Source organism: Leptospira kirschneri serovar Cynopteri str. 3522 CT, assembly GCF_000243695.2.
GTDB lineage: Bacteria > Spirochaetota > Leptospiria > Leptospirales > Leptospiraceae > Leptospira > Leptospira kirschneri.
In genome coordinates, this window is the sequence record NZ_AHMN02000005.1 from 498,872 (window position 1) to 556,542 (window position 57,671).

At 35.5% G+C, this 57,671-nt stretch carries 43 protein-coding genes, 1 tRNA gene and 3 pseudogenes (2 of these 47 running past the window's edge); 19 read left to right on the forward strand and 28 right to left on the reverse strand.

Annotation, left to right across the window (positions count from 1 at the left end; all coding sequences use genetic code 11):
• Positions 1-306, reverse strand: the start of a protein-coding gene (locus LEP1GSC049_RS218250) for a TrkH family potassium uptake protein (RefSeq protein ID WP_004754825.1). It extends 1,314 nt beyond the left edge of the window; the window shows 306 of its 1,620 coding nt (coding positions 1-306); the start codon lies at positions 304-306; its stop codon lies off the left edge, out of view.
• Between the two features lie 68 nt (positions 307-374).
• Positions 375-567: pseudogene (locus LEP1GSC049_RS2000000228715) on the reverse strand (hypothetical protein).
• Between the two features lie 25 nt (positions 568-592).
• Between LEP1GSC049_RS2000000228715 and fusA the strand changes: the two are divergent.
• The 7 genes from fusA (at position 593) to prmC (ending at position 8,186) form a co-directional block, all read left to right on the forward strand.
• A complete protein-coding gene (gene fusA, locus LEP1GSC049_RS218245; RefSeq protein WP_004754792.1) occupies positions 593-2,713 on the forward strand; it encodes an elongation factor G in 2,121 nt (706 codons plus the stop codon).
• A gap of 265 nt (positions 2,714-2,978) precedes the next feature.
• Entirely contained in the window at positions 2,979-3,635 is a 657-nt protein-coding gene (locus LEP1GSC049_RS218240) for an LIC_10271 family cell wall hydrolase (RefSeq protein WP_025175924.1), read from the forward strand.
• 20 nt (positions 3,636-3,655) lie between these two features.
• Complete coding sequence (locus LEP1GSC049_RS218235; protein ID WP_016560551.1) at positions 3,656-4,906, forward strand: amidohydrolase family protein; 1,251 nt, start codon at positions 3,656-3,658, stop codon at positions 4,904-4,906.
• A 10-nt stretch (positions 4,907-4,916) separates the two neighbouring features.
• The gene (locus LEP1GSC049_RS218230) at positions 4,917-5,972 is read left to right on the forward strand and encodes a tetratricopeptide repeat protein (protein WP_004755119.1); all 1,056 of its coding nucleotides are present in this window, start codon (positions 4,917-4,919) and stop codon (positions 5,970-5,972) included.
• On the forward strand, positions 5,972-6,637 hold the full coding sequence (locus LEP1GSC049_RS218225) for a Crp/Fnr family transcriptional regulator (protein ID WP_004755157.1): 666 nt from the start codon (positions 5,972-5,974) through the stop codon (positions 6,635-6,637). The genes LEP1GSC049_RS218230 and LEP1GSC049_RS218225 overlap by 1 nt, the downstream gene beginning before the upstream one ends.
• A 2-nt stretch (positions 6,638-6,639) precedes the next feature.
• Positions 6,640-6,713: transfer RNA gene (locus LEP1GSC049_RS218220), tRNA-Arg, on the forward strand.
• A gap of 612 nt (positions 6,714-7,325) precedes the next feature.
• Positions 7,326-8,186 carry a peptide chain release factor N(5)-glutamine methyltransferase gene (gene prmC / locus LEP1GSC049_RS218215; protein ID WP_004758013.1) on the forward strand — a complete coding sequence of 287 codons (861 nt, stop codon included), beginning with the start codon at positions 7,326-7,328 and terminating at the stop codon, positions 8,184-8,186.
• A gap of 592 nt (positions 8,187-8,778) precedes the next feature.
• On the opposite strand, the gene LEP1GSC049_RS218210 is transcribed toward prmC, so the two are convergent.
• Entirely contained in the window at positions 8,779-9,588 is an 810-nt protein-coding gene (locus LEP1GSC049_RS218210) for an adhesin OmpL37 family surface protein (RefSeq protein ID WP_004757985.1), read from the reverse strand.
• 347 nt (positions 9,589-9,935) lie between these two features.
• Here LEP1GSC049_RS218210 and LEP1GSC049_RS218205 point away from each other — a divergent pair, with 347 nt between their 5' ends.
• Positions 9,936-10,268, forward strand: a complete 333-nt coding sequence (locus LEP1GSC049_RS218205; protein ID WP_004755025.1) for a hypothetical protein — start codon at positions 9,936-9,938, stop codon at positions 10,266-10,268.
• Positions 10,265-10,618, forward strand: coding sequence for an LIC10260 family lipoprotein (locus LEP1GSC049_RS218200; protein WP_004776867.1), 354 nt, complete (start codon positions 10,265-10,267; stop codon positions 10,616-10,618). Before LEP1GSC049_RS218205 ends, LEP1GSC049_RS218200 begins: the two co-directional genes overlap by 4 nt.
• 264 nt (positions 10,619-10,882) lie before the next feature.
• Here the strand turns inward: LEP1GSC049_RS218200 and LEP1GSC049_RS218195 are convergent, their stop codons facing one another.
• The 4 genes from LEP1GSC049_RS218195 to LEP1GSC049_RS218180 form a co-directional block, all read right to left on the reverse strand.
• Positions 10,883-11,620 (reverse strand): NRDE family protein, encoded by a 738-nt coding sequence (locus LEP1GSC049_RS218195; protein WP_004758057.1) that lies wholly within the window; start codon positions 11,618-11,620, stop codon positions 10,883-10,885.
• A 5-nt stretch (positions 11,621-11,625) separates the two neighbouring features.
• Positions 11,626-13,395, reverse strand: coding sequence for a fibronectin-binding adhesin Lsa66 (gene lsa66, locus LEP1GSC049_RS218190; protein ID WP_016560648.1), 1,770 nt, complete (start codon positions 13,393-13,395; stop codon positions 11,626-11,628).
• A 449-nt stretch (positions 13,396-13,844) separates the two neighbouring features.
• Complete coding sequence (locus LEP1GSC049_RS218185; RefSeq protein WP_004754238.1) at positions 13,845-14,393, reverse strand: NUDIX hydrolase; 549 nt, start codon at positions 14,391-14,393, stop codon at positions 13,845-13,847.
• Positions 14,390-16,384, reverse strand: coding sequence for a carbon starvation CstA family protein (locus LEP1GSC049_RS218180; RefSeq protein WP_016560576.1), 1,995 nt, complete (start codon positions 16,382-16,384; stop codon positions 14,390-14,392). Before LEP1GSC049_RS218180 ends, LEP1GSC049_RS218185 begins: the two co-directional genes overlap by 4 nt.
• Before the next feature lie 144 nt (positions 16,385-16,528).
• Here LEP1GSC049_RS218180 and LEP1GSC049_RS218175 point away from each other — a divergent pair, with 144 nt between their 5' ends.
• Both LEP1GSC049_RS218175 and LEP1GSC049_RS218170 read left to right on the forward strand, forming a co-directional pair.
• Entirely contained in the window at positions 16,529-17,404 is an 876-nt protein-coding gene (locus LEP1GSC049_RS218175) for a J domain-containing protein (protein WP_004754929.1), read from the forward strand.
• A 1-nt stretch (position 17,405) separates the two neighbouring features.
• On the forward strand, positions 17,406-18,017 hold the full coding sequence (locus LEP1GSC049_RS218170) for a CBS domain-containing protein (RefSeq protein ID WP_004754143.1): 612 nt from the start codon (positions 17,406-17,408) through the stop codon (positions 18,015-18,017).
• 473 nt (positions 18,018-18,490) lie between these two features.
• On the opposite strand, the gene ccrA is transcribed toward LEP1GSC049_RS218170, so the two are convergent.
• Complete coding sequence (gene ccrA, locus LEP1GSC049_RS218165; RefSeq protein ID WP_004753888.1) at positions 18,491-19,738, reverse strand: crotonyl-CoA carboxylase/reductase; 1,248 nt, start codon at positions 19,736-19,738, stop codon at positions 18,491-18,493.
• 576 nt (positions 19,739-20,314) lie between these two features.
• Between ccrA and LEP1GSC049_RS218160 the strand changes: the two genes are divergently transcribed.
• Together LEP1GSC049_RS218160 and LEP1GSC049_RS218155 are read left to right on the forward strand one after the other, a co-directional pair.
• The gene (locus LEP1GSC049_RS218160; protein ID WP_004754170.1) at positions 20,315-21,400 is read left to right on the forward strand and encodes a metallophosphoesterase family protein; all 1,086 of its coding nucleotides are present in this window, start codon (positions 20,315-20,317) and stop codon (positions 21,398-21,400) included.
• A gap of 1 nt (position 21,401) precedes the next feature.
• The gene (locus tag LEP1GSC049_RS218155) at positions 21,402-23,717 is read left to right on the forward strand and encodes an ATP-binding protein (RefSeq protein WP_004763327.1); all 2,316 of its coding nucleotides are present in this window, start codon (positions 21,402-21,404) and stop codon (positions 23,715-23,717) included.
• 367 nt (positions 23,718-24,084) lie between these two features.
• Here the strand turns inward: LEP1GSC049_RS218155 and rlmD are convergent, their stop codons facing one another.
• Together rlmD and LEP1GSC049_RS218145 are read right to left on the reverse strand one after the other, a co-directional pair.
• The gene (rlmD, locus tag LEP1GSC049_RS218150; RefSeq protein ID WP_004754954.1) at positions 24,085-25,266 is read right to left on the reverse strand and encodes a 23S rRNA (uracil(1939)-C(5))-methyltransferase RlmD; all 1,182 of its coding nucleotides are present in this window, start codon (positions 25,264-25,266) and stop codon (positions 24,085-24,087) included.
• A 60-nt stretch (positions 25,267-25,326) separates the two neighbouring features.
• Positions 25,327-25,920, reverse strand: coding sequence for an ankyrin repeat domain-containing protein (locus LEP1GSC049_RS218145; RefSeq protein ID WP_016750220.1), 594 nt, complete (start codon positions 25,918-25,920; stop codon positions 25,327-25,329).
• 169 nt (positions 25,921-26,089) lie between these two features.
• Between LEP1GSC049_RS218145 and LEP1GSC049_RS218140 the strand changes: the two genes are divergently transcribed.
• The gene (locus tag LEP1GSC049_RS218140) at positions 26,090-28,228 is read left to right on the forward strand and encodes an adenylate/guanylate cyclase domain-containing protein (protein WP_016560661.1); all 2,139 of its coding nucleotides are present in this window, start codon (positions 26,090-26,092) and stop codon (positions 28,226-28,228) included.
• 476 nt (positions 28,229-28,704) lie between these two features.
• Here the strand turns inward: LEP1GSC049_RS218140 and LEP1GSC049_RS218135 are convergent, their stop codons facing one another.
• The 8 genes and pseudogenes from LEP1GSC049_RS218135 to LEP1GSC049_RS218105 form a co-directional block, all read right to left on the reverse strand.
• Positions 28,705-29,463: an LIC10244 family PerRA/PerRB upregulated protein gene (locus tag LEP1GSC049_RS218135; RefSeq protein ID WP_004753590.1), complete on the reverse strand. Its 759-nt coding sequence runs from the start codon at positions 29,461-29,463 to the stop codon at positions 28,705-28,707.
• A 411-nt stretch (positions 29,464-29,874) separates the two neighbouring features.
• Positions 29,875-30,506: pseudogene (locus tag LEP1GSC049_RS02000000224585) on the reverse strand (YqjF family protein).
• A gap of 305 nt (positions 30,507-30,811) precedes the next feature.
• Complete coding sequence (locus LEP1GSC049_RS218130) at positions 30,812-31,507, reverse strand: hypothetical protein (protein ID WP_004755161.1); 696 nt, start codon at positions 31,505-31,507, stop codon at positions 30,812-30,814.
• 73 nt (positions 31,508-31,580) lie between these two features.
• Entirely contained in the window at positions 31,581-33,038 is a 1,458-nt protein-coding gene (locus LEP1GSC049_RS218125; protein ID WP_016560628.1) for an SBBP repeat beta-propeller lipoprotein, LipL53 family, read from the reverse strand.
• A gap of 977 nt (positions 33,039-34,015) precedes the next feature.
• A complete protein-coding gene (locus LEP1GSC049_RS218120) occupies positions 34,016-34,702 on the reverse strand; it encodes a DNA-3-methyladenine glycosylase family protein (protein ID WP_016560649.1) in 687 nt (228 codons plus the stop codon).
• Positions 34,703-34,721: 19 nt separating this feature from the next.
• On the reverse strand, positions 34,722-35,939 hold the full coding sequence (locus tag LEP1GSC049_RS218115) for a cyclic nucleotide-binding domain-containing protein (protein WP_000103067.1): 1,218 nt from the start codon (positions 35,937-35,939) through the stop codon (positions 34,722-34,724).
• Positions 35,940-36,025: 86 nt separating this feature from the next.
• Positions 36,026-36,523 carry a tetratricopeptide repeat protein gene (locus tag LEP1GSC049_RS218110; RefSeq protein ID WP_232410867.1) on the reverse strand — a complete coding sequence of 166 codons (498 nt, stop codon included), beginning with the start codon at positions 36,521-36,523 and terminating at the stop codon, positions 36,026-36,028.
• A gap of 281 nt (positions 36,524-36,804) precedes the next feature.
• Positions 36,805-37,089, reverse strand: coding sequence for an LIC10235 family protein (locus LEP1GSC049_RS218105; protein ID WP_000802848.1), 285 nt, complete (start codon positions 37,087-37,089; stop codon positions 36,805-36,807).
• A 538-nt stretch (positions 37,090-37,627) separates the two neighbouring features.
• On the opposite strand from LEP1GSC049_RS218105, the gene LEP1GSC049_RS218095 reads away from it, so the two are divergent.
• Positions 37,628-38,287, forward strand: a complete 660-nt coding sequence (locus LEP1GSC049_RS218095; protein WP_004753987.1) for a hypothetical protein — start codon at positions 37,628-37,630, stop codon at positions 38,285-38,287.
• 887 nt (positions 38,288-39,174) lie between these two features.
• Here LEP1GSC049_RS218095 and LEP1GSC049_RS218090 read toward each other — a convergent pair.
• Together LEP1GSC049_RS218090 and LEP1GSC049_RS218085 are read right to left on the reverse strand one after the other, a co-directional pair.
• Positions 39,175-39,852, reverse strand: coding sequence for an ABC transporter ATP-binding protein (locus LEP1GSC049_RS218090; RefSeq protein WP_004754310.1), 678 nt, complete (start codon positions 39,850-39,852; stop codon positions 39,175-39,177).
• 1 nt (position 39,853) lies between these two features.
• Entirely contained in the window at positions 39,854-41,227 is a 1,374-nt protein-coding gene (locus LEP1GSC049_RS218085) for an ABC transporter permease (RefSeq protein WP_004755129.1), read from the reverse strand.
• Between the two features lie 123 nt (positions 41,228-41,350).
• Between LEP1GSC049_RS218085 and LEP1GSC049_RS218080 the strand changes: the two genes are divergently transcribed.
• Both LEP1GSC049_RS218080 and LEP1GSC049_RS218075 read left to right on the forward strand, forming a co-directional pair.
• On the forward strand, positions 41,351-42,364 hold the full coding sequence (locus LEP1GSC049_RS218080; RefSeq protein WP_004758129.1) for a hypothetical protein: 1,014 nt from the start codon (positions 41,351-41,353) through the stop codon (positions 42,362-42,364).
• 12 nt (positions 42,365-42,376) lie between these two features.
• The gene (locus tag LEP1GSC049_RS218075; protein WP_004755464.1) at positions 42,377-43,381 is read left to right on the forward strand and encodes an LIC_10230 family protein; all 1,005 of its coding nucleotides are present in this window, start codon (positions 42,377-42,379) and stop codon (positions 43,379-43,381) included.
• On the opposite strand, the gene LEP1GSC049_RS218070 is transcribed toward LEP1GSC049_RS218075, so the two are convergent.
• Together LEP1GSC049_RS218070 and LEP1GSC049_RS218065 are read right to left on the reverse strand one after the other, a co-directional pair.
• Complete coding sequence (locus LEP1GSC049_RS218070; RefSeq protein ID WP_004753874.1) at positions 43,382-44,050, reverse strand: hypothetical protein; 669 nt, start codon at positions 44,048-44,050, stop codon at positions 43,382-43,384.
• Between the two features lie 19 nt (positions 44,051-44,069).
• Entirely contained in the window at positions 44,070-44,270 is a 201-nt protein-coding gene (locus tag LEP1GSC049_RS218065; protein WP_004754890.1) for a hypothetical protein, read from the reverse strand.
• Between the two features lie 745 nt (positions 44,271-45,015).
• On the opposite strand from LEP1GSC049_RS218065, the gene LEP1GSC049_RS218060 reads away from it, so the two are divergent.
• A complete protein-coding gene (locus LEP1GSC049_RS218060; RefSeq protein ID WP_000409984.1) occupies positions 45,016-45,333 on the forward strand; it encodes a phasin-related domain-containing protein in 318 nt (105 codons plus the stop codon).
• A 456-nt stretch (positions 45,334-45,789) separates the two neighbouring features.
• Here LEP1GSC049_RS218060 and LEP1GSC049_RS218055 read toward each other — a convergent pair whose 3' ends face one another.
• From LEP1GSC049_RS218055 to LEP1GSC049_RS02000000224595, 4 genes and pseudogenes are all read right to left on the reverse strand, one after another.
• Entirely contained in the window at positions 45,790-46,476 is a 687-nt protein-coding gene (locus LEP1GSC049_RS218055; RefSeq protein WP_004755291.1) for a hypothetical protein, read from the reverse strand.
• A 4-nt stretch (positions 46,477-46,480) separates the two neighbouring features.
• Positions 46,481-48,310: a CHAT domain-containing protein gene (locus tag LEP1GSC049_RS218050; RefSeq protein ID WP_004754189.1), complete on the reverse strand. Its 1,830-nt coding sequence runs from the start codon at positions 48,308-48,310 to the stop codon at positions 46,481-46,483.
• Between the two features lie 143 nt (positions 48,311-48,453).
• Positions 48,454-49,182 carry a hypothetical protein gene (locus tag LEP1GSC049_RS218045; RefSeq protein WP_004753872.1) on the reverse strand — a complete coding sequence of 243 codons (729 nt, stop codon included), beginning with the start codon at positions 49,180-49,182 and terminating at the stop codon, positions 48,454-48,456.
• A gap of 35 nt (positions 49,183-49,217) precedes the next feature.
• Positions 49,218-50,124: pseudogene (locus tag LEP1GSC049_RS02000000224595) on the reverse strand (RNA polymerase sigma factor).
• A gap of 37 nt (positions 50,125-50,161) precedes the next feature.
• On the opposite strand from LEP1GSC049_RS02000000224595, the gene LEP1GSC049_RS218040 reads away from it, so the two are divergent.
• Positions 50,162-51,061: a M23 family metallopeptidase gene (locus LEP1GSC049_RS218040; RefSeq protein ID WP_004755368.1), complete on the forward strand. Its 900-nt coding sequence runs from the start codon at positions 50,162-50,164 to the stop codon at positions 51,059-51,061.
• Between the two features lie 1,235 nt (positions 51,062-52,296).
• On the opposite strand, the gene dnaE is transcribed toward LEP1GSC049_RS218040, so the two are convergent.
• Positions 52,297-55,806, reverse strand: coding sequence for a DNA polymerase III subunit alpha (gene dnaE / locus LEP1GSC049_RS218035; protein ID WP_016749819.1), 3,510 nt, complete (start codon positions 55,804-55,806; stop codon positions 52,297-52,299).
• 515 nt (positions 55,807-56,321) lie between these two features.
• Positions 56,322-57,671, reverse strand: partial view of an Asp-tRNA(Asn)/Glu-tRNA(Gln) amidotransferase subunit GatB gene (gene gatB, locus LEP1GSC049_RS218030; protein ID WP_004753790.1) — the 3' portion only. The gene runs 111 nt beyond the window's last position; the window shows 1,350 of its 1,461 coding nt (coding positions 112-1,461); its start codon lies beyond the right edge, outside the window; its stop codon occupies positions 56,322-56,324.

A 57,671-nucleotide genomic window follows, 5' to 3' on the forward strand; every position in this document is an offset into this window, starting at 1 on the left:
AATCAAAACCGTAAACGTAATGATCCCTAAACCTCCGATCTGAATCAAAAACATCATGATCAACTGAGTAGAATGTTGTAACTCTGATAACAAAACAGGAGAAAGTCCAGTGACACAAATTGAAGAAGTTGCAAGATATAAGGAAACCGTATAACTTAGGCGACCCGATTCCGAAATATAAATTCCAAAAGAACCGATCAAAATAGTAATCGCAAAACCAAGACAAAGAGTTCTGGCTACGGATAACAAAAGAAACGCTTTCGCAATTCTATTCACGTTTCGTTTGATAAATTTGAGCGGTTGCATATCGATTTAAGAATCAGCCTCCAACCCGGATTTTTAAAATCCAGAGTCTAATATTAAAAAGACGAACTTTACTTCGGAAAAGCCCTAGTTTGTCTGAGACGTCAAAAGATCATCGTTTTGTAAAACCGTCCTCGGGCAAATGAAAAATACGGGAAACCTATTGATTCTTCGATTTAGATTTACAAATTCGCCCTTTTTTGGAATTTGGTAAATTGAGGGACTTTCTCCAAAGCTCCCTACCGGTGTTTTCACCGGAGTTATTTGCAATCTTTTATAAGAGGATGCCATGAGCACTGCCGTAGCCGAATTCAAACCGAGCGAAAAACTTCTAAAGACCAGAAACATTGGAATTTCTGCCCATATCGATTCCGGAAAAACGACCCTTACTGAAAGAATTCTATTTTATACAAATCGAATTCACGCAATTCACGAAGTTCGCGGAAAAGACGGAGTCGGCGCGAAAATGGATAGTATGGACCTCGAAAGAGAAAGAGGGATTACCATCCAGTCCGCTGCTACCTATTGCCAGTGGAAAAATCATACGATCAATATTATTGATACACCGGGTCACGTTGACTTTACCGTAGAAGTAGAACGTTCTCTCCGTGTATTAGATTCTGCAATTTTAGTTCTTTGTGGAGTTGCAGGAGTTCAATCACAGTCAATCACAGTCGATCGTCAGATGAGACGTTATAACGTTCCTCGAGTTGCATTTATCAATAAACTCGATAGAACCGGAGCCAATCCATTCCGAGTAATTGAACAACTTAAAGAAAAATTAAAACACAATGCGGTTCCAGTTCAAATTCCGATCGGTCTTGAAAACGACCTCAAAGGTGTTGTAGACCTTGTTACAATGAAAGCTTACTTTTTCGAAGGTAAGGACGGAATGGATATTCAGGAAAAAGAAATTCCAGATGATCTCAAAGAACTCGCACAAAAGAAACACGAAGAACTTTTAGATGCAGCTTCCATGTTCTCTGACGAATTGACCGAAGCTCTTCTCGAAGGAACTCCAACCGAGGAGATGATCAAAAAAGCGATCCGGACCGGCACAATCGAACTCAAGATGACTCCCGTTTTTATGGGCTCCGCTTTTAAAAACAAAGGAGTTCAAAAACTTCTAGACGGAGTTTTAGATTATCTCGCAAGCCCAGTAGACGTAAAAAACAAGGCCTTGGATCAAAACAACAACGAAGAAATGATCGTTCTTGAATCCAATTTTGAGAAGCCTTTGGTTTGTCTCGCGTTTAAACTTGAAGACGGACGTTACGGCCAGCTTACGTACGTGCGTGTTTATCAGGGAAAACTCGCCAAAGGGATGACTATCTACAATATGTCGAACAACAAGAAACATAACGTGGGTAGACTTTGTAGAATGCACTCGGACGAAATGGAAGACATCGACTCTGCAGAAGCGGGTGATATCATCGCACTTTTCGGAATTGATTGTGCCTCCGGGGATACTTTTACCGATGGAAAACTTAAGGTTTCTATGGAATCTATGTTCGTTCCTGCTCCGGTAATCTCTTTAACGATCGAAGCAAAAGAATCGAAACATTTAAACAATCTTGCAAAAGCATTAAACCGTTTTACCAAGGAAGATCCAACCTTTCAAACACACGTAGATCAAGAGTCCGGACAAACCATCATCAAAGGAATGGGAGAACTCCATCTTGAAGTTTATATCGAACGTATGAAAAGAGAGTACGGAGTGGAATTGATCACAGGCGCTCCTCAAGTGGCGTATCGTGAAACCATTACTTCCAAAGCGGATTTCGATTATACTCATAAAAAACAAACCGGTGGTCAAGGTCAGTTCGGTCGTGTAGCAGGTTATATGGAACCGATCCCGCTTGAAGAAACATTAGATTACGATTTCGTAAACAAGGTAGTAGGTGGCGCGATTCCAAGAGAATACATTCAATCGGTAGACAAAGGATTTAAAAGTTGTTTAGAGCGAGGTTCTTTGATCGGGTTTCCGATCATAGGAGTTCGTTGTGTGATTAACGACGGTGCTTATCACGACGTGGACTCTTCCGATATGGCATTCCAGATCGCCGGTCGTTATGCGTTCCGCCAAGGATTCAACAAAGCAAATCCTCAAATTCTGGAACCGATTATGAAAGTAGAAGTCGATGGTCCTTCTGAATTTCAAGGAGCGATCCTCGGGTCCTTGAACCAAAGACGCGGTATGATTCTGAACACTACTGAAGAAGACGCTTATTGTAAAACCGAGGCGGAAGTTCCTCTCGCGGATATGTTCGGATATTCAACTGTATTACGTTCGTCTACACAAGGTAAGGCGGAGTTTTCGATGGAATTTTCCAGATACGCTCCGGTTCCAAGAAACGTAGCAGAAGAGTTGATGAAAAAATACAAGGTCAACAATAAAGACGAAGATTGATCTAAATTATTTCAAAGACTTTTTGAAGTGACTTCTATGGAGTCTTACGTTTTATTTTTGCAGGAAAATAAGAATCCAAACAAAAATAAAATCTTTTTGAGTAGCTTCATTTTAGAAGTTACTTAAAGAATCTAAAATTCTTTCCTTTAAAAAAGAGCCTTTCGGCTCTTTTTTATTTTGTGTATTTTTGAAACTGTTTTCCTTTTTTTATTTTCCACAGGTTCTTAGCTTCCTGTTTTCGGGTTTTCTGCCGATATTGAAAGAGATGCACCGTGTTTTTTCAAACTTGGGAATCTGTGTGTTTTTTCTAGTTCTTCCCAAGATCTTTGCCGCAGGGTCACAGAATCTTTCCTTTTATACCGTCCAAAAGGGGGATACGTATTTTTCTTTGGGAAAAAAATTAAAAGTCGATTATCATAAAATTATGGAATGGAACGGCAAAAAAGAAACGGATTCTCTACTACCAGGAGAAGTTTTAAAAATTCAAAAACCTGCAAACCTAGAAAACCAAAAAACCGTTTCTAAAAATACAAAATTAAACCTTGTATCCGTAGAATCTTCAAAACCAAATCTTAGATTTCCACTAAAAAATAGAACTCCTATACAAAACCATTTTACCAAATTGAGTTTTGCTCCTCACAAAGGAATTCTGTTCAAAGCGACAAGACACGCTGAGGTTCGTCCTGCTTCTCCCGGCAAAGTGTTGGTCGTAGACGAAATGGAAGGATATAAAAAATACATAATATTAGAACATAAGAATGGTTATTCTACCGTATACGCCAATTTAAAAACAGTCTCCGTAAACGAAGGTGAAACCGTGGATCCTTCTAAAATATTAGGTTCTTTAGAGTCCGGCAAAGGTCTTTACTTTCAGCTCAACCATGGAAGTTCCGCGATCGATCCGGGTTTACAAATTCGTTAAGAGAATTAAATATTAAAAATATGGAATACGAACTCGTAAATGCATGCATCGTAACTAAGGATAGATGGATTTCAAACGGAAGTATCGTAGTCAAGGACGGTATAATAATTTCCGTAAACGCGGGCGGGCCTCCCACTGGAAAAAGAATTCGTTTAAATCTAAACGGGTTGTATGTCTATCCAGGGTTGATTAACGGACACGATCACTTATTGAGCACTTATCTTCCAAGAGTAGCTCCAAGCAAACCTTATTTGAACTGGCTTCCTTGGGACAACGATCTTAAATCTTCTATCGTATTTTCAGAAAGACAACAACTCGATCCGGAACAACTTTATCTTTTAGGTTCTTATAAAAATCTAATCTCGGGGGTTACTTCCGTTCAAGATCATATTCCTCATTTTGTTCAAGATCCGTTTATCCAAACGATGCCCGTAAGAATTTTAAACCGATTTACATTGTCTCATAGTATTTGTACGTATTCCTTAGACTGGGGAGACGGCCCCGAAGAAGAGTATGCAAAAGCTCTAAAACAAGATATTCCTTATATCACTTGTATTGCGGAAGGATTTGACTCCGAATCCAGAGATTCTCTTAAAAACCTAGATCAATTAGGATGCCTCGGAGAACATACCGTTTTAGTACACGGAATCGTATTATCAGAATCGGACATCACTTTGATCGCCCAAAAAAAGTCTCATTTAGTTTGGTGTCCCGAAGCGAATTTGTTTTTATACGAAAGAACAACGGATATTAAAGATTTATTAAAACACGGAGTTAACGTTTGTCTTGGAACGGATTCGAGTATCTGCGGTTCACTGAATCTTTTAGAAGAAATTAAGAATGCACGAAAATTCTATCGGACAGAATACGGAGAAGATCTTTCTCCAAAAACGCTTTTTGAAATGGTTACGTCTAATCCTGCAAAAGCGTTTCGAATTGAAAACCAATTAGGAAGTATCGAAGTGGGAAAAATTGCAGATCTAACAATCCTTACTCGAAATTTCGAAGATCCATATCTCAATCTTTGTGAAAGTGACCTAAACAGTATCCGTCTCGTTTTACGGGATGGACTTCCTGTTTATGGAGATATAAGTTTAAAATCTTTTTTTGAAGAATCCGGAGTGCCAGTGGAAAAAATTTGTATAGACAATTCTGAAAAATACTTAGTTGCATCCCCCGGAAAATTGCTCAAATCCCTTGTTGTTTCCCTTGGTTATAAAAAGGATTTGGCTTTTTTTCCCGTACAAAAAGAATTTGATAACTTTGAGTAGGTAAATCCATTTGGCCGGTCCGATCATCAGAAATTATAAAGGCGGATCCATCATTTATTTTGAGAAGGACAAAGCTGAAGATATCTATGTCCTGAGAAATGGACGTGTCATACTAACGTTCCCAGCAGTAGATACTGGTCAAGAAGTCAAAGAAGACGTTCGAATTGGAGAATTTTTCGGGGTAAAATCTGCACTTGGAAAATATCCAAGAGAAGAAACCGCCCAGGTTCTTGGAAGTGCCACAGTACTCGTTTTCAAACCGAATGAATTTGAACAATTTGTAGCTGAAAAAACCCATCTCATTTTAAAGATGATGAAAGTTTTTTCCAGTCAACTTAGACAGGTTCACAAAAAACTCAAAGAAATCTTAGGGCAATCGGATACTCGCAATCCTGCGTTCGAATTGATGAACGTAGCGGAAGTTTTTTATAAAAATAATAATTTTCCACACGCGATATACGCATTTGAAAAATATCTACAACATTATCCCGGAACAACTTATGCGGGTCGGGCTACAGAGCTTTTGGAACTTGCAAAAAGAAATAGTCCTTATCCCTTAAATATGCCTCCTCTAGTTTTTGAAGGAAGCACAAGCAGAGTCACTCCGGAAACTCTTCAGAATATCATGAAACCCGCCGTGGAAAAGTCGCCGATGAAAGCAGGAGCAGACAACTCGATCACTTCTCTTTACAATAGGGCACACACACTTGTAAACGTAGGTAAACACACGGATGCAATGGTAATCTACAAAGACTTACTTAATAGAACCGATTTTAAATTCGATTCGGAAAGAAAGTTAGTGGAAAATTCACTCTTTCAACTCGGTGTATGTTTGTTAAAACAAAACGATTTGGACAGTGCCAATTCTTCTTTTTCTACTTATATCAAAAAATATCCATCGGGCGAATCGATCAAAGAATCCCTATTTCATCTCGCGGAAATTTCGGAACTACAAGGAGATCGCCAAAGAGCAAGGATGTTATACGGCAAGGTAGCTCTTCTTCCACCTGAAAAAGATAGTATCTCTCAAAAGTCTAAACTGAAGGCTAAGGAGATGAGTACCTGATGGATATGATGCTCGAATCCATGTTTTCTAAATTCGGTCAGACATATGAACCGAATCAGATCATATTTTGTGAAAATGAACCTGGAAATAATTTTTTTCTAATTCAATCCGGAAAGGTAAAAATCGTTAAAACGGTTCCTAATCCTACAAAAAAAGAAGACTACTTGATCAAAACACTCGATATTCTTGAACAAGGCGACGTTTTTGGAGAAATGGCGATTTTAGAAGAACAACCCAGGTCTGCAACCGCGATCGCAATTTCAGAAGTAAAGGTACTGAATTTCAACCAAGCAAATTTCGAACTTTTGATGACTAAAAATCCTATGTTAGCGCTTAAAATCCTCACTATTTTTTCTGTTAGAATTAACGACGCTAAAAGAAGACTTTTGATTCTTTTGATGGATGATATCCAAGGTAAGGTTGCGGACGTTTTTTTAATGTTATACGAAAAGATGCACGCTCATAGTGATTTTAAAGAGATCGTCTTAAACGTTTCCCAACACGATGTAGCGGAATGGTGCGCTCAACCGGTAGGCGAAGTTCAAAAGGTTTTAAATACCCTTTCCAAAAGTGGTAAAATCGAACTTTACGAAGACAAAATTGTTATACACAATATTGCAGACTTCCAGAGAATCGTCGCACAAAAACGGAAACCGAATTCTTAAAAGCTCCCGTAGCTCAGGTGGACAGAGCAGAAGTTTCCTAAACTTTTGGTCGGAGGTTCGAATCCTCTCGGGGGCATTCAATTTAAAAAGCAAAGCCAACTCATTCGTTTATTTCTATATTCTAAAATTTTAATTTTATTTAATCCATAAAGACTTACTTTTTACAGAGGTTAACGTGAATTTGTAGAGAAAATATTGAAGTATAAAAGATCCAACGTTGTTTTCTAGACTCAAGCGCACTGTTATCGAACTCACACGGGGTTAAAGTTTCATTTATGAATTTTTACGTCGCCTAAGAATGTAGGCAAAACATCTATAAAACCCAATATGATTTGAAGTGAATTTCATTTTGTAACACAAAATTGTTGTAAGAAATTCGTTTTATAAAACCTGATTTTTCCATAAAAAATAAAATGTAGGAATTTTGTTTTACCGTAAAACAAATGGTTTTGTGCAAAAACCGGATGGACGATGATTTTTTTTGTATTTTATAGTAGTTACCACATCCATTTTTTCACGGTAAAACAAAATTTTAGGGAACAGATTCCTTATACCAAAACTCATGTTAAATTTATAAAAACAAAATTCCTACATTTTACAAAAATCCAAAATCGAACTTAAAAAAATGAAATCCATGGTAACGAAAACTCTGAAACTGGCACTAATAAATACTCACACCGAATTATAAATGCAACATCCAGATTCAATTCTCACTCTTTTAAAAAAATCGGAAGAATTCTTAAAAAAGAAAGAAATTCCAAACGCACGTTTAGATGCAGAAATTCTTTTAGCCGATCTTCTCAATCTCCAAAGAGTAAAACTTTACGTAAACTTTGAAAGACTTCTTAACGAAACGGAAAAAAACGCATATAGGGAAAGAATTTTAGAAAGATCTAAAAACAAACCCACCGCTTACATCACAAACCAAAAGGCGTTTTACAATTCTGTATTTTTTGTGAACGAAAACGTTCTCATACCAAGACCCGAAACGGAAGAACTTGTGGAAAAGATCTTATCGGATTTTAAAGGAAATATAGATGAACAAAACGTATTAGACCTTTGTACCGGAAGCGGTTGTATCGGAATCAGCTTGAAACTTATTCGGAAAGACTGGAACATTACGTTAAGCGACATATCAAAAGAAGCGATAGAAGTTGCTAAAAAAAACACGATTCAAATTTTAGGAGAGGAAAAACACATTCAATTTTTAGAAAGTGATTTGTTTCTTTCAATTCCAAAAGAGTCCAAATTTAATCTGATCGTTACCAATCCGCCTTATATTCCCATTTCGGATAAAGCAGAAATGATGAAAGACGTAGTAGATTATGAACCCCATCTCGCCTTATTTATAGAAAATCCGAAAGACTTTTTATCTAATTTGATTACACAGGCACACGAACGATTGGTCGAAGGCGGAAAACTTTATATGGAGACCCTTCCTTCTTTATCTGAAACTATTATTTCGGATTCAATCACAAAAGGTTGGAAAAATGGAAAGATCGAAAAAGACCTTTCCGGAAAAGAACGGTTTATAATTTTAACAAGATAAAATCAGCATTTTAAACAAAGACAAAGTATTTTCAAGATAGGTTCTAATAACTTACCCAAAAATTCCGAAAGACATAAACGATTATCCTTTAAAAATTTCTTTTACGGCTTTATTCAAAATATAATAGAGTTGTTGAAAAATTTCAGTTCGTATTAACAAAAATGCTTCGATCGATCTTTTCATGAAACAAAAGCAGGTGTAGAATTAATTTTTCAACAACTCTAATAAAATATCCAATATTTACACCACTCAGAACTACACAATCCAATAGTTTATACTTTAATAATATGAATTCAGAGTAAGAGAATATAGACGAATTGCCGGACCACACTTTTCAGCTTTAGTCAATAAATTATATTAACGAAACGTAATACGATATTTAGTCTTTAGTTACAATTTATTATAGAACGCTAACTGCAGAGCAATACATTGAGTTTAGGAAAGCGTTCTGCTGAGCGTGCTTAAGTGAAGCAGTATTTTGGGATAAACATTTAGATTTTCAATTTTATAGAGATGAGTAAAAACAGTATTTTCCGGTAAAATTAACGGTACTCAGTTTTATAGAAATCAGTGGAACCAACCCTAAATCCAATCAACGTTTTGCATTTCGTCTGGCTCTAGAATAAGCAGAATCTATTTCGCCTAAAGGTTTTTCCAATTCTTCTAAAGCGGGATCTTGCCAATAACTATCGTATAAATTTTCACCGGAATAGGTATGAAAGTGATTGTCAAAATGGATTTTAGCGAATTCGTCTTTACGAGAAAACATAGCTCGATTGATTTCATTTAGAATTCCAGTAAAATCTTCAGTTTCCGGATCGGGAGGGAAATCAGAAAGATATTTCATGGAAAGAAGAACTACATACTTTCTAGATTGTTTGAGTAACTTTAAAGATTCGTAAAGTAGTTCCAATTTGATTGGTTGCAGATACGGCCTTGTATTATCCGAAATAGTTTTTTTTTGTTCCGCTGCACTCAATTCTCGATATGCCATTTCGAGATGTTTTTTTGGTTTGGTTTCGGCTTCTCGGATCGCTTTTTGTCCGAGGGAATCCAATTCACCTCGGATAGTTTTTCTACTCGATTCGATCACATTGGAATAAAGAATTACGAGTAAATCTTGAGTACGTTTTAGCTCGGAATAAGATTTTTCCAAATCGAATTGAAAGTATAATTGATTAGTTTCAACATGATGTTGAATAATTCTTTTATAAAGAGCTTTGTTCGCTTCCGAACCTAAATTGGAAATAGTACTATTCAAAGCTTGGATCAAAAACTCGTTCGTTTTAATTCCTCTTTCGACTCGAACAAGATGTGTAGCTCCGTTACTCGCATAATCGGCAAAAACGGAAAATGGACCCGATAAAACGACGTAGATCGTAATTCCAAAAACCGCTCTCATATATTTATTTTCGGGAAATGAAGATAAGTAATTCAATTGGGTAGAAAATAATAAGAAATTAACTTTTTTTAAAATTATGTCTGTAAGTCATCTTACAAATTGAATAGAGAGGTTTGGGACGATGTTTATTTAAAGTTTCAAGAAAGTTCTTGGAATTATAATTAGAATGAAATTAAATTTATGTTTTTGATTTATATCGTTTGAAAAACTGAATTCAAAAAATAGAATATAAGTCCTTAAATTCTCATTTAGAAAGGAATCCGTTTGCAAAATTCTACCTCATTTTTAGATTCAAAAATAAGATTTGGTAGAATCCAAATAAAAACGATCATAGAGAGTGTTCTTTTATGAAACGATTATCTATTTTAGGAATAGTTGCAGTTTTGGCGTTATATTGTTCCGCCTCGCAGAAAATTTATCTTTTATCCTATGGAGATTGGAAGGGGAAAAAACTTCCCGGAGTAGAAAAAATAAAAGGCGAAATCAAACAAGGAGAAGATTGCGGTTTTAGATTCAGTCTTTCGAAAGCTCTGGAAAACGCACTATTAAAATCGAAATATGACACGATTTTAGACGCCGAAGTCACCCACTCCGCCAGTATGTTAGCACCTTTCAACTGTATTGCAGTCAAAGGATTTGCATTTGATAGTTCCGAAGTTCAAAAGGAAGATAAAAAATGAAAGTATTTCGAATTACTATTCTAATCCTAATCTTGATAATTCTTACCAGTTGTTCTCAAAATGTAAAACGAATCTCTTATGTTTCTGTGGATAAACCCAAAGACGGAATTCTTTCCAATGAAAGTAAATCTGTAGAGTTCGGAAAATTTCGATTCGGAATCGTTTATATTCCTCCCGTAGGTGTACACTCGTATTTAAAAGAAGCCGAAATACAAAGCGGAAGTACAACACTCAGAAATGTCGACGTAGTTATGAGACCTGGATTTTGTTTACTTCCTTTAATGCCGTTAGTTTGTTTTACTAGATACTCTATTATTGTAGAAAGTAATTCAGTTCAACCAGCCCCTTAATCGGATAAAATTTTTAAAATTTAGAATACCCTAATAAACTCTAAAAACAATAATTTTAAAGATCAATTTCTGAATTAAATCTCTGTTTGACGATCTTCTATTTATTTTTTGGACTTGCCCCAATTCTGTGGAACATCAATAGAAACGAGACGTTGAGTTTCCAAAACGACCTACTGAGTTTTATAAAAATAAGGTGGTCGTTTGTTAAAGATTCAAAGATAATTTTAACACAAGTCTTTTGTAAAATCGAATATTCAATTTTACTCATTCTTCCTTTGCAAAATCAGTCTTAAAAACTTTTGTATCCGGGGCTTCACATGGTTGCCCTTCTTGGTATGTAATTGTACATTTGTTTTCCTGTAATACGATTTCTGTTTTAGAAACAGTGTGAGCGTCTCTTCTGTGCATACAAGATGACAACGCTCCTTTTTCAGGTAAATGGGAGGTAAGAAAATCTTTAGATAGTTTCAAAAATCCGTCCGCGTCCGGAAATGTTTTAGGTAGATAATATTTTTGAAAAACTTCTTCTCTAGAAATTTGAGCCTTAGGTCCTTGTGTAAAAGAACTTCCTAATATTTGAAAGCTTTTCGTATAAAAATCCGTTATGAGTTCCTTTCCGTTCCATACAAAAGTTTCCGTTCTGTCTAAAGTGATTTTTAGAAGTTTAAACGGATAATAATGATTTAGATCTTCGGATTTTAAATGTTCCGGTTTAACTTCGTCTAACAAACAAGATCTTACAAGTAAACCTCTACTTGTAGGATTTTTTAAAAGTTTAAGAGTTGCTTCATAAAAATTCAAAAGACAAAAAATTTCCTTCGAAGAATTAATCCCAATCCAAGTGCCTCCGTAATCTCCATCTAAAGGAGCAATCGCAAAAACAGAACCGTTCTCCAATTTTGTCGGAGCCAGGGAGGGTTTTCTTTTTACAGACTCGTCTCTATTAAATCCTATACCGAAAATTTCTAGATCTGGATTTCTATAAATGAGAGCGGTACACATATTTTTTAAGGCGAAAGATAAAAATCGATTCTCTGATTTTTATCCGCTTCGTATTTTCCGGAACCTGGAATTAAAGGTAAAGTTTCTCCATAACCTCGAAAACGAATTCTTCCAAATGGTACCGTCTTGGAAAAAAAATATTCAAGTGCTTCTCTAGCTCTTTCTTCGGTTCCTACTTGATTGACTTCCTCATCTCCTTGATGTGAAGAATGAGATTGTAATTCTATCTTATATCCCGGAAATTCGTTTAACAACGAACGGATTTTTCCGGGTAAACTCCACCATCTCGCTTCTACTTGAGATTCCGGAATCGAAATTCGTAAGGAATGATCTTCTTCTAATACTAGAATCGTAGTTTTGAATTCTGCTCCTTTTTTATTCGATTCCCTTCCCAATACATCCGTATATTTCCATTCAAAATAAAATTCGCTCAAAGAACCAATTCGAACTCCCGATTCATCCAAACCTTCCCAAAAAATTTCAGGACCTGGTTGCCCCTCGCCGTTCCAAGTTTTGATTTTACGTCTCAGAGAAGTATAAGGAGGTATTTCGTATAACGTTATTTCCCAAGATTGTAGAGGAATTCCTTGATGCGAAAGATAAATCTTTAAAAGATCATTTTTTCCATCGTTATCCGGAGAAAATTCATTTGTCGAAAGAGATAAATCTAGACCGAAGGATTCTTTGGAAACTTCGAACGAAGAAGGTATGGATTGATAACGTTCATATCGACTATGAACCGTTAGCCGACAATGATAAGTTCCAGCCGAAACAAAATCACCGGCTTGATTCTTTAGATCCCATTTCCATTCCGTTCCCGGTTCTCCGGTTTCACGCAAACGATAGACGTTTTTTTCTTCATTTCCTTTCTTTTGAAAAATTTCGATTTCGTAAGAATCCGATTTGAGTTTAGGGGAAACGTAAAAAGTAAACTTCGCCGAATTTTTTAAACTCCCCGGTTGATAAGAATAAATTTTAGAATCGGAGAACATATCTACGCCGATCATTTCGTTACGGATCGTAAGATCAGAAATTACGGAAATAGATTCGTTTTTTACTTTGTCGCTTCCGATCAATCGATACGTATAAATCCCATTAGACAATTGTTTATTAGAAAAATCTGTTCCATCCCAGATTAAAACGGAAGGTACATCCTTGAATTTCCACGTATAAGACTTTACGATCTTTCCTTCCGAATCTAAAAATTCCCCCGTAAAATAGTCAGACGATTCTCCGGAAACTTTTTGAGAAATATTAATACGAGAAGAATTTCGATCTCCGTTTAAGAAAAGAACTCTCGTCTTAGTACCGATTTCAGAACTAGGCGAATGAGAATCTAAAAGAATCGTTTTTTCTTCAGATAATAGATTTTCTTTATTTTCGGTAACTAATCTAAGTATATATTTGTATTCTCCATCCGGGAGCAAGAATCCTTTAGAATCTTCTCCGAACCATAGAATCGATTCTGGAATTGTAATTTCAAGAGGAGACAGTTGTGTATCATCCTGCAACAATCCAAAAAAAGAAAATCCCCTTTTCCTTCTATGATCCGCTTTGAAAATTTTTACTATGTCATCTCCGGAATTTTTAATTACAAGTTCCCAATCGGAAAGTCGAGGAAGCGCCGATTTAGAAATTCTAAATTCAAGCACGTCATTTTTTCCATCCCAATTGGGCGAGAATACTTCCGTATTCGTCTTTAAAAAAGTATTTGAGTGAAGTGAAAAATTAAAAAGGAAAAAAGACGTCGTAATCAAACGAATTCCGTTCCGCATGAGTACACTCTAATTGAGTACGTTTTTTTTCCTATTTCTTTTTAAAATGAAGTAACTGGAATCCTATAAAATCCGCACATAAGGTTCTCAATATCTACTTTCAATATTAGAGTTGTTGAAAAATTCCATAGTGGCGATTAACAAAACTACTTCAATTGCCGATTTGCATAAAATAGAAACAGATGGAGAATTAATTTTTCAACAACTCTATTTTTTTAACTCGAATTTGATATTACCTAACGCGAAAGGGATCGATGAATGAACTAAAGCACAACGCTTTCCTAAGGGTCGCGTTGTGGGTAAGTTATTGAAAATTACAAAACTAATTCATATTTTTCTAAAATACCAATAACTTGACCAGAGCTAAGAGCCCGGTCCGGCAACACCGGATTCGCCCTATTTTTTTTTACGTAAAACTCGCGTTATTTTAGAAAGTTTTTTCGAATCCTCTAAGATCCTTTAGAAATATTTTTACGATCTCTAGTATTCCCTAAGTGAAGCGAATTTTTAACAGAAGAATCCACGTATTTCCTAAGTGCAAAAGATACAGAAGTAAATGCCAACTCTTCCCAAGGAATTTCCTCTACAGAAAAAAGTTTTATCTCTTCAGACTCGGAACTTACTGAAAATTTTCCATCCACTAAATCCGCTAAAAAAAACATATAAATCTGACTGATGTGTGGAATACTATAAACGCTCTGTAGTCCAAGAATATTGATTTCTGCATTTGCTTCTTCTTTAGTTTCCCGGACAGCACCTTCTTCTACCGTTTCTCTGTTTTCCAAAAATCCTGCGGGTAAAGTCCAAAATCCTTTTCTGGGTTCGATTGCTCGTTTACAAAGTAAAATTCGATTTTCCCAAATCGGTATACTCCCAACTATTATCTTAGGATTTTGATAGTGTATCGTTCCACATTGATCACACACGTGTCTGGATCGATTGTCTCCTTCCGGTATTTTATACGTGACGGACGATCCGCAAGAGCTACAGTATTTCATACTTTTCTAATACGATTCCAAGTTAATACCGCTTCTAACAACAACCAAAGAGTCAAAAAGATTAAAGTCCCTCCCACCGCAGCAAGAAGCAAATTGGGAGACGGTCCCGTTAAAAAATCTAAAAAGTTTCTGATCATAGCCCAAAGAGTTACTGACAATACAAACAACATCGGTATAAAAGAAACTTTGATTTTTTTCTTCAACTTTAAAAGGAAAATGGTTACTACCAAAAGTGCAAGCCCCGCTAATAATTGGTTTGTAGTTCCAAAAAGTTTCCAGAGTGCAAGTCCTGCAGGTTTCTTTTTTCCATCTTGTTCAATTTCTAAAAACGCGAAGAATCCTATCGCCACACAAGCGATTAGACTAGAAACATATCTGTTTCCTACAAAAGTTTGAATCCAAGAAATACGGGTTGATTCTGCAATCTCTTCGATGTTGTATCTAAGAAGTCTTGTAGCAGAATCCAAAGAAGTCAATGCAAAGCTGATTACAATAAGCGCAATAAACCCTTGTCCGAAAATTTCCGGAATTCCAATCTGAAGTAAAAATCTTCCCGTTCCATAAATATAAGCCCCTACTTGTGGAGCCAAACCTTGTATCCCCGACCAAGAACGGTAGAATCCAGACCATTCTTCCGAAGAAGTAAATCCTATCGTACATGCAATCACAGCAGACAAACCGAGCAACGATTCTCCTATCATCCCCCCATAACCGATCGGTCTTGCGTCTGTTTCCTTATCCAATTGTTTAGCAGTAGTTCCCGAACTGACTAACGCATGAAATCCGGAAACCGCTCCGCAAGCGATCGTGATAAATACGAACGGAATCAAATCAAGTCCGATCGTTGTAGTTCGTATTACTTCTGCGTTAAAAGAAGGAAAATTTTGTAAAATTCCCCCCGTAAAAAATCCTAAATAGATCAATACAATTCCTAAATACAATAAGAAAGAATTGATATAGTCCCTACTTTGTAATAACAACCAGACCGGAGTTACCGAAGCCAAAAACGCATAAAATAAAAGTATGTATTTCCAAGTTCCCGTAGAAGGAGAAGTCTCTACATGACTGAGTCCGGTCCAAGAAAGAACCGAATCTTGCATTCCTAAGATCATGGAAAGTAAAGTTCCAAATACGCTGAACACGGTAAGAGTAGTTAAGTTCATTCCTTTTTTGTAATGTAAATATCCCATAATCACCGCAAGAACCATAATCGCTGCAGATGGAATGACCGCTTCCGGAAAATGACTTCTTAATCGGATGGATGGTTTTTCTTCCGTTCTGATTTCTCCCGGATGATCGTGAACTTTTTTGTTTGCACTTTCGGAACTTGCAATCGTAGAATTTTGTGCCTGAGTAGAATTTGTTAAAGTAGGTTTCTTTTTTAAATCGATAGAATTAGAATCTACGTTATCCGAAATTTGTTTATGGTTCGAAGTTGTTACGGAACCGGATTTTTTTTCTTTCGTGATCATATAAGACGCTGAGTTTATAGAAGGAAATAAGCTCGTCTTTGGATCTGCGGAAAACATTTCGGCAAGTACAAGAACAAAAACTCCCATTGCCAACGAAACTAAAAAGAAAATGATCGCGTGAAACAAACTTCTAGCTCGGTGGCCTAAAAGATCTTCTGCCACTTGACCGATACTTTTTCCTTGATTTCGAACCGAAATTACTAACGCTCCAAAATCGTGTACACAACCCACAAAGATACTTCCAAATACGACCCAGAACATTGCAGGAAGCCAACCCCAAATTACCGCAACCGCAGGCCCAAGCACCGGAGCTAATCCGGCAATGGACGCATAATGATGGCCGAATAACACTACCGGTTTTGTGGGAAGATAATCTATCCCGTCGTTTAGTTTATGAGCAGGAGTATCGTTTAAACCATTTTTTAAATCAAAGATAGATCTGGAAATATAACCCGAGTAAAATTTATATCCTAGAAAATAAACTAGAAAACATACAAGAACTGCAATTAAAGGAAGCATAATAAGAATGGATGAGTTTAGGAAACGTTACAAGCAAATCTTTTTTCTATCTTTAGGAAGATTTACGTTTCTCATTTATAAGTCTAAATGGAAAAAGAATTGATGAGCGGATTAATATAGGTGGAAAATCTGGAAGTATAGAGTATGCAGACTCAAAGTTTTGATCAAATCCGTTCCGCTTTGGAGGATATTATTTTCGAAATTCAATCCGGATGTACCAATTGTGAGTGGTATATTCCGGTAGAAAAAATCATATCCGCTTTAAATATTCGTAAAGAAGACTATTATAGAATTTTTTACAACCTAAGAAATGACGTACATTTTTCTTCTAGAGCAGCTGCGGGCTTTAACGAAACACATGCGGATTCTCTGATTCAGCTTCTTTCTAAAATTCTAAAGATAGAAGGAATTTCAGAAGAATTTGCGAAAAATGGAATATACTTTGACGACAACTATTTAGCAGAACTTCAAGTGAGTCTGAAAGAAAATATTCAAACCAGATTGGCAAGACACGAACTCGATCGGGAACTTCTTTTACTTTTATCTTCTGCAACTTTAGATTTTGATGATGCTTTTGATTCTTACTTTGATGATAAATTTAACTTTGAAAGAATCGTAGAAAATGGAATCTCCGATTTTATAGAACTGAAATCCATTCAAAACGACTACGGTGCGGACGTTTTTTTAAAAAATCATATCTTTTCTATTCTCAACACAAAAGTTTTTCATCTCAGAGAAATCACGAAAGAATACAGAGACAGGGCTTATTACGATTTGTTCGGTACATTTCGCAAAAAACCTAAAAAGAAAAAACCGGTTTCCGTTTTTCAAGAGATGGATCCGGAAACACAAAGACATTTAGATGTACTCGGATTTGACACTCCTTGTACATTAGAAGAATTGAAAAAACGATTCAAAGAATTGATCAAAAAATACCATCCGGACGTAAATAAAGACGGACTTGAAATGACTCAGAAAATCATCGCTTCGTATAACTATTTGATTCTGAGGATGAGTTAGTTTGTTTTTTTGGATTACAAAAGGTATTTCAGAAACTTATATCCCTACTGTTCGATCCGAAATCATTCATTCAATTTCTCCCACCATTCCAACTAAAAAATTAGAAACGGGAGATGATCTAGAATATAAACTCGAAAAAGGAATCCATTCCGAATATAAATCTAATTCTTATTTGAGAAAATCCGGATCGAATCCGATTGAATCCCTTTCTTCTTTAATGGCAAAAGATCTAATGACTTCTCCCGTAGTTAGTTTTTTAGAAGACGATCCAATACAAAGAGCAGAAGAAATTTTTGTTCAAAAACGTTTTCGTCACGTTCCAGTTCTTGATCAAAAAAACACGTTATGCGGTATTTTGTCCGACAGAGATTGGATGTGCTGGAGATTAGAACACACTTTGGATTTGAAACAAACGATCGGAGAAGTTATGAAAACCAAAATCCTTTCTGTACAAATTCATGCAAGAATCGGAGAAATTTCAAAAGTTCTTTTTGAAGAGAGAATCGGATGTCTTCCTATTATAAACGATCGAATTGAAGTAATCGGGATCATTACAAGAAGTGATATTTTACGAGCCATTTTAAAAATGAGCCAAAGTGAATTTCTTGCTTAAAGATTCAATTTTTTGTTTCAAAATATTACTCAAGAACCACATAATAAAATTCCCAATCCAACCAGTTTATAATTCTATAATATACCTTCGCGTAAGAAATTCGTTTTATCTTAGATCAATTTTTTTGTAAAAAAATTGATGTGGGAACTTTTATAAATCGTGGTTTGTGAGAGTTCCCACAGATTAAGTCGCATTACAAATTGTTACATTCACTTTTTGCAATTCGATTATATTGAGTTCCGACAAATTATGACTATTAGAGTTGTTGAAAAATGAATTCTCCATCTGTTTCCGTTGTGTTGAAATAACAATTAAAACAATTTTGCAAATCTCCACTATGGAATTTTTCAAAAACTCTACTATAGATTTTTTCAGACAAATTCCTTCAAAACAAAGGATCTCTTAAAAATAAAAAACCCCGAAGCAAATTGACATTCGGGGTTTTATAATTTTAAAACGCAAAAGAAAGGATTTTATTTTTTTCCTAATCCGGGTTTATCGGCTCCGACTAGAATAGACATGTTTCCTGCTGGGTGTTTGTTTTCCTTCATCAATTGATGAGAATGCGCCGTCTCATTCCAAGCGAAGGTTTTGGAAAGACAAGGATCTACTTTTTTATCGATCACTAAGTCGTTTAGACCTTTTGAGTTTTCGTCGTTCGCAAAATGAGAACCTTGCAGACGTTTTTGTCTCATCCACAGATAACGTAAGTCTACGGTTGCGTTGTATCCTGTGGTTCCCGCGCAGATCACTACCATACCTCCCGTTTCACAAACAAACATAGAAGTAGGAATTGTGGTTTCACCCGGATGTTCGAACACAATCTTAGGATTATTTCCTTTTCCTGCGATGTCCCAGATCGCCTTTCCAAATTCACGAGCAGCCTTTGTCCATTCTACGAATTTTTCGGTCTTATTGATCTCGGAAGTCAAAGCTCCCCAATGAGAAAACTTCTTACGATTGATAACTCCTGCCGCGCCTAACTTTTTACAGAAGTCGATTTTATCGTCTTCCGAAACGACTGCGATCGGGATTCCGCCCGCTGCCTTTACGATCTGAATCGCCATTGCACCTAATCCGCCCGCGCCTCCCCAGATCAGAACCACGTCGTCTTTTTGCACGTCGTTCGGTTTCCAATGATGAAGCATTCTATAAGCAGTAGCGCCCACCAACATGTAAGCGGCGGATTCTTCCCAAGTAAGGTGTTTTGGTTTTGGAAGACATTGATGATCTTGAACCTTGCAGAATTGTGCAAAGGATCCCCAGTTGGTTTCATACGCCCAGATCAACTGAGAAGGTGCGAACATAGGATCTTTTCCCGCTTTGACCCAAGGATCGTTTTTATCCCAGATTCCGCAGTGAAGAACTACTTCGTCTCCTACTTTTACGTTCTTAACTTCGGAGCCGATTTTATAAACGATACCGGATGCATCGGACCCGCCGATGTGAAACTTCTCGGGTTCGCCTTTTTTGTTTCTGGCGCCGATGACGTCTACGGGAAATCCGAGTGCGGCCCAAACGTTGTTATAATTTACACCGGCGGCCATTACCGCGACGAGTACTTCGTCCGGAGCAATTTCTGGAACATCGATGAGTTCTTCCTGAATTGCTGTGATCGGATCTCCGAAACGTTCGGGACGAACGACCTGTGCATACATTTTTTTAGGAACCTGTCCCAAGGGTGGGAGGGTTCCGATTGGAACGGATTCAATTTGGCTCATGTGCACAGATTTCTGAACTTTGGTTTTTGATCTACACCAATTTCAAGAAATTCGCGATGAATTGAGATCGGTTTTTGATAAAGTTTGATTTCCTTTTTTACAGGTTCAATTTTGAATCTTTAAAAATTTCATTTTGAAATTTGGGTAGTTCCTAGATTGAATTTGAATCGTTAAACATTATAATTTCTAAATTTGCAAGAGTTCCCACACGTTTAAAAACCTTACAATAAAATGAGCGAAACAGTTTTATATTAAATTTCCTCGTTTCTAAAAAAGTTGTGTTTCGATTCCTAAAATGTAGGAACTCTTACAAATCACGATTTTACGAACAAATTCTAAAATTGTAGGAACTCATACTTTTAGAAAATTTTTTCTCAGCCAAATTCACCCGGCTTAGCGATGTGTAGGGTGCAAGTCTTCGTCGTAGACGAAGACCGAGCGAGAATTCGCGAGCCCGTAGCAGCGCGGCCGTCCGTTTTTCGGACGGCAAGCCCCGAAAAAAAATCTTCAAAGATATTTATAGTCTCTAAATTATGTCCGGGGGAACGGATATACTCCAAAGGCAGAAACTAAATCATGATCCGATTCTTACATACAGCAGACCTACATCTAAGTTTAAAAGAGAAAGTTTATTCTCTTTCCGTTTTAAAAGAAATCGTTTCCACGGCAAAAACTGAAGAATGCACCCATATTCTTTTTTGTGGCGACCTTTTCGATCGTAATTCTGACATCAACTCTCTCAAAGAAGACGTCAAAGAAATTCTAACTTCTTTTCCTGGTAAAATTTTTTTTATTCCAGGCAATCACGAAGAGTTAGGAATCCAAGAAGGTTCCTATCCGATTTCTGCGGATCTTTCTCCTATGTCTTATCCCCAAAAAAACGATCGTTTTAAACTTTGGTTCGAAGAAATAGACGGCGTAGACGTAGAATTTTTCGGTTTTCCGTTTCGTAGAAATTTAGATTATTCGAATATTCAATTTAGCGAAAAGAAAACTCTTTATCGTATCGCTCTTTTACACGGCACAGATACAAAATTGGTGGAATACTTAGGCCCTTCTCCCGAAGATGCTGATTCAATTTTAGATTCAAAACCTTTTTTAGACGCTAAGTTCGATTACCTCGCGCTCGGCCATATCCATTCGGAACGCTCTGAAAGAATTAGTTCTCTTTTGATTGCATATCCTGGTTCTCCTAGAGTCGTTTCTTCCGGCGAATTCGGTCCTCGTTCCGTCAACATTGTTACCCTCGGTAAAAACGGAACCCCAGTCCTTCAAAAAAAAATCATTTCTTCTGCGGGCGAATTTAAGGAATTTTCTCTTTCCGCAAATCTCTCCGGCCAAATCCCAGATCTTTCTAAAATACATGTTTTGATTTCAGAATTGGATTTTGTTCGTATTAAAATTTCTGGAATCGTAGAAGACGAACATATTGTTTCAGAAACTCTGGACCATTTCAGTAAATCCATCGTTTGTAGAAAATTAGAAATTAAAACAAACGATCTCAAAACCTCTTCTGTACTCATCGATAACCCGATCGCAAAAGTATTTTATGATAAACTAATGAATAAAAAATTGAATTGGAACGGCCAAAATTCCCCCGATTGGAACGAAATTTTAGTCTTAGGCCTAGAACAAATCGAAGAATTTTCTGGAAAAAAATGATATGATTTCTGCGATCCAACTTCTTAATTTCGGAAAATTTAAAGGGAAAGAATTTGAACTTTCGGATTCCGCTACCGTTTTTTTAGGTAAAAACGAATCCGGTAAAACCACGATTTTCGACGCTCTTAGACTCGCAGTCGGGAGTAAATTTCTTACCGCCAATCAAGAACCTAAAAAAAGTATCCTTTCCCGTTACGGCGAAACCTGTTTAGAAGGTTATAATATTCTAGGAAAAACCCCGGATCTTTCCAAAGATTCCGCTCCTCAATTTGTACACTGCGTTTCTCTCAGAGAAGGGGAACTAGAATTTGCATTTAACAATGATAAGTTGATCAAACCCGATTTTCTTCGGAGTAAACTTTTAAACAACGGTGTGAACTTAGAAGGTATTTCCAATTCGTTTAAAAAAATTCATTCTCCAAAAACAAACAGCAAAGACGCAGATTATTTTGACAGTCTTAAAAAGGAAATTGAGGATCTCCAAACCAAAAGATCTGAATTGATTTTAGAAATCGAAAATCTACATTCCAGAAATAAAAACAATTCCGAAAAAGAGGAAAAACATCTCAAAGATCAAAACAAAGAAACAGAAATTAAAAACAAACTCGCACAGATCGAAAAAAATTCCGCCTTGGATTTAAAAATCCAAAAGAAGATTCAAGTTTTAGAATGTATTTCTGAAATCCAAAGACTAAAATCCATCGAGGAATTTATCAGAAAAAATTTTCTCTATTCTAAAGACGAATCTGCTGGATTCGATTCTTTTCAAAAAGAAATCGAAAAATCAAAGAACAATACCTCCTCTTTTGAACTTTTACTTAAGGATAAAGAGAACACAATCAATTCCAAAAAAAAAGAATTAAACGATCATAAAACCCAACTTTCTATCCTCCAAAAATTGAAACAAAAAGCTGAGGAATGGTTTGATAAAATAGATTCAATCCTTAGAGAAGACGGCTTTTCCGAAGAAATCAAAACGACTCATTCCAACCCTTTGTATAAACTTTTAGGAATCATTTTATCCGGACTTGGTTTTTGTGGTGTGTTAGGCTCCTTCGCCTTGTTCCTTTTTTCTAAATTATCCCTTGCCACATTTTTAAGCGGAGCGCTCCTTTCAGGAAGCCTGATCATTTTAGGCCTTTGGTTATTCTCTCATAAAAAAGAATCTATCAACTTCAGATATAGTTCCGAAAAGGAAAAAAATTTCGTTCTTAAAATTTCTGGACAATGGAATTTAACATTTCCAGAATATTCTATTCCTCTTATGGAAAAAATTGAAAACCTTAGACAATTCCTTTCTAAACAAATTCAAAACTTCGATCTTAAAACGGCTCAGATAGAATCGATCGAAAAGGAAATCCGACTTTTGACCGAAGAACTGGATCCGATCCGTTCCAACTTAAAACTAGAATCTGAAAAAATCTCAAATTTAGAATCCAAAAGGAATTCCTGGTTAAACGATAGAAGATCAACTACGATCCAAGATTATCATAAACAAGTCGCAGAATTTCAGACTCAATCTAGACATTTCTCCGAAGGTCTAAAAAAAATTCTCACCGAACATTCTTCTCATAGTTTAGAAGATCTGGAGATCAAACAAAAAACTCTGATCGCAACAATGGAAGACGTTCCGAACGAATTTCCAAACGATCCGGAAAGACAATTTAGAGACTCTAAAAAAAGAGAGCTTCAAAAAGAACTTCAATCCTTAGATAACGAATTAAAAAAATTGAATACTTCTATCCAAGTAGAAGACGCCAGGATTCAAGATCTACTCCCAGAAAAAGAAAAAAACCTTAAAGACATCATCCAATCCCTTTTTGAAAAAGAATTAGAATTTTCTAAAATAGAATCTAGGCGAAAATCTGCTAAAATTGCTCAGGAACTTTTTGAAGAAATCTCCAAAGATCAATCTACACAGTTCGCTTTGGTCGCCTCCGAAATCGGTAAAGAAATAGATCTTTTACTTCCTAAAAGATCCGTTACTCTGGAAGCGATCGATAAAAAAGATTCAATTAAAATGCAGGACGAGGCGGGCGCATTTCGTTCCATTGATCATCTTTCTGGTGGAACCCTCGCCACCTTCTATCTGATTTTTAAATTGTTTTTGGCTCGTAAAACCCTTCCTAAAAAAGGGATTCTACTTCTAGACGAACCTTTTGTTCATCTAGATCGTGGAAGAATTGAATCTGCTTTTTTTTATCTCAAGAAATTCCAAGAAGAAACGGAATATCAAATCTGTTTCTTTACAAAACAAGAAGAAATTGCAGATACCGTTTTACGTTTTTTTAAAAATTCAAAAAAGATTTCTTTGTAAGAAAGTTTGGACGAATCTGGCTTGCCGCAGGCAGCCAAACCAGACTCTTTAGCTCCAGTCAATAAGTTGCATAAAAGAAACGTAATATTTCGTATTAAATTTCAATTTATTATAGAACGCGATCCATAGAGAGGCATTCAGGAAAACGTTTTATTGAGTTCAAGAAGTAAGACGTCTTTAGTTTGAAAGAGCATTTTGCTGAGTTTGCATCGTATTGATCCCTTTCACGTTATATCGAATCCAATTTATCATAATATTTGCGGGTGCTCAATTTAAAAGGATCAGTAAAATTTTCAAAAGCTTTAGAATGTAGAAACTCATACAAAAATGAAATAAGCTAAAACTTTTAAAATATGTTTTTGCAAAATCATTTTGTAAAAACGGAAACACTTTCCAAATGATTTGTATGAGGAAATAAATCCACAGGAGTAATTTTTTTGTATTTAAAACTTTTTGTAAGTTCGATCGCATCCCTTAGAAGAGTTTCCGGATTACAAGAAACGTAAAGAATCTGACTTACTTTAGAATTTAATAATATTCTTTTAGTCTCTGTGTCAAGTCCTTCTCTCGGCGGATCCAACACCACCACATCCGAATTTTCGCTTAAGGCCGTCTGTAGAGTATCTAAAACCTTTCCTTTAATAAAATGAACGTTTTCGATTCCATTCGCTTTTGCAGCACCAATTGCAGAACGAATTGAACTCGAATTCTCTTCGAGTCCGATTACTTTTTTAGATTTAGACGAGATATACAATGAAATTGTACCGATTCCACAATAGGCGTCCACTACGTTCTTATTCTCTGGAAGATCTTCCAAAATAAGATCGTACAAATTTTCTATCTGAAACGGATTGATTTGAAAAAATGTGGAAAGTCCAATCTGAAAATCAAGTTTACCGATTTTTTCTTTTACAAAATGTCTTCCATACCAAGTGACTTCCTTTTCTCCCAAAACAACTTTAGTGTTTTTACGGTTTACATTTTGTAATATCCCTACTACCTCCGCTTTTGAATTTTCTTTATATAAAAATTGTTGAATATACGAATATAATTTATCCGTGAGTTTTTTTCTTCCCGGAATTTCGCTTTCATTAGTGACAATTCCTACAAGAATTTCTTGGGTCGCGTTCGCTTTTCTAAGAACGATATGTCTTAAAAGTCCACTTCCTCTTTTTTCATGATACGGTTCTAAATTTTCGTTCCGCGCCCAATGACGGATCGCAGTGACCACGGTAGTCAAATCTTCATCCTGAATTCTACATTCTTTCTGATCGATGATAAACGTATTTTCTTTATTATGAAGACCAAGGGTAAGTACGGATTTTTTTCCTATCTTACGATGTCCAAATGGAAGTTGAACCTTATGGCGATACATTTGATCCTTTGGGCTTTTTATGATCTGCCGAATTTCCAGGTCTTTAAAACCTCCGAATCGTTTTACGATCTCTTCTTGTTTATGTTGAAGTTGTTTTTCGTAACCGATATGCAATCGATCACAACCGGCACATTCCGGATAATGTTGACAAGACTGACTCGTAGGAGGTTTCATTCTTCGCTCAGGCTTTTGTTCCTTTAGTACTTGTCAATTGAATTCGTTTTTTAAAAGCGATCACATCAAATAAGTTTTCCCGTACTTATCTTGGATTGTAGGATCAGCGCCATATTTTAAAAGTAACTCCACAAACTCGGACATTCCTTGAGAGGACTTAGCAAGATGAATACAAGTAACTCCGTCGCGATCTTGAACATTTGGATCGGCGCCTCTCTCCAAAAGGAACCGCAAAGCTTCCAACTTTCCTTCGTTTACACAATGATGCAAAGGACTCATTCCTCTTTCGTCCTTTCGATCAGGGTCCGCTCCATTTCGAATCAAAACGAACATCATATCTAAAGAGAAATCGTTTTCTAAAATAGAATGGATAAGAGGAGTAAAACCGGTAGACTGATCTGCAAGGTTCGTGTCGGCACGATATTCGATCAAAACTTGAACGATTTCCAACCGATGATATTTTACCGCGATTGAAAGAGATGTTATACCGTGATAAAAATTGAGATTCGGATTAAAACCGTTTTGCAAAAGATTACCAATCCGCTTCACGTTTCCACTTCGAATCGAGTTAAAAAAAAGAAATCGTTTCCACAAAGAATCGGGGCGAATCTTTGTGAAATTTCTTCTTTCATTTGATTTTTCATCATCTTTCATTGGCGGATACCTTTTTGCAAATGGCAATCTTTAAAACCGATTTAGGTTTTCAAAAGATTACAGAATTAAAATGAAACATGAACTTAAGAAATAGATATTAGACAACATTAAAATCGAATATTCAACTTGACCAACTCTAAAATCGATGCAGAAAATATAGAGAAGCGTCATGATTCGATTCAATTTTTTTCAAAGGCAAATTCTATTTCTTTTAGGAATTTTTTTTGTTTTCAACCATTGTACACAAGACTCTGAACCACCTCATGTATCCGCAATTTCAGGAGTTATCGATCTTACTTCTTGGAATTTTGAACAACACGGTCCGGTAGCTTTACAAGGAGATTGGATCTTTCGTTGGAAAGGATTTATTAAAAATCCTAAAATCGATTCTGAAAAAAACCGAACTATGCCCGTTCCCAAAGCCTGGACTAGAATCCAAGAACCGGATGGAAAAAATTATCCAGGAACTGGTATCGCAACATACTTTTTGAAAGTAATTCTTCCGGAAAATCTAAGTTCAAACAATTTTGCAATCTTAGCTGAAACTTCAGAAACAGCATACGAGGTTTGGATAGACGATAACAAAATCGGAACTCAAGGTGTTCCTGGAGAAACAGCAGATACTTCAACTCCAGAATGGAACGTAAAAATTCTACCGTTTCAAATTGATAAGAAAGAATTTCAAATTCGGATTCCTCTTTCCAATTTTTATCACGCGAGAGGAGGATTGACCGCGCGTTTGATTCTAGGTGATGAAGATCAGATCATCCGACTACGGGAAAGAAGGATGACCATGGATGTATTTCTTCTCGGATTTTTAGTCGCGATGGCGTTATATCATTTCACTCTTTATTTTTTGAGAAAAAAAGACGTGGCTCTTTTGTATTTTGGAACCATTTGTTTTGTGTTTTGTTTTAGAGAGATTAGTACCGGACAAAATCTAATTCAAGTAGTTTTTCCTGGTATTTCGTATAACGTTCATATGAGAATTGTATATCTAAGTTTTTATCTTCTTACGCCGATTACCGCCGCGTTTTTACGCGCTTTATTTCCGGAAGAATTGAAAAAAGAAATTTATTATGGAATCGTTTTTATCTCCTCTATTTTTTCTTTGATAGTCGTTTCTCAAGATCCAGTTCTATTTACTGAAACCATAGAACTATATTACTTATTTACGTTTTTTTGTTTTGCGGTGGGATTTTACGTATTAACACTCGCATTGATCCGAAAAAAGCCAGGGGCAATCGCCATATTAGTTGGAATGTTAGCGGTCTTTCTCTCATACAGTCAGGATATTTTTTACACAAAAAGAATCATACCTACCTTTATACTCGCCCCATTTGGATTGATTGCTCTCATTTTTTCTGAGGCGTATCTTTTAGCAAAAAGATATTCTATTGCTTTTAACGCAGTGGAAGACATGTCCGAAAGTTTAAAAAAAATTAATTCTTCTTACAGGCTTTTCGTTCCTAAAGAGTTATTAAAAATATTAAATAAACATGATATTCTTGACATTAAACTCGGGGACATAGCGGAAGAAGAGATGAGCCTTCTCTACAACGAAATTCGAACCTTCTCCGATTTTTCGGAAAAGATAACCGGAAAAGAAAACTTCGAATTTATCAATTCTTTTTTAGGTAAGGTCGGCCCAGTAATTCGGGAAAGAGACGGGTTTATCGATAAATATTTTGGAGAAGCATTTTTGGCATTATTTCCTCCAGAACCGGAAAAAGCTTTGGAAAGCGCCATTGAAATACAGCGAATTTTAAGAGAATTTAATCGGGAAAGGATCGCAAACGGAAAAGATCCCATCCGTTCCGGAAGTGGGATTCATACAGGACCGATCTTACTCGGAACGATCGGAGAAACAGAAAGAATGGAAAGTACGGTAATTTCTTCTTCAGTGAACGTGGCTTCTAAAATTGTACAACTCTCTAGAACATACGAATCTTCACTGTTGATCACCGATTCTACTCTATTTCGTTTAACAAATTCGTCCGAATATTTTTACAGAGTTGTGGATCGGATTCAGATTCGAGATCAAAGAAGTATTTACACCGTTTTAGAAGTTCTCAACGGACTTCCTGAAAATTTAATCGATTCTTATATGAAAACAAGAGAAGAGTTTGAACACGGAATTCTTTTATTTCGAGAAAAACATTTCGAGGAAGCATGTCTTGTTTTTAATCGTATCTTAGAGAAAAATCGAGTCGATCAAGCCGCGAGAGTCTACTTAGAAAAATCAGTCCACAATTGCAGATTTGGAGTTCCTGAAAATTGGCAAGGAATCACTCTTTTAGAAGATTAGAAGCTATCTCGAAAATATATTAGAATAATCTGATTTTTTATTTTAAGCAAAAACAAAGTATTTTTTGAGATAATTTGCAGTTTATGCAGTAATTATAATATTAATTACTTAAAAATATATTAGAGTTGTTGAAAATGAATTCTCCATCAGTTTGCGTTTCATGAAAACGATCTATTGAAGCAGTTTTGTTGATCTGTTTTTCGACAACTCTATTTATGATAAAGATTAGGTGTTTTATTAACGCGAGTTCGACTTAAAAAATCTTGGCGAATAAAAACTCAATACAATGAAACTCAACATAATAACCGCTTTCGTATTGGTTACACCGAATTCACGTTTATTATAGCTCCGAGTAAAAAACGCAATCTGTAAAAACTTCCTCGTTTTAGTTCAAATTATAGATGAATTAAAACGAGGTTTGAATAGGTTCTTAATAAAAAATACTATCTCAACTCCATTACGTTTTGCGAAATTGTTCAGAAGTCTCGATTCAGTTCCTTTTTAGAAGCAAAAATTCCCAGAATCTTTAATTGTGCTTCCTTTATTTTTTCAGAACTATCATGCGAATCATCTGATCTCATCAATTCCTTCATCAACCAGCGAGAAGATTCTCTATCTAGAAAACCTAATACTTGAATCACAAGTTTTTCACGCACACTCTTTAATGCTTCTGCTAAATCCGGAAGACTTACTTGTCTCAATAAATCTTTCAGTTCATTATAAGACAAAGAATGGAATGCCCTGCTTAAAAGTATGTCTGAATCTATTTGAGGTTTGGAATTATAAAACTCAGCGTAGAAATCGTTGAGAAGAATTGTATCTATCTCTTTTCTCTTTTGGTTTACGAAGTCCCAAAAATTCTTCTGATAGGATTCTCCAAAATAAGAAGCCGCCTTTTCTAAAAAAACGGAAATAGGTAATTCTTTTTGAATCGTTTCTATCCCTTCAAAGATAACGATTCTATCTAAAAGTTCCTTTCCTTCATAACTTCCGGATATTATATAACCTTTTAAGATATTACCTACGTTTTCGGAATCCATTCCAATTCCCATCAAATCAAATCCTTTTCTCAAAAGAAAAGGATACTCTTCAGAATCAAAAGCATCTATAAAAAAGTATTTTCCAAATACGTAACACTTTTCGCTCAGTTCCAGCATCATTCCTAAAGTTCGTAAACTTTGTTCTCGATCTTTATCTGTGCAAAAAAGTTGATTGGGTCGTATATGTGCCAGCATGTTTTAGTATCTCCAAATTTTATCGTATTTATTGATTCCAATTGATCGTTTCTTTAACAACCTGCTCTCAAGCGATAATTTTATTTAAGTTACATTAATAGACGTGGATTTACTTTTATTTAAAACTCTTTTCTTAAAATTTCTATATTAAAAATCAAAAAACCGTTTTTGATTTTATTACAACTAATTCTTTCGTTTTAATTTAAAAATTTAAAACGAAAGAATCTAAACATTTTTACACCAAAAGTTTTTTAAATCTACAAACAAATAGAGAGCTTGTCTCTCGAGTAATCCAATAACGTAGTAATTCAAGACTTGTTTCAAAACTTATAACTTACGTTAAGTCGCTTAAGTATATCCTACAAGTTTGGCTTTAGTAAAGCCCAGAATAGAATCACCGTTGTTTGTATTTCAAAACAAGGAAACTAAAGGAAACAATGCAACTTTTAGAGATTCAGAATAATGAATCAAAGGTTCCGATTCCAATATGCAAATATTATGGTTTTTTAAAATTGTATTATGATAAATATGGCACTCAGCTTTTTGAAGTGGCCAAGGCAAATGATGAATTTCCCCTCGGTAAAGTTCTCCTTTAGAATCTCTGCTATAAAGACAGTATCTCTCTGTAAGCCAATTTTCTAAGGTATCTTGTTTTGATTGATAAACTTTCGAAGAAGGAAAATAGATCGCATGAAATTCTCCTGGATTCGCACGAGAATCTATTCTAAAACAATGAAATTCTTTTTTAATTCCTTCTTTTTTAAAATGAATGTTAGCATTCAGATACGGTACTTTCTCGCAATCTCAACTACAATACGATTTCCAGCATCTAAACTGAAAAAATAAACTCCCGGTTTACCTTGTGTTTTGACATAAGTCCTAACGTTCAATTCGGAAAAATAAGAAACCCAAGGCAAGGGCGGTAGAAAGATTGGCCTAACTCCTTTCATACGAAATGGAACTAAACCTATGTAAGCCTTTCCTTGAAATGTATCCACCTCCAGTCCCCGAGGTAAAATTTTATCTAAGAATTGTTTCGAAATCTCCCAATGAAGAAAAAGTAATTCTTCCCAATATTGAATCATAAACGGTTTCGATTTCGGTAAGGGCCAAGGTCGGTGCGAAGTTTGACTAAGTATGTTATTCAGTGAATTCAAGCTCAGGGGTATTCTATTTTTGAAATGTTATAATTTTTTATCCTCTGGCAAACGATTAGAGTTATTTAAAAATTAATTTCCCATCTGCTTCTGTTTTATAAAAACGGTCAATTGAAACAGTTTGTTAATCTAAACTATGAAATTTTTCAACAACTCTATTTATTATAAAATCATTATGGTTCGCAGTCGATTTAAGTTTGATCTAAAAAAGGAATTAAATGTTGTTCCATATACTGAATCACTTTTTGAATTCGATCGGAAACACTCCATCGTTCGGGAACGATACGAGGTGCACTCCAAAGAAAAATTGTTTCCATAAAAACTTTGCGGGGATCCGGAAAAAAAGATTCAATTTTGATTTCAATTCCATGATCTTCTGGATCTTGATTATTAAGTGGAGGCAAAACAAATCTAAGTCCTCCGCCTAAGATGGGTCTTCCAAGTTGTTGTAAACCATCTCTACTTTGGCGAAGTCTTTTTTCCCAAATTTCACCAAACGCGTGTTCTGTGGAAGAATCCGTTAAAAGCCGAACGGTAAGATCACTTTTTACAACATTTTTTCCTTGAATCGACCAAACCTTATCAAACGCTTCTAACACCCTTTCAAAATCCTCTTCGATGGATTCTAAGGAGACTTCTGGATTTTCGGAAACGACAAGTAATTGTGTAATATTCGGCCCTGCATTGAGTATTTGAATGGTCAGAACCGATTGAGAAAGTTGTCTTGTAAGAACGTTTTGATTTGATGCGTAGTTAGTACCAGTGATTTCAATTCCTAATTCTTCTAAATTAGATTGAAATTGAAAAATCTCGGATTTAGATCGAACTGTGATCGGTAGAAATAGATCGCTGAGTCCAACGTGAATAATATTTCGATTTCGGTTCATGATTTTGCCGTCCGAGTCCTTTCTCTCAAACGAATCTTTTTTGAACAGAAAAGAAACTAAATTTGGATAAGAGTTATCTGTATTTTAAAATGAATAAATCTTGAAAACCTATTTTCGAAACTTCATTTATAGAACCGTTCGAATATCCCGAACAATAAAGATTTCCTTCCGAATCTCTTGCAAGTCCGGTGCTATCTATAGATGACTCGATAGTTCCAACTTGTTGAAACCATTTGGTCTCTCCCGAAGAATTGTATTTAATTAAAAATAAGTCTTCATTTCCTACTGAACTTTCTGCTTCATCTAAAAGATTTGCATTGCTACCACCCGTTAAAAAAACGTTTCCTACTTCATCCGTTAGAATTGCGTTCACTACAGTCTGTTTATCCGAACTGATCGGACCAAAATGTCGAATCCATTTTAAAAAACCGGAAGAATCATATTTAACTAAAAATCCACGAAAATTTGTTTGTTCTCCTGATTCTAAATCAACGTTAGTGTTACCACCCACAAAAACATTTGAAAGCGGGTCCAAGCTGATTGAAATCCCTTCGGTTGTACTAGAAGTGAAACCCAATTGAGCAAAAAATTGCCTACTTCCATTACTATCGTATTTAAAAATAAAAAAGAGATTAGTATCAGCACTAAGACGTGAAAGAGTTTCAAAGTTTGCATTTCCAGAACCGGTTATATAAATACTACCAGTTACTTTATCAATCGCGACTCCGTTCGGAACAATAGTAGTACCAGCAATCGCAATTTGTTTTATCCAAATTTGATTACCATTGGTGTCAAACTTAAGAACAAAAGTGCAATTCCCTGACGTATTGTCTTCAAAAGACCCAGTAGAATTTCCAATTATATAAGAATTTCCTAATTCGTCTATAGCGATCTTATCAGGATACAAATCATAGAGTCCTCTATTGCCAACTCGTTTGGCCCAAATTTGGGTTCCCTCTGAGTTAAATTTAATTAAAAAAAGTTCCGATTTGCCGGATGCAGGACCCGCAAAATCGTTCCATGTAAGACCAAGAATGTATGAATTTCCATTTGGATCCACCCCAAAGTCCTTGACTTGTAATATTGCTTGTGAAGCTCCAATTTGCCTTCTCCAAATTATATTCTTATGAGAATCGTATTTACCAAGAATCACATCTCTTCTTCCAATCAATTGTCTTTGAAAAAGAGCTTCGTTTGTATCTCCTGCTACGTAAATGAAATCGTTATGATCTATACCAATATTCATTCCATAAGTTCTTGCACGAGGAGCACCTTGCAACAAAACCCACTCTAAACTTAAAGAACCCAGATCCTCATCAAAAATTTCGGTTTCAGATTCAATCGTTTCCTCTCTAATTTCAGTCTCCATATTAATTTCTGAAATTATATCTTCTTTTTGAATTAAAAATCGAAACCAATATTCTCTTGTTTCCGGATTGGAAGAATTGTATAGATACTCCGCAGAACAAGCCTGAAGGAATATAAAAATTATAACTAAGTTACACATCGTTCTATTTTTCAAAAAAGACATTTTATTAATTATAATATAATATTATGAAAACATTCTGCACATATTCTCCAATAAAGGCAGGGATATTTGTCCTATTCGGAATAGTAAAGGCAAATATGAAATAAGGAAGATAATTTTTAAATTATTATCCGACTGATTTTACTTGATTATAACTCAAGGAACGTTTCTTAAGAAATACAAATAGATCACTTTCCAGATTGGGTCAGCTCAGACATACAAATGTAAGAACATTCAATTTTTTGAAAATACGTTTCGATCAAAACTTAAGATTATCTATGAATTGTATTTGGAACTTGTTTTAGAACCTCAAAATGTGGGAACTCATATGAAAATTTAGCGATATTACTCAGAATTACATAATAAAGCACTAATCGAATAGTTTACATTTCAATAATAGAGTTATTGAAAAAGGAATTTTTCATCCGTTTACGTTTAGAGTTTGTCCTAAAACTTCAAAATGTAGGGAACTACTACGAAAATTTAACGACATTAGAACTGCTCAAAAGTTCGCAAATTGCCAAATGCGACCTGTCGAGCGCCCATAGAAGCGAGACGCTGAGTTACTTCAAACGACCCTTAGGGAGTGAGACACTGAGTTACTTCAAACGACCCATGGGAAGCAATTCATTGAGTTACCCCCACCCAAAAATAAGGGTGGGAACTCAGTTTTACAGAGGATTTGTCGTAATTCCCACAGATTTAATATTGAAATCTAAATACTTGTGGGTAAGGTTATGATGGGGGAGTGAGACGCTGAGTTACTTCGAGCGACCATAGAAGCGATGCATTGAGTTTCACAAAAATGTAGGAACTACTACATTTTATTAAAAATTTCTAAGGAATGATTGCGTAAAATTCTTTGAGATTTTGGGATAAACTCTTAATAGAAACAAATCGATAAAACCGTTTCAGTAATCGTAGATATTTTTTTTCAAAAACTCTAATTTAAAAAAACATAAATTTCAAAATAGATAATCTCAACCCCAGCCTTCTCCGCCGTCAATATCCGCCCAAAGATACCAGGAAATAATCGTTCTATAAGGAGAATATGTATTTAATAAAAGTTGAATTTCTTTTTTGTTATCCTTAGAAATTCCATAATGTTTTTCGACCGATTTTCTAAGTATGAGATCATTAATGGAAAAATGATCCCAACGATCCAAGGCAAAAATCAACACCATTTCCGCGGTCCAAGGACCCACACCTTTAATAGAACAAAGAAGCTTTAGAACATCAGAATCTTCTAATTTACGTAGTTTAGAATCGGTGATACTTCGTTTTAAGTAGGCCTCAGCGATACGTTTGATCGTTTCCGTCTTGGCTTGAGAAACCCCGATTTTTCTCATCTCATCGTTTGGTATTTTTAAAATCTGTTCGGGAGAAGGAATTTTTTTACTCCCAGCCAAAGAAATCAATCTACGTTCAAAAGTCAGTGCAACTTTAACGGAAAGCTGTTGTCCTAAAACGGATTTAATCAAAACTTGATAAGGAGTTCCAATAGTTTTTAATTTACAAAGACCGATAGAATCGACCAATTCTTTTGTGATCGGATCTTTTTTACGAAGCCAGTTAGACGCCTTTTTAAGACGAACTTCTCTACTTTCTAAAACGTTAGAAGAACGTTTTTTAAGATTAGTCGGTTGGAAAGAATTTATAGAAGACATTCAAACTCAAGAAAGTGTACTATACTCTTTTTTTGAGTTTGTTTTCCATCTGAGATTTTTTTCTATAAACATGGACTAACTTTTCCAGTTCCACTAAATCGGTACAACTGAGTTTACCCTGATCCAGTTTGATCCATTTGTTTTTAGTTAAAAGATCCAAAACCAAATTTTCGTCTTTTGGATAAGAAAGACCCACCATTTTGATCAAGTCCTTCGTGCCTATTTCAAAGTTATATAAAACTTTAGGAGTAATTTTAATTCTATTTTTTTCAACAAGAGTCAACAGAGTATCTGCAATCCTACCCTGCGGATCATTAATCATCAAATTCGCAAGTTGTTTGTAAGCGGTCCAAATTCTTTCAGAAAGAAGTGTGATCAAACGAGTTGCAAGTTGAGGTTGTGCCTTAACCATACCTTCGAAGTTGGCTTTGTTGATCGCGAGAAGTTGAACGTGGCCCCATGCGATCGCTGAAGCAGATCTAGGTTTGTTATCTAAAAGAGCCATTTCACCGAAAATGTCTCCGTTCTGAAGAACCGCGAGTAATACTTCGTTTTTATCTACTATCTTAGTGATCTTCACTTTTCCGTTTTGAATGATATACAATTCTCTACCGGGTTCGTGTTCGCAAAAGATCATCTCGTTATCCGCATACATACGATTGAACTTAGTGAGATCGATTGCAGGAGACTGCATCGGTTGATTCATCGTTTGTAACTTTAGTTTAGCCTGAGTAGCAAACGGCCCGTTTGGAAGATATTGAAGGTATTTTTGGAAAGCGTAAGCAGCGTGGTGATTATTCTTCTGATTAAAATAATTCTCCCCGATGTTGTAGAGTTCGTTCGGATCTTCTTCCACCGCAGAACGAAACGTAAGACGAGTAATCGTCTGGTCAAACTGACGTAGTTTCATGGAAAAATAGCGGATGATTTTCATTGCAACCGGAGTGTTTCTTTGAATGAGGGTTCCGAATTGATCGTAACTTACCTCAATTACTGAAACATCGGTTAACGCCACTGCAGATTCGATTTGAGCGTGTTGGCTCATAGCGGCGACAACTCCGAAAAAATCCCCAGGACCTTGAACCGAATTTGGATCTTCGCCAACAACCGGGTTTTCTCTACCTATTTTTACCTTTCCTTCTCGAATAATAAAAAAACTAGGGGAATCCTTTTTACCTTCTACGATAATGTAGGAGCCCTTTTGGAAATTAACGATTTGGAAGATCCCTGTGGACATGCTGTAATGTTAATATTTTTTTTGAAAATCAGAGTTCAACTGTTTTCATTATCGGTTTTCAAGAATCCAAATCTCTAAAAAAAGAACTACTTTTCTGAGCATTCTTGTATTTCCGTGTTTGAATCGTTTAAAATCTCCCTTTCAGAGAGTTCCAAAGAAGCTTTTTCGGCTAGTTCTCTGGAAAAAGACTGATTACAAATCGATCTAAAAACCTCTTTCGCTTTATTCTCTTCACCGATTTCAAGATAGAGTTTACCGGCTTCAAAAAGAGCGTTTAACCCCAAAGAAGAAGTAGGTTCTTGAGCATATTGATACAAATTGATTTCGAGTATTTTTTCAGGACGGCCAAGTCTGGAATAATTGTCTTTCAAAACCTGATAAGCTTTGTTTTTAAATTTGCTGGATGGATACAAAATTAGGAAATTTTTAATTTCCTCGATAGATTTATGAAATTTCCGATCCTTGTAAGCCTCTTCGGCGATCCTAAGTAGATTTTCGGCCTGAGTTTCAAAAAGGGAATTTGCACTCAAAGAACCCGCAAAACAAAACCAAATTAGAAAAGAAACGATAGTTCTAAGAAACATCGTATTTTGACCTTTTCGTATGATTTTTTGAAATGTAAAAAAAGTCACAAACTCATCTCCATAATTTTCATCCAAGTTTTAGACGGCATACGTTCAGAATGTTAAGATTTACAGGTTCAAGGATCAAAAACCCGGAGTTTGTGATAAACGGTGCAAGAGAGGTTGAAAAACTACGGCACTTTGTAAAAGAAACAAAGGATTTTATAACCTGCAAGATAAAACTCCGGAGGAAACGAAACTCCTACTATTAGAATTATCTGCAGGTTTTTCGAAAAAGTTAATTACTTTTTCTTATCGATTGTCTTGCGATGGTGCTCACAAAGCCTGTAAAGTTTTCCGGAAGAAGGGTTTTTCTTTGTAACCTTATTTCCGCATACAATACAAAGACCGTTGTTTCTTCTTTTTTGATAAAGGAGTTGAACCCTTTCAGCGCCGGACAGGTTGTATTTACTAACCTGTATTCTGAATCCTTTATATAAGTAATTTCCAACCACTTCAATGGATTGAGATTTAACGCCCGTTATTAGGGACTCAAGATCGTCGTTTGAGATTTTTTTTGGTTTCATACAAATATTTATGACGAAATCACCTAATTAAAATTACAGAAAAAAGTAAACGAGTAAATTTTTTTTATGAATGATCTAAAAACAAAAACACCGTTTAAACTCGGGTAGAATTCAAAATACAAGGATATAAAATAGTCTTTTTCGAGAATAAGAATCTATCTTCAAACATAATAGATCCAATTCCCATAAACGGATGATCCAAAAGTTATCTATTATGGATTTAAAGTCCATTTTCAGGCAATTTTCCGATTGGCTTTGTTTTGAGAATTAAGTAAAAATAAATTCTTGATAAAGGAAAACAAAATTTACTACAAATTCCAACGTTTCTCGAATATAAAAACCGATCTAAGGTTCAACTTTTCTACCTTTTGTTTCAAAAATTTTTCGCCTGTTAGAAAAAACAACTTACAACCAAAAATGTTTTCAACGGTAGTCTTATCCAAGCGATCTTTTAAGAAATCTGGCAATTCAAAAACGAAAAACTTGCAAAAAACGACCGAGTTCATAAAATTAAATGGATCAGTATCAGGAAGACTCTATGAAAAAACGAAGATCACTCTTCAATAAACCCAATCCAATTCAAAAACAAATCCTAAGATTGTCTTACTTTGTTTTTATTCTTTTGATTTTATTTATGAATATAACTTGTAAACAAAGCACAAAAAATAAGATTCAAAAAATATTATCCGATCGCCAGATTCCGGTCGAAGAAAAAATACGCCAAACATCATTTTTACTGTTAGGCGACCGCTTAAAAGAAATCGAAATATCTCCAAACTTTGCTCCAGATGGAAGTGCAACCGGTTCGTTGGTGATAACCCTTTCCGTGGGAGGAAATACGGCTCTTACATTTTTAGGACAAAAAGAATATAAAGAAAGAATGAAGTTAGAAGCTGCATTATTGTCTTTTCGAGTTTTACAGACTCTCAAAGGCCTACCTATAGAAAGTCTTAGAGTAAGCATTGTAAAGCCATATTACGTAAAAAATTCCGAGACAGATTCTATTGAGGAGTTCGAAGTTTTTCGAGCAAAAATGGAAAAGAATTCTCTAACTCGTATCCAAGGATTTGAAACCGTGGATTCATTTGCAGCAGATTCTTACGATTCTCCAGAACCAGAAGTTTTGGACGTAATGGTTCAAATCGTTCAAATTTGGAAAGTAGAATTGGATGAACTGAATCGTGTGGAATTGAATTAGAATTTCAAATCTATAGAAACGATCCTTAGATTCTCAAGTGCATTGAACATTCAAAAAAATCCCATTAACACAAATTTAGAATTATAAAAAATGAATATTTTTATATTTGAAATACGTTCTGGGACAGAAATAAGTAAACTGTATTTTCTAAAAATAGTAATCAATCATATCACAATTTTTTAAAATACTAATTTGTTCTTGCTTTTCAAATAAAAACAAGATGGCTTTACATCCAATCCATAACCAACCCCACAAGTATTTGGATCTCAATATAAATCTGTCGGAATTACGACAAATCCTCTGTAAAAAGATCAGCCCCACAACGCCCCATAGGAAAGCGTTGTGTTGAGTTTCCAACGCGACCTGCAGAGCGACCCTTAGGGAGCGATGCATTGAGTTTCAGGAAAGCGTTTTGCTTTAGTTTTCCCTATTTTCGGGTGGTGGGAAAATTTGAAAGATTTTTCTCTATCAGAAAAACATACTTTTTGCAAGTAAAAAGTCTCATTCTTGTCGGAACACTTGAAAAATGTGCGTTTTGCTGAGTCTGAGAGAGCCGTTCAGCTGAGTTCAATTTTAATTCTAAAATTCTATTCAACTTGTGGGGTCGGTTATGGTAGGGTATTTTGCTAAGTTCCTCTCTCATCGATCCTTTTCGCGTTAACTCACGTTACGAAAAATAGAATCATAAATTTATATTTTACAAAATATAGAATAGAGTTGTTGAAAAATTCCAGTGGAGATTTGCAAAACTGCTTCCATTGTCCATATCAATATAACGAAAACAAATAGAGAATCAATTTTTTAACAACTCTATTATTGAGTTTTATTCGCTAAGATTTTCTTACACCGAGTTTTGTTAGATTTCCTAAAATAAGTTAATTATAAAATTATAAAATCGGTTGAAGTTTACCGCCAGAAAGTTGGTTTCTTTTATGAACCAAAGAAGCCAACTCCATATCGTGTGTAACGATAACCATAGAAAAACGGAATTCTTTTTGTAATTCTAAAATCAAAGCCATTAGGTTACGAGAATTTTCTCGATCTAAGTTACCAGTAGGTTCATCTGCAAGTACAAGTTTTTTTCCGGCCACGAGCGCTCTTGCAACTCCCACCCTCGCGCTTTCTCCACCGGAAAGTTGAGAAGGAAAATTATCATGACGTTCCTTAAGACCAACTCGATCCAACATTTCAATCGACATTTGTCTAGCCTTACCCGGTTGAATCCCATTGATCAAAAGAGGAATACTTACGTTTTCCAAAGCGGTAAAATCCGGAAGAAGAAGGTGATGTTGAAAGATAAAAGAAACTTTTTCAGCTCTAAATTTTTCTTTCCCGATTTCAGAAATTTGATCTAACAAAACTCCGCAGACGTTTACTTCACCTGCATCAGAAGAATCCATAGAACCTAAAATATTTAAAAGTGTGGATTTCCCGATTCCGGACTTCCCTTCCACGGAAACGATTTCACCTTCTTCAACGTCTAGATCCAAATGATCCAAAATCTTAAATTCTTTATCTAGAATATGATAATTTTTTACTAAATTTCTTACTTTAATCAGACTCACGTTAGTCGTTCCTTATCGTATCCACAGGATTGAGACCGGCCGCCCATCTCGCAGGAAAGTAACCCGCAATTCCGGATAAAATCGTAGCGGCGGTAGTAACCATGAAAATAAATGAAATATCAACATCTACTGGAATGTGATCAAAGTAATAAACGTCTTTAGGAACTAACTCTACGTTCGTCCATTCAGAATGATAAAAATAGTATCCCACCATGTTGATGAGTTCGGAAAGCCCGTTTACGATTGTTTCCAAATTACTCGCAATAAAAATCCCGGAAACTCCTCCTACAAGAGAAGCAAGAACTCCGACAACCATCGCGTTCAAAGTAAATATCAATAAAACGCCGGAAGAAGGTAAACCTAGAGCTTTTAAAACTCCAATCGATTTTCTTTTCGCTCTCACTAAACTATAAACGCTTGCGACCATTCCCAACGCAGCCAGAATAATAAATAAGAAAACTATAATGGAGATGATCGTCTTTTCCAATTTCAAAGCAGTGAAAAAATTCTCCTGCTCTTCTGCAATCGTTCTTACGCTAAAAGAAGCGGAATAACCGATCTCATTTTCAAAATCTGGATTTCTAAATTCTTTCAGAATTTCCTTTTTACAATTCTGTAAATCATCTAAAGATTTTACTTTGATCGCGATCTGATTTACAGAATCTTTAAGATTAAAAAATTTTTGTGCAACTGGAAGCGAAAGAAAAACGTAATGTGTATCGTAGTTATAATAACCAGTTTTAAAAAAGCCCACCGTATGAAACGTTTTGATAGAAACATCCACTCCCTTTCCGAGAGAAAATCTTCCTCCTGGAACGGCCATAGTCAGATTCGCCCCTAAATCAAAATCATAAATACCCGCCATTTCCTTTCCGATCAGAACCTGATTTTCGACGTTGTATCTTGCAATTTCTTCGCGGTTATGATGAACGATTCTAGGAAAGTTAGTAAGTTTATTTCCTACGAGATCATGAATGTTCTCAACGGGAAGAGCGCGCACCATAATAGGAATAAACGAGTTCGTATTTTGAATCAAACCGTGACTCGTAATACTTCCTCCAATAGAAACGATTCTATCCTTTAGATAAGGATTCCTATTTAGCCAAACAATTATCTTTTCATAATTTTTAATATCACCGGAATCAAATTTATTTTCTACAGTGATATGAGGTCCACCTTGCCAAAGTGATTCTTTTACTTGTCTTTGAAAGCCGTTGAATATGGATAAGACTACGATGAGAAGAGAAACCCCAACGGCCATAACGATAAACGACAATCTAGATTTTAACGAGAGAAGACCAGCAACTCGTGAACCTCGAATATAACGAGAAGTTACCAGAAATATCAAAGAGCCTCGGAACAAATTTACCTTCATCAAAAAACTCTTAAAATTAGAAGGGAAATCCTTCCTTAGTTTGACAATTCTCTGAATCCGAACCAGAATGTCAAAAATAAAGAAGAAAGTTTTTCAAGTACAACTTTCTCAAATCAAAAATAAATGAGTTCCGATCAGGTCTATACATTTCAATTCATCTCTAAAGATACGTCCTTATCCGTTCACATCTTATTTACAAGCGTTATCGATATTCAACAAGCAAAGATAGAAAAGCTCGAAGTAGTGGCTGTTGGAAAATCTGAGAATATCGAATCCGTTCAACTTTCCGTTTCAACTCACAAAGACATCGTAAAAGTTTGCCAAAAACTGAAATACGAAGGTAAACAGCTTAAAAATCTTACCAATAGATTGATAGAATTGTTTCAAACAAACGGTAAGTCAGATGATTTTATGGAACAGTTGATTCATTATTTTAATGGAAAGGATAACGATAAGATCAAATACATTCTCAATCAAGTAATCAGTCAGGCTGCAGGAAATTCAAAACCGGATATCCAATTTTTTTACACGATTATAGATCGATCCAAATTGAATGAAGAAAGTCAAAAAGATATCTTTGAAGATTCTTCTCTTGAAGAAAAAAACGAAGAAACTTCCTCGCAGCCAGCTTCATTTGAAATTAAAAAACCCGTAGAAACCTTGGAACAATTTATACCTTCGGGCGCCAGGGTCATTCCTATGAAATACGTTCTTTCCCCCGTTTCCGGAATCCAGATTAACACTCTCAAACCGGGAGATAAAATTATGATTCAATTGTTAAAATCGGACTCTTCTTCTCAAAGCATCATAGAAGCAATGAAGTTGGAAACTCCAGAAGGACAAATCAGACCCTTACCTGGAACCGTAGTCGCTTCTAAAAATAACGGAGTAGAAAATGAAACGGTTATTCAAATCGGCTCGGACGTATTTGGAAAAATTTATGAGGAAGAAAATTCAATCAAAGTTCGTCCTTACTCCGGAGAAAAGCCAACCTTAATCGGAGAAAAATCTTCCAGCCCCAAAAATAAAACAAAAATATCCGAAACTCAAGAAGACTCAGGATTGATGATTACGATCTTGATTGCTTTAGGAATATTAGGAATTTCTATGACTATAATTTTTTCACTTCTTTTCTAATGAAATCAAACTATGAAAACTAAATTCGCTAAGATCATTCCTTTTATCATTTTATCTTTTTGTCTAATGAATATCTCCTTTGAACCGATCTTTTATGATCCTAAAGACGCGGATTCTATGGAAGCGCTTTTAGAAGGTTCCGGAAGAGAACATACGGCTCAATGGGGAATCGAAAGAGGATTAATTTCAAAAATCCAACTTACTTCCAAAGTTATGGAAGAACTAAACGAAAAAACAATTCCATCCGATGCACAATTAGAAGCAACCGTAGACAGAATGAGCCGAATTTTGCTCGGACAAAAAATTATGTTATTTATTTATGAATTTCTAATATTCTTATCGGTAACTTCTTTTTTAGCACTTCATTATAAAGCCTGGTTTTATACGTATTTAAATAGAAGTTTGTATTTGATCTCCGTTCTTCCCGTTTTAATGTCTCTTCAACATCCATTAAAAAGTATTCCTCAAACTCCAATCGTTGGAACCATATCCTCCTTATTTTTGTTCGTATTAACGATCCTATTGATTTATATGATTTTTACAATTTCAAAAGTTTATGAAAACAAAGCAGATCGTTTTGCTGTTTTTCAAACGGCACAAAATGGAGAAGAGGGAGAATTTCAATCCGCGTCTTCTTCAAAGATTTCATGGATACCTATGTTGTTTCATTTCAGTGGAATTATGATTACTGGAATTCTATTGGGAAATTTAATTTACATTCCTATCTTTCTTCTACAAAAACATTATTCATTCGAGTTCGGAATCCTTTTGATCGTTTTACTTGTACTGATGATGACTTTTTATATTCGAAATTATTTTAGAATGGGGAAAAACGAAGAACTAACCTCGGCCGGAAATATTACTTTATCTGTAAGTTATCTTCAATTTAGAATAATTCGAAATACGGTTTTTATCGTATTTGCGGTGTTAGGAGTTACACTTTTTGTGGTTCTACTTTTTACGATCTTATCAATGAATACCTGGATATTAGACCTAGCTTCCAAAAAAGGCCTCTAATCACTTCAAAAGTTTTTTAAAAACTTTGAGTATATCAAGTTCAAAACCTCTATGCTTAAGTTTACCTATGTCTCTCCAAACATTTACCTTCGTGATATGTCCAGTTTGATCCATCGTTAACAATAATACGTCCTTTGATTTTAAATATCGATATTCTTCTCGATATAAAAAATTTCTATTCAAGTCGTAATATTCATGCCAAGAAATCTTAGAGCCGGTCGAATCCATATTCGGTCCTTTACTCCAATCTGAGAATTTTTCTATTCCAATTTGATATCGATAAATATCACTGAATAAACAATCGAATAAAGACGCATTACCTTCTTGGTTACAATCGGAAAACAAACCTTTATATTTTTTAGAAGCAAGTTCTTCCGAAACACAAAAATACCCTAAAGAATCGAAATATTTTGAAACGTTATCTAAAATAATTTTTTCATGTTTTTCCATTTTAGAAATTTTTCCGAATTCATAATAATTTTCCTTTTGATTATAACTTATGTAAAACGGATTTAAGGTATAGGCAGGAATGATAGAATTGATATAAACTTCCAAAATCCTAGCTTGGCCACATTTAATCGCCAATTTTTTATCCCAATCATATTCACTTTGAACATTTGAATTTAATAAAATTCTAATATTCCAAGATAAATCCCCTAAATCGTCCATATGTATTTGGCGATAGTTCTTATCTAAAATATTGCTTACTACAATAATCAAAAATTCCACTTCGAATCGTAAATGGATGTGTCGTCCAAGTATTGATCCTTTTCTTCCATTTTTTGGTTTCTTTGCCCTCAAAAGTAAAACCTAGAATTGTTTTTCTTAAAAGTTTTCTATCCTTTCCGAAATACTTTAAAGTTTCTTGTATTAGTTGTTTTTGATTCATTAGAGTTGTTGAAAAATTAATTCTCCATCCGTTTCTATTTTATGGAAACGGTCGATTAAAGCAGTTTTGTTAATTGAACTATGGAATCTCCCAACAACTCTATTTTAAAAACGGAGTTTTTTAATTTCATCTACCAAAGAAAATTTGTTTTCTAATTTTAGATCACGAAATGTTTCTTACTAACTTCACAAATCGAGAATAATAAAAAAATATAATGCAGCATAAATGAATATCAATGATTTCAATTTAATCTAAAAAAGATCAAGGCCATTAGTTCAAAAAATAAACTCTGCGATTCATAAAACATTTCTAAACTCAGAAGTAGTACAAATGTTACAACAAATTCTAAGCTCAGTTTAAAAACAAATTGGTTCGAAAAACACAATAAACACTTTCTCCAGATGCAGCACACTGACTGAGTTTACGAACAGTGTTGAACTCAACAAATTAGAATGAGAGAATACTTATTTTTTTAGGATGAAAAATTCAATTGTGAATTAGAACATTCGGTTGTAAAAAACTTTGTTCAAACCAGACAGAACTTTCGCCTAAACTGAATTACATTTAAATTTAAGTTAAAATTTTATTTTTTGATGAAATTGAGGCATTTTATTTATATATATTAAAAGATTTCAAATTATAGTTTCACAGTTTTTACTCATTTGTTTCAAATCTCGCTTGACTTCTTATTGTGCGCTGCATAAAATTGGTCTATTCTCAGTGCAGAAAACAGAGGAAAAAACTTATGGAAAAAGAAATCAAAGAAGCGCTTAACTTTGCAATTGGAGCTGCAAAATCACTCCGAGAGCAGGCAGACAGCATTCTTCTGAAAGTTGAAAAAGAATTTAAAGAACTTGCATCTAAAGGGGCGCAAGATCAATCCGAGGTCGCTAAAAACCTCAGAAAATACATTGAAGACGCTCTTCACTCAGTCGAAGGAGTTGCAGGCCAAGTTAACTCTAAAGTAGAGGAAGTAAAATCGAAAGTAAATCAAGGTGTTTCATCTACAAAGGTTCCGTTAAACGGATCAAAAGGAAAAGCTGAAACCGCCGGTAAACATTGATTGTTTTCCTTCCTGTGTTTTTACATACAGGAAGGATTTTACATCTCCATAAAATCCAAAACTATACTTTAAAAAAAGAATCAAACAAATTATAACTTTATAAAGATGTTGCCTTATAAATATCTATAAAATTACAGATATTAGTTTTTTCATTACTGACATCTACAAGATTGATCGAAGCGGTTTTGTTAATCGCCATTTTCAAAAACTCTAATGTAAGTTCAGCGAAAGAAAATTTGGGCAAATCCACCGCAGAACCGAGTTTTCAAATCCAGTCAATAAATTACATAAAAGAAACTTAATACAATATTTAGTCTTAAGTTACAATAATGTTTGTTTCCTCGAACGTAAGCACATGCTACTATGATCTCTCAAAGTAGCTCAGCATTCCGATCCTACTGAGCTACAACATAATAATCGCCCTTTCAAATTACACACGTTAAAGAACGATCTAAGTTATAGGCTGATTTCGTTTAACAAACTCGGCGCAGAAACAAGATCGAGCCTTTGGGTCAATCTTTGGATCGCAGAACCACTCTCTTCTTCCATAGGAATTTCAAAAGAAGTATTCATCATAGCTACATTTTGATCGATTTTTCTTAAAATCAATCGTTTCAAAAGATCTTTTTTAGATCGGAATAACTCTTCGATAGAAATTCCTTTTTGAAAAAACGTTTCCTCAATCAGATCCAAAGTTTTATAATCGGAAGCGATCGCGGAATAAGTAAAAGAATCCAATTCCATTTCACCTAAAAGATTTTCCCAAAACAAAGAACTTTTACGTTCCATATTCCTGCACTCATAACCTTGACAGATCGAAGAACCGTAAAACGAATAATTTTGACTCAGAGGATCACCGCTAAAAGTCGGATGAATCATACATCCTATTTTTTTTTCGAAAGCTCCTAAAAAGGGACAATTATAAGTATGTTCGTCTTTTCTACCGATGGATTCTTCTTTTTTTTCCCGAACCTTTCGATATTCGGCCATCGTCCAAGGTTTTTGAAAATCTACGGAATTTTTAAATTCTTCCGTTCTTTCTAAAATCAATTTTTGAATTTCTTCTGGTTTTAAGTCCAGGTTAAAGATTCCACAACAAGAACCGCATGAAAAATTACCTCTACCTGGTTGACAAAGACTCAATATATTAAGTATTTTGAATGGACTTTTTTTCCGATTTAAAACCAGGAAAGCTGAGTTCCAGGTCCTTGGTTTCCGGATTTTCTATCACACTACAAAGCATCGGAACAATAGCCATTTTATTTTCGTTGAATACGATCACCTTACCACGGAACTTTTCGATCTGCTCACCGATATAATCCTGTTTGACTACGGGTGCAACCACAAGAGAAGTTTCGGGTTTTAGTCCGCGAAAGAAAAGATGATTGTTTGAATTTGTAGAAACCAAAAAAATACTCGTCTTTTCTAATTCTTCTAATTCCATCAAAAGATTTTCGTAATAGTATTGAAAAGAAATCAAATAACCGTCTGCAGAATCTCTTAAAATCTGTCCTCGTCTATAAAGTTCGATCCATTGAATCATCTTTTGGATCGTGTCTTTGTTCACTTGTAGAACTTCTTGAATATTACTGATCAGTGGGCTAATCTCTAATTTTCTAAAATCCAAAAGACATTGATAGATCAATTCCCACCATTTTTTAATTTCAACTGCATCGTCAGGATTGTTCGGAATGTATTTTCCCAAAGAATGATGCTGATGATCGCTAAATATAATTCCGCCTACAATTTTAGAAAATTCCTCAAAAGAATCGATCAAAGATCGAATCAATTCGAAAGAAGATTCCGTTTCTTCTTTTTGTTTTTGGATGAAATTATAGTAGGAAATTGCAATATTCGAAGGATAAAACTTCGAAATCAAAGTAGGGTTGATGATTTTTTGAATCGTTTTTCCTTTGGTCGGATCTAGAATCACTTGTTGATTGGGAATTCCATGAAGAGAATAGTTCGTCCAAGTCAAATCATTGGTATCAAAGGTTCTTCTTGCGTATTCCTTTGCCAAAAAAAGAGATTCCCCAATACTTTTATCGCTAAAAAGATATGTGTAAAACTGAATCGTAAAATTGATCGTATTTTGATTGTCTATAATTTCCCAATTGGTTCCGATAAAACTTTTGATACCGGACATCAGAAAAGCTCCGGCAAAATTGTTCATCAAATCGGAATTGAGGGTTCTAGATGCGTTTGAATTGGATTGGCAGGAATTTGAAAATACTAAGTCCGTATTAAATCCAGAATTTTTGATTTCTCTTGCTTTTAAAATTTTGCCTTCGGAGATTTGCCAACCGTTTTCTAAAGGATCATCCGAAAAATAAAGATGCCCCGAGTAGTGAATGATATTCTTACCTTTAATCAAAGAAAGAAGTTTAAGTTTTGTAACCTGTCTTCCTCCAATAAATTCGATCTCTAATCGAGAAGAAGAAACCTTTTCACTTAGTACTCTAAAAAGTTGTTCTCCTTCTTTTTGAGCCCACTCTAAATCTTCAGTTGGGTCCGCGACGATCAACATTCTTAACTTTTCTTTTTCTTTAAAAACGTTTTGACTGGATTCTCCTCGAACCGTTTTTCCTATAAAAAATTTGTCCGACAAAAAACAAGTTCCATCATGTAACAATTCCCATGGAATTACACCAAGTTTTGGATCCATGTTTAGATGAAGATATTTTTCGGTAGTAAGTCTTAGCTTTTCTTGGATTGGACCTGGAAAAAATTGATCGTAAAAAGTTTCTCCTAGAATTTTCAATTCATGAAGAATTTCAGTTTCTAAAGTTTTGTGGTTCATTCCTTTGGAATTGACCGCATTAGAAACTCGAACTAAATTTTCAATTTCCTTAATATACTCTAAGATAAGATCTTCATCGATCGTGGATTGTAAATGGGATTCCGATCCGCTTCCAGACGTATCTAAAATGTTGAAAACGTTTACGCTTCCGACTCTATCTATAATTAGGTTTAGCATAGTTTAAAATTCCAGGATCAGATTATAACACTGGAACGTTTTTTCCAGAATTCTTTTTGTCCGGAAAAAATAAAAAGAAATACCTTTTTAAGAATTTACTTCGATTTTATACAGCGTTGGAAATTTCTTTCCGAAAGACAATTTTATACTTCCAAAAGAATAAAAAGATCTAAGGATTTAGAATTTTCTTTCCCTTGAAATTCTACGGTATATTTTCCTTCTCTCAAACCTGAAAAGTTAGCGATTCCTTCGTTATTGAACTGATTAGAAAGAATGAATCTCGTGTCTTTATAAAGATTCACTCGTTGAAACGAATTCGCATCAGGAGATTCAATTTTAACGCTTAAAAACGCGGTTTCAGGGGTTTCCTGAACCAATTGATAGGTAAATTTAGAATTATCTAAAACCTTTTCTTCAAAAACTACAAACTCGGAAGGATCTTTTGTTAAAGCCGAACGCATAGAAGGCGCATAGTCTACTCTTGTATTGATTTGAAGAGATTCTACAAGACTTTCAAAGATTCGGGCTCCGGACTTTCCCAACTTTACTACGATCGACTCCTTAGAAGCGGATTTCCTTGCAAGTTCCAATGAAACATAACGTTTTAAATATTCAGGAATTTCCTTTGTTAAATAACCGGCTAAATCAGCCTTTTGGAGATCAATCGATTCCTGAAGTTCTGAAAACTTTCCTTTTTTAGAAGCTTCATATAAATACGACAAAGTTGAGGCGTTAATCCCAGCTTGAATCGATTCTTCCATTTGTATAAGTTGATTTTGCAATTTTATATCTGTATCAGAACCAGCTTGTTCTCCACTCAAAAGAGAGAGCAAAAGCTCGTTTTCTTGATTTATCTCAGATCCCGAATCCATTTTAGTTCTCCAATAGCATAAAAAGACGGAAATTTCTAAAAATCCAAATCACTGAAGTCCAGCTTTTTCTGAATTTTTTCAATTAAACGAAGCAAAGTAACACTTACGTTCCCTTCAGAAATCCCAATTAATTCTGCAACCTCTCTGTAAGGGGTTCTCGCCAGAAAATGTCCTTTCTTTTTCTTTTCCAAAAGTCTTTTACGCTGTTCGTATTTTTTTTTCAAAGCGTGAGAAGTTTTATCCACTTCCATAGGAAGAATAGGAGCAATTTTAGCAGTATTCTGCTGTTTTTCTTTCAGTTCTAATATATTTTAGATACAATGAGGTAATTTTATCTTCCATTCGAATATTCTCTTCTTCCCGATTGGAAAGTTCCGCCCGGAGATGGAGAATTTTCTCTTTCAATGCTTCCGGAGATAAACCCGTTTTTTCCAGAAGATATTGAACTTCATCTTCATTTAAGTTTAAATAATAAATATAGGAAAGTTTAAAAATGACCCGTTTATCAACTCCGATTTCTTCCAAAGCCTGATTGAACCGGTCTGAAAATTCGCTGGCTTCTTCCTGCATTTCAGGACGTGTATCCGGCTCGTCCTCTATGGTTGCATATTCCTTTCCTTCTTTACTGATTTTTCCTAAATTGGTAACCTTGAGTTCTCGTTTGGTTCTTTGCCAATCGATCAACATATTTCTAAGAACTGAATAGAACCAAGTTCTAAAACTGGACTTTCCCTTAAAACTTCCAAAACGGGAACCTGTTTTTAATCTTTCAAATGCATAGATAAAAAAATCTCCAGCGTCATCTTCACTCAAATGAAAGATCTTCATCGGGAAATTGTAGATATCTTCCGAATAGATTTCGAAGAATTGTCTGAGCGCGTCTTCTTCTCCATCTCCACATCGAGAAACGAGATCTAAGGTTTTATCTTTTGACAAATTCATTTTGTATGAGTTACTTGCACTTAGGTTTGTGTCCTGAATGAAAAAATTTATACTGATTATAATCTGGACCGCGTTCCATCTGAGCATAGAAGCGGAAAATAATAAAGTACTAAATTATCTAATCCCTGTCAAAACTGATCAACTGGAAAACAAAATTACCTCAACTTTTGGAGAATCTAGAGGGGATCATTTTCACAATGGGCTGGATATTTCTTCCGCAAACGAGCCCGTACTTGCAATGGCGGATGGAAAAGTTTTGTACAGCCGTTATACGGAGGACCATCCTTTTGAGGATGAATTAGGAACCGGAAATTCAGTTTGGTTAGATCATGGATCCGGAAATTTTACTGCTTATTATCACTTAAAAGATGGTAGAATTTCTAAATTACTAAAACCTGATGGAATCAAAGCAGGCGATAAAATCGGTATTACAGGCAATTCTGGTCATTCTAGCGGAGCCCATCTCCATTTTGTAGTACTTCGTAAACACGGACTTGAAATTTTAGACCCTATGAAATTTCTTTCACCCATTCCGGATAGTTCTGCTCCGGAAATTTCCAGTCTTTTAGTTCACGTAAACGGAAAGTTCACAAATATCAACGACGGAGACAACATCAACCTTTCTAAAGAATTTCCTTTTACGATCTCCATCGTAGACGCAGGAGAAAAAAAATCTCAAAGAAGGGGAATTACTAGAGTTCAATATTTTTTAAACGGAGAAGCTCTCCGATCCGCCGATTTCAGCGCCTTACAGTATTCCGCTTCTGAATGGAAAAATCCAGACGGATTCTCTTTTACAAATCTTTATTATAAAGACCAATATTTGATCGGAAATCTAAATTTAAAATCCGGAGAAAATACGATCAAAGTGGTGGCTTGGGATTTTAGAGGAAACGTAAACGAAAGAAGTTTCACTTTCTATGTAAGTCGTATCTAATGTTTATGGGAAAAGCTTGCATCTGTTCTTTTTTCGGTATATCCGTTAAAAGTTTCATATAATAACTTTCTTAAGCGATTGGATAATTAATTTTTTCTTACTACGAATTCTCGTTTTTTAAATACTCTTAAAAACACAACGCAGTCTTCCCATATTCTCGAAATAGAATCGTAAAACTTTGATTTGTAACAGTTCCCACATAAAATAACATGAGTTCGATGTGAAAGAGATTGAATATCGAGCTTACAAAACAACTCTTAAAAACTCAGTGGGATAAAACTTTAAATTTCCCAAAAATGTGGAAACTCTTACATTAGAGTTATTGAAAATTCCATAGTGGCAATTAACCAAACTGTTGCAATCGACCATTTCCATGAGATGTGGGAACTCTCACAAATCGTGGATTTACCAGTTAAACTTTGAAATTATGGAAACTACTAGGAAATATAAAAAGAATCTCTTCCATGCGATTTTTACACAAAACCACCGTTTTACGGCCGTCATCAAAATTTAAATCCTATTTTAACGTAGTTCGGTTGAGAAAAAATTTTCTAAAAGTATGAGTTCCTACAATTATTTGTAAAATCTTGATTTGTAGTTGTTCCTACATCATTTTACAGACAAACCTAAATTTTGTAATAGTTCCCACACTTGAAATACGACAGATTCAATTGTTATAAACTTCTATTTTATAAATTGTGGTAGTTCCCACATTTAAAAAATCGATCTGTAAAATTCAGATTCCAATTTTTTCAGAATCATGAGTACCCGCTCACGTTATTTTAGTGAAGATTCAAGATCGATTGACTCGACAGATTTTTACTACGATTTTATTTCTAAAATCAACTTTTCCGTAAATCCACCAACTAACGCCGATTTCACGATTTGCGGCAGGGATCAAGGCGGAGTCAATAAATTGATTGAAAGAAAATTTTTTATGAAACTTTCATCCTTCAATTTATTGACTATAGCCGCGAGCCCGGTTTCGGAGAAACTAAAATAAATTTTCAGAATACAATCAAATTCTAAAATAAAAAAATACTTTCTCCGAAAGCCGCCCGTCAAGAATTATAAAACGTTCTCGACGGAGTCAAGATGAACGAATTTCGATTCGCTCGTTTTAGGACAGAAGACTGTAAAACGGTGAAAGGCTAAGTTTTCTGACGAAAGACAATCGCAATACCACATCTTTTATAAATACAAATTCATTATATTATAATTATTTAAAATATCAATCAACCCGCAGCCTGACTTTTATTGATCACTTTGAGTTGTTCTCCTACAGAATAAAATACGGAACGATCGCCTAAAAGATCTGCCAATCGTAAAAAAAGTTCATTGATTGGTTGGATCGAATAGGTGTCATGAGCACGAATCACTCTTTTCTCTTCTTGATTTTCCACAATGTGAAAATATACGGAAGATTCTCCTTTGTAACAAGCTAGTAATGCGTAAAGTTTTGGAACCAGTTCAGGATCTTCCGTATGCCTTTCTTCCAGTCTAATATGAAGCGACTTTTCAAGTTTATCTTCGATTGTCGCGTCGTCTAAAATTTCAATACTATTAACTTTAACCTGGCCGCGAAGTTCTGCGTCTCCAATTTCAATTTTATCCAAATCACCTTTGATAAAGATAGCTTGATCTTCCTTTATAAATTCCTTATATTTCTGATACGTTTTTGCAAAAGCCACACATTCTATTTCGCCGGTTCTGTCTTCTAGTTTGAAGTTTGCAAATTCTTCGTTTCGTTTACTGAGTTTGATATTCTTAGAAGAAATCACACCTGCAACTTCCACTTTAGTTCCAGATTTTAAATCATCAAATTTTTCGATCGGGATTGTTTTTAAACTTTTAAGTTGTTTTTCATACTTGTCCAAAGGATGACCCGAAAGATAAAGACCGGCTACCGCTTTTTCTCTTTTTAATTTTTCGTCAATTTCCCATTCAAGTGCGTCTTTAGGAAGATTGAGAGAGAAAGAACTTTCCTCGTTTCCAAAAAGTGAAAACTGTCCTTCATTTGTTCTTTCTTGTTCTTTTTGTGCGAAAGTCAAAATCGAATCTACAGATTCAAAAAGACATTTTCGAGTATAACCAAAAGAGTCTAAAGCTCCCGCTTGAATCAGAGCTTCGAAAACTTTTTTGTTGATCAACCTTGTATCTATATTTAATGCGAAGTCTTGTAAGGTTTTAAAACTTCCTACTTTGGTTCTCGCTTGAATGATACTATTTGCAGCCGTTTCTCCCACTCCCTTCATTGCGGAAAGTCCGAAACGAATCGTAGTATCGTCGATCACGCTAAAAGAAGCCTGAGATTCGGAAACGTCCGGATTGAGAATTTGAATTCCCATTTCTCTCGCGTTATTGATGTATTTTACGATGTCAGTCGTTTTACCGTGATCGGAAGCAAGAAGAGCCGTGAGGTATTCGATCGTATAATTCGCTTTTAGGTAAGCAGTTTGATAAGTAATGATCGCATAAGCGACCGAATGCGATTTATTGAATCCATAACCACCAAACCTTTCCAATTGTTCGAAAAGATCCTTTGCTACCTTTTCTTGGATTCCTTGTTTAACCGCACCTTCGACAAACTGAACTTTCAATTTATCCATCAAATCGGCTTTTTTCTTGGCCATCGCTTTACGCAATACGTCCGAATCTCCGACCGAAAATCCTCCGACAACGCGGGAAATACTCATCACCTGTTCCTGATAAACCGGAACTCCAAAAGTTTCTTTTAAAATCGATTCACAGGATGGATGTGGGTAGGTGACTTGCTTTCTTCCAGATTTACGATCCAAATATTCGTCCAACATCCCTTCTCCCATCGGACCGGGACGATACAAAGCAATCAAAGCTACAATTTCGTCGAAATTACTTACCTGACTCTTTGCAACCAGATCAGTAATTCCAGTAGATTCTAACTGGAAGATACCTAAAGTATTTGCTTTTCTAAGAAGAGAGTATGTATTCGCATCATCGTAGAAAATTTCATCCAGATTAATCCGAATTCCTCTTCTTTGTTCAATGAGTTTAATCGCATAATCTAAGGTAGTTAAATTTTTTAGACCCAAGATATCCATCTTGATAAGGCCGATACTTTCTAAATTGTTTTTATCGTATTGAGTTACAATCGCACGAACACCCGGTTTTTCCTTTTCCGCAACCGTGGAAAGTGGAACTACCTCTTCTAAAGGATAAGGAGAAATGACCACACCCGCAGCATGTCTTCCAGGCTGACGGTAATTTCCTTCTAACCTTTGAGCGATCGCAAAAATTTTATGATTGATATCGTCTTTTTCCGAAAAGTTTTTTAACTCGGAAGAAGTGGATAAAGCTTCTGAAATAGACATTCCTAATTTATTCGGAAACGCCTTTGTCATTTCATTCGCTTCTCCAAATGGAAGATTTAAAACGCGTGCCACATCTTTGAGAGCCGCTTTTGCCGCAAGAGAATTGAACGTGATAATCTGACCTACACGTTCTTCTCCGTATCTTCTACGTATGTAATTGATCACCTCTTCTCTGCGTTCCACACAAAAGTCAGTATCAATATCCGGCATATCCTTACGATCCGGGTTTAAAAATCTTTCAAAAAGTAAATTGTGTTGAAGCGGTTCTACGTTCGTGATTCCGAGTGCATAAGCGACGATGGAACCTGCAGCCGAACCTCTTCCTGGCCCGACCGGAATTCCGTTTCTTTTTGCGTAATTAATATAATCTTGAACGATCAAAAAGTAACCTGCAAACTTCATATTTTTAATCGTATTGAGTTCGAAGATCACTCTTTCCTTGATTTCCGAAGAAAGGTTCGGATATTTTCTTTCGATCCCTTCCCAAATTAATTTTTCAAGATAAGAATCCGCGTCGTAACCTTCCGGAACCTCAAATTCTGGAAGAAGATAATTTCCAAATTGAAGTTTCAAATTTACTTTATTACTAATTTCTAATGTATTATGAAACGCCTCGGGGATTTCGGGAAATACTCGAGCCATTTCATCCGGACTTTTAACATAAAATTCTCCGTTAAAACCGAATTCCATCGGATCAGTAATACGTTTTTGCATTCCGATTCTAAGAAGAATATCTTGCGCTTCTTGGTCGTTTTTCTTTAAGAAGTGGGAATCATTTGTAACAACGAGCGGAATTCCGGTTTTCTTTCCAAATTCGTAAATTTGTTTAGCAACCGTCATCTGTTCGGGAATTCCGTGATTTTGGATTTCCATATAGAAATCCTCTTTACGGAAAATCTCGTTCAACTTACCTGCGAGTTGAAAAGACTCATCTATTTTACCTTCCAAAATCTTTCGATTGACTTCACCCGCAAGACAGGCGGTCAAACAAACAAGACCTTGACTGTGTCTATCCAGAAGATCATAATCGATTCTCGCTTTTTTATAAAAACCTTCCGTGTAGGACTTACTGGAAAGACGTATTAGATTTTTGTAACCCTCTTCGTTTTTTGCAAGTAAGATGAGATGGTACGCGTTCCCGTCCGCAATTTTTACCATTTCCGTTTCTTGTTTACGGTTTGGGGAAACGTAAAATTCGCTTCCGATAATCGGCTTGATACCTTGTTTGATCGCCTCGTTATAGAACTCAACGGCTCCGAACATGTTTCCGTGGTCAGTCATTGCAACCGAAGACATACCACATTCCTTAACATGTTGCATCAGCTCCTTGATGCGAATTGCTCCGTCGAGCATGGAATAATTTGTGTGCAGATGTAAATGAGCAAAATCCTGCATTGTAAGGGACATAATAGAATTTTTACGGACCCGAAGTCAAGAGTCTAATCGATTAAAAACGAATACTTAGACTAAATTCCGTAACTTTTTATAAGATAGTTACCTAAAACTCGTCGGGCGATCAGAGAAGTAATACGCTGAGATCTCGCAAAATTTGTGGGAACTACTACAAATTCGGGTTTTACAGTTAAATTCTGTAAAATGTGGGAACTCATACGGAAATTATAATAACAATACTACGATTTCTGTGGGAACTATCACATTTTATGAATTTAATAACAGAATACAATCTTCATTAGTTCAAATGCAATTTAATCTGTGGGAACTACACCAGATTTTGGTAGAACTCTCAGTCGAAAAATATAGTTTTTCAAGTCATCAGAAAGTCAAAAATTACGATACAATAAAGACAACTTTAAGTTATTAAAGATTAGTTCCAAAAACCCTGAATAAATCTTCTTTGAATCCTCAACAAAATGTAATAGTTCCCACATTTTGAGATTTTGAAATTGACGTTAACTTTTTGGAGGTAACGGACCCAACTTTTCCAAAAGCATCTGATTGACGAGTTCCGGATCGGCCTTTCCTTTAGAAACTTTCATCACGTAACCCACAATAGCGCCTAACGCACGATCCTTTCCACTTTTGTATTTTGTGACCGCATCTTGGTTGTTTGCAATGGCCTCGTCCACAATTCTTTCAATTTCTTTATCGTCTCGAACCACAATCAGATTTTTTTCGATGACGATGGTTTCCGCGCCTTTATCGGAAGTAAGAAGTTCCTCAAATACTGTTTTAGCAATCTTACCGGAAATTTTTCCATCAGCGATTAGCTTAACAAGTTCGCCGATTCTCCGAGCAGAAACAGAAAATTCTGATATTGTAATATTCTCTTTATTGACAATACCTAAAATCTCATCCTTAACCCAGTTGGATGTTTTTTTAGCGTCTCCAGAAACTTTCAAAGCGTCTTCAAAATAGTCCGCAATTTCTCTTTCCGCGGTTAAAACCTCCGCGTCGTATTTAGGAAGACCCAATTTCTCCATAAAACGATTTTTTCTTTCGTTCGGAAGTTCCGGAAGTTTTGAACGAACCGACTCCACCGTTTCTTTTTGAAGAACAATCACGGGTAAATCCGGATCTGGGAAGTAACGATAGTCATGACTCATTTCTTTGGTTCTCATCGTTACGGTTTTATTAGAAACGGAATCCCAAAGTTTAGTTTGTTGCTGAAACGTCTTTCCTTCCAAAGCCATTTCTTTTTGCCATTCTACTTCGTAGTCAATTGCGGCTTTAACGGCTTTGAAAGAATTTAGATTTTTAATTTCAACTCTGGTTCCGAACTTGTCCGAGCCTTTAGGACGAATCGAAACGTTCGCATCACAACGAAGAGAACCTTCTTCCATATTACAATCCGAAACTCGAATATATTTCAAAACCGATTTTAAAGAATTAAGATAGTAATATGCTTCGTCCGAAGAACGCATGTCCGGTTCAGAAACGATTTCGATCAAAGGAGTCCCCGCTCTATTCAAATCTACATAAGACTGAGGAATGTTCGGATCTGCAGAATGAATGAGTTTGCCCGCATCCTCTTCTAAATGAATTCGAGTCAGTCTCACATAACGAGCAGAATCTTCCCCTTTGATCGTAAAGGTAACTCCTCCACCAATACAAATCGGCTTATCAAACTGAGAAATTTGATACCCTTTCGGAAGATCCGGATAGAAATAATTTTTACGATCAAATTTAGTAAACAAAGTAATTTCACAACCAAATGCAAGTCCGGCCATAATCGCTTTTTCTAAAGCCATTTCGTTAAGAACCGGTAACGCACCAGGCAATCCCAAACAAACCGGATTGGT

Excerpts from the sequence above, each read along its gene's own strand:
- fusA (WP_004754792.1), top strand. The coding sequence starts at position 593 with ATGAGCACTGCCGTAGCCGAATTCAAACCGAGCGAAAAACTTCTAAAG.
- LEP1GSC049_RS218240 (WP_025175924.1), top strand. The coding sequence starts at position 2,979 with ATGCACCGTGTTTTTTCAAACTTGGGAATCTGTGTGTTTTTTCTAGTT.
- LEP1GSC049_RS218235 (WP_016560551.1), top strand. The coding sequence starts at position 3,656 with ATGGAATACGAACTCGTAAATGCATGCATCGTAACTAAGGATAGATGG.
- LEP1GSC049_RS218225 (WP_004755157.1), top strand. The coding sequence starts at position 5,972 with ATGGATATGATGCTCGAATCCATGTTTTCTAAATTCGGTCAGACATAT.
- prmC (WP_004758013.1), top strand. The coding sequence starts at position 7,326 with ATGCAACATCCAGATTCAATTCTCACTCTTTTAAAAAAATCGGAAGAA.
- LEP1GSC049_RS218210 (WP_004757985.1), bottom strand. The coding sequence starts at position 9,588 with ATGAGAGCGGTTTTTGGAATTACGATCTACGTCGTTTTATCGGGTCCA.
- LEP1GSC049_RS218205 (WP_004755025.1), top strand. The coding sequence starts at position 9,936 with ATGAAACGATTATCTATTTTAGGAATAGTTGCAGTTTTGGCGTTATAT.
- LEP1GSC049_RS218200 (WP_004776867.1), top strand. The coding sequence starts at position 10,265 with ATGAAAGTATTTCGAATTACTATTCTAATCCTAATCTTGATAATTCTT.
- LEP1GSC049_RS218195 (WP_004758057.1), bottom strand. The coding sequence starts at position 11,620 with ATGTGTACCGCTCTCATTTATAGAAATCCAGATCTAGAAATTTTCGGT.
- lsa66 (WP_016560648.1), bottom strand. The coding sequence starts at position 13,395 with ATGCGGAACGGAATTCGTTTGATTACGACGTCTTTTTTCCTTTTTAAT.
- LEP1GSC049_RS218185 (WP_004754238.1), bottom strand. The coding sequence starts at position 14,393 with ATGAAATACTGTAGCTCTTGCGGATCGTCCGTCACGTATAAAATACCG.
- LEP1GSC049_RS218180 (WP_016560576.1), bottom strand. The coding sequence starts at position 16,384 with ATGCTTCCTTTAATTGCAGTTCTTGTATGTTTTCTAGTTTATTTTCTA.
- LEP1GSC049_RS218175 (WP_004754929.1), top strand. The coding sequence starts at position 16,529 with ATGCAGACTCAAAGTTTTGATCAAATCCGTTCCGCTTTGGAGGATATT.
- ccrA (WP_004753888.1), bottom strand. The coding sequence starts at position 19,738 with ATGAGCCAAATTGAATCCGTTCCAATCGGAACCCTCCCACCCTTGGGA.
- LEP1GSC049_RS218160 (WP_004754170.1), top strand. The coding sequence starts at position 20,315 with ATGATCCGATTCTTACATACAGCAGACCTACATCTAAGTTTAAAAGAG.
- LEP1GSC049_RS218155 (WP_004763327.1), top strand. The coding sequence starts at position 21,402 with ATGATTTCTGCGATCCAACTTCTTAATTTCGGAAAATTTAAAGGGAAA.
- rlmD (WP_004754954.1), bottom strand. The coding sequence starts at position 25,266 with ATGAAACCTCCTACGAGTCAGTCTTGTCAACATTATCCGGAATGTGCC.
- LEP1GSC049_RS218145 (WP_016750220.1), bottom strand. The coding sequence starts at position 25,920 with ATGAAAGATGATGAAAAATCAAATGAAAGAAGAAATTTCACAAAGATT.
- LEP1GSC049_RS218140 (WP_016560661.1), top strand. The coding sequence starts at position 26,090 with ATGATTCGATTCAATTTTTTTCAAAGGCAAATTCTATTTCTTTTAGGA.
- LEP1GSC049_RS218135 (WP_004753590.1), bottom strand. The coding sequence starts at position 29,463 with ATGCTGGCACATATACGACCCAATCAACTTTTTTGCACAGATAAAGAT.
- LEP1GSC049_RS218130 (WP_004755161.1), bottom strand. The coding sequence starts at position 31,507 with ATGAACCGAAATCGAAATATTATTCACGTTGGACTCAGCGATCTATTT.
- LEP1GSC049_RS218125 (WP_016560628.1), bottom strand. The coding sequence starts at position 33,038 with ATGTCTTTTTTGAAAAATAGAACGATGTGTAACTTAGTTATAATTTTT.
- LEP1GSC049_RS218120 (WP_016560649.1), bottom strand. The coding sequence starts at position 34,702 with ATGTCTTCTATAAATTCTTTCCAACCGACTAATCTTAAAAAACGTTCT.
- LEP1GSC049_RS218115 (WP_000103067.1), bottom strand. The coding sequence starts at position 35,939 with ATGTCCACAGGGATCTTCCAAATCGTTAATTTCCAAAAGGGCTCCTAC.
- LEP1GSC049_RS218110 (WP_232410867.1), bottom strand. The coding sequence starts at position 36,523 with ATGTTTCTTAGAACTATCGTTTCTTTTCTAATTTGGTTTTGTTTTGCG.
- LEP1GSC049_RS218105 (WP_000802848.1), bottom strand. The coding sequence starts at position 37,089 with ATGAAACCAAAAAAAATCTCAAACGACGATCTTGAGTCCCTAATAACG.
- LEP1GSC049_RS218095 (WP_004753987.1), top strand. The coding sequence starts at position 37,628 with ATGAAAAAACGAAGATCACTCTTCAATAAACCCAATCCAATTCAAAAA.
- LEP1GSC049_RS218085 (WP_004755129.1), bottom strand. The coding sequence starts at position 41,227 with ATGAAGGTAAATTTGTTCCGAGGCTCTTTGATATTTCTGGTAACTTCT.
- LEP1GSC049_RS218080 (WP_004758129.1), top strand. The coding sequence starts at position 41,351 with ATGAGTTCCGATCAGGTCTATACATTTCAATTCATCTCTAAAGATACG.
- LEP1GSC049_RS218075 (WP_004755464.1), top strand. The coding sequence starts at position 42,377 with ATGAAAACTAAATTCGCTAAGATCATTCCTTTTATCATTTTATCTTTT.
- LEP1GSC049_RS218070 (WP_004753874.1), bottom strand. The coding sequence starts at position 44,050 with ATGGACGATTTAGGGGATTTATCTTGGAATATTAGAATTTTATTAAAT.
- LEP1GSC049_RS218065 (WP_004754890.1), bottom strand. The coding sequence starts at position 44,270 with ATGAATCAAAAACAACTAATACAAGAAACTTTAAAGTATTTCGGAAAG.
- LEP1GSC049_RS218060 (WP_000409984.1), top strand. The coding sequence starts at position 45,016 with ATGGAAAAAGAAATCAAAGAAGCGCTTAACTTTGCAATTGGAGCTGCA.
- LEP1GSC049_RS218050 (WP_004754189.1), bottom strand. The coding sequence starts at position 48,310 with ATGCTAAACCTAATTATAGATAGAGTCGGAAGCGTAAACGTTTTCAAC.
- LEP1GSC049_RS218045 (WP_004753872.1), bottom strand. The coding sequence starts at position 49,182 with ATGGATTCGGGATCTGAGATAAATCAAGAAAACGAGCTTTTGCTCTCT.
- LEP1GSC049_RS218040 (WP_004755368.1), top strand. The coding sequence starts at position 50,162 with ATGAAAAAATTTATACTGATTATAATCTGGACCGCGTTCCATCTGAGC.
- dnaE (WP_016749819.1), bottom strand. The coding sequence starts at position 55,806 with ATGCAGGATTTTGCTCATTTACATCTGCACACAAATTATTCCATGCTC.